We start from the raw sequence: 55,934 nt of genomic DNA, 5'->3' as shown, positions 1-55,934 counted from the left end.
CCAGCGGGCGGCAGAGCTGCTGACGGAACTGGACCTCGACCTGGACGTCACCGGTCTGCTCGGTTCGCACTCCCTGGCGGTGCAGCAGCTCGTCGCCATCGTCCGGGCGGTGGACGTCTCGGCGAAGGTGCTCGTGCTGGACGAACCCACCTCCAGCCTGGATCGCGAGGAGGTAGCCCAGCTCTTCACGCTGGTGCGGCGCCTGCGGGACCGCGGTGTGGCCATCCTGTTCGTCACGCACTTCCTCGACCAGGTATTCGATCTCTGCGACCGCGTGACCATCCTGCGCAACGGCCGCCTGGAAGGCGAGTACCCCATCGGCGAACTCACACCGGTGACGTTGGTGCAGCGCATGATCGGCGGGGAACTGGCCACCCTCGACCAGCTGTCCGACCGCGCCCACGAGCAAGCGGCCGAACGGGCGACCAGCGAGCCCTTCCTCCGGGCACGACAACTGACCCGCACCGGCTCGATCGAACCGTACGACCTCGACATCCATGCCGGCGAGGTCATCGGACTGGCCGGCCTCCTGGGATCGGGCCGCACCGAGGTGGCACGCCTCCTGTTCGGCGCGGACAGCGCGGACGCCGGAGAAGTGAGCATCGAGGGCGAGAGGGTACTCCTGCGCACCCCCCGCCACGCCATCGCCCGAGGCATCGCGTTCTGCTCCGAGAACCGCAAGTCCGAGGGACTGGTGGGCGAGCTCACGGTCCGCGAGAACGTCATCCTCGCTCTGCAGGCCGCCCGCGGCTGGACCAGGCCGCTGGCCCGTGCGAAACAGGACGAACTGGCACGGCACTGGATCGAAGCCCTGGACATCCGCCCCGCCGACCCCGAAGCGCAGGTACGCCACCTCAGCGGGGGCAACCAGCAGAAAGTCCTCCTCGCGCGTTGGCTGCTGACCGCACCCCGGCTCCTGATCCTCGACGAACCCACCCGGGGCATCGACATCGGGGCCAAGGCGGAGATCCAGAAACTCGTGGCCTGCCTGGCGAGCGAAGGCACCGCCGTGCTGTTCATCTCGGCGGAACTCGAAGAGGTCCTGCGCCTGAGCCACCACATCGCCGTGCTCCGCGACCACCGCATGGTGGCCACCCTCACGAACGACGACAGCGTCACGCCCGAACGCATCCTCACGACGATCGCCACGGGAGCGGACTCATGACCCCCCAGCCCGCCAGGTCCAAGTCCAAGTCCACGGCGGTCGGCGGAATCGGGAGACGACTGGCCGGCCACCGCCTGCTGTGGCCGACGCTCATCCTGCTCGCTCTGCTCCTCGGCAACCTCGCGTTCCACCACGACTTCTTCTCCGTCCGCATACGCGACGGCCACCTCTACGGCAGCCTCATCGACATCCTCCAATTCGGCGCGCCCCTCACCCTGGTGGCGCTCGGCATGACCCTCGTCATCGCCACCCGCGGCATCGACCTCTCGGTGGGTTCCACCGTCGCCATCGCCGGTGCCCTCGCCTGTGGGCACATCTCCACCGCCGCACATCCCGGCAGCGTCGCCACCATGCTCACGGCCGTCGCCCTCGCGCTCGGCGTCGCCCTCGTACTGGGCCTCGCCAACGGCTTCCTCGTGTCCGGGCTGGGCGTGCAGCCCATCGTGGCCACTTTGATCCTCATGGTCGCGGGCCGCGGCGTCGCCCAGCTGATCACCGACGGCCAGATCATCACGGTGACCAGCGGCCCCTACAAGATGATCGGAGGCGGCTACTGGCTGACCTTCCCGTTCGCCGTCCTCTTGGCAACCGCCCTCGTCGCGCTCACCGCCTTCATCACCCGTCGCAGCGCACTCGGCATGCTGATCGAGTCCGTAGGCGGCAACCCCGCCGCCAGCCGCCTGGTCGGCATCCGCGCCGGCGGTCTGCTCGCCCTGGTCTACGTCTTCAGCGCGCTGTGCGCCGCCGTCGCCGGGCTGATGATCAGTTCCAACGTCTCCAGCGCCGACGGCAACAACGCCGGTCTGTGGATCGAACTCGACGCGATCCTCGCCGTCGTCGTCGGCGGCACCGCCCTGACCGGCGGACGCTTCACCCTCGGCGGCACCGTCCTGGGTGCCCTGATCATCCAGACCCTGTCCACCACCGTCTACACGCTCGGCGTCCCACCCGAGACCACCCTCGTCTTCAAGGCATTCGTCGTCATCGTCGTCTGCCTCGTGCAGTCCCCGGTCTTCCGGGCCAAGGTCCTGCGCCGCCGCAGGACAACCACTCCCCGATCCCACACCACGGCGGGCGCCGCCCCGCAGCAGCAGGAGGTACGCGCATGAGTACCGGCATCGCGAGCGCCGCCGCGCAACTCACCCGCCCCTTCGCGACCGTGTCCCCGCGCACCCGCACCCGTATCCCACTGATCGTCACGGCCGTCCTGCTGGTCGTCATGTTCAGCGTCGGATCGGTGCGCTACGAGGGCTTCCTCTCCGCGCAAGTCGTACTGAACCTGCTGATCGACAACGGATTCCTGCTGGTCGTCGCGGTCGGGGCGACCTTCGTCATCCTCACCGGCGGCATCGATCTGTCCGTCGGCTCCATGGTGGCCCTGTCGACCATGCTCACCGCCTGGATGGTCGAGTCGCACGGCTGGCCCCTGGCCACCGTCGTTCCCCTGGTCCTGCTGGTCGGCGCCGCGAGCGGGGCGCTCATGGGCTGGATCATCCACACCTTCGAGATCCAGCCGTTCATCGTCACCCTGGCCGGCATGTTCCTCGCCCGCGGGCTCTGCTACACGATCAGCACCGAATCCATCACGATCAGCGATCCCACCACGGCGGGAATCGCGCAGACCCGGCTGTACGGGCCGGGGGGACTGTTCGTCTCGATCCCCGTGGTCATCGCCCTGGCCGTGCTGGTGATCGCCTTCGTCGTACTGCACCACACGCGCTTCGGCCGCAACGTGTACGCGCTGGGCGGCAATGAGTCCTCCGCGCGCCTGATGGGTCTTCCGGTGGGCTCCACCAAGATCGCCGTATACGCGGTCAGCGGCCTGTGCTCCGCGCTCGGCGGCCTGCTGCTGACCTTCTACATGCTCTCCGGCTACGCCCTCCACGCCATGGGCATGGAACTCGACGCGATCGCCGCCACCGTGATCGGCGGCACGCTGCTGACCGGAGGTTCCGGCTTCGTCCTGGGCACCGCCCTCGGCGTGCTCGTTCTGGGCATGATCCAGACGGTCGTCAACTTCCAGGGCACGCTCAGCTCCTGGTGGACCCGGATCGTCATCGGCGCCCTGCTGCTCGTGTTCATCGTGCTGCAACGTCTGATGAGTGGACGCCGCCCCGCCGCCGACTGACTCCCGGTTCCCGTGCGGCTTCCCCCGGCCGGGCCCGCGCGAAGATCCACACGCGCGGCGCCCGCCTCCATTCCCTGACCCTGCCGTACCGCTGTCGTCGGCGTCACCCACCGGCTTGCCACCCAGGACAACGGGCATACCACCCTGCACGGGGGCCCCGACGCGTCCCGGGGCCCGGCTCCCCACGGGGCCCGGCTCCCCACGGGGCGGGGGCAAACCCTGGGCGGTGGGGGTCACTCCCCGCGGGGAGGGCTCCTGCGGGCCGTACTGGCGCGCACGATGAGCTCGGGCGCCACCACCAGGTGCGTCGACTCGTCAGTCCGGCCTTCGATGTGGTCGAGGAGCAGCCCGATGCTGTCGCGGCCGATCGAGGCGAAGTCCTGACGGATCGTCGTCAGCGGGGGTGGGAAGAACTCCGCCTCGGGGATGTCGTCGAAGCCGGCGACCGCCACGTCCTCCGGCGTGCGCAACCCCGCTTCCCGCAAGGCCCGTAGAACGCCGAGGGCCATCTGGTCGTTGGCGACGAACACCGCGGTGAGGCCCGTTCCCCGCCCTCGTGACGCCCTGACCCGACCCGCGAGCTGCTGACCGGCCTGGTATCCCGACAGCGGACTCCAGTCGCCGCGCAGCAGGGGTGGTACCTCGGCGCCGGCCTCTCGTAGCGCGTCCTCCCACCCCTGCGTGCGGGCCTCGCTCTCCAGCCAGTCGGGAGGGCCCGCGACATGCCACACGGTGGCGTGGCCCGACGCGAGAAGATGTTCCGTGATCATGCGAGCGCCGAGGTTCTGGTCCAGCGACACCCCTGGCAGGTCCAGGGTGTGACCGCCCTCCACGGTGACCACCGGGCACGGTGCTTCCAAGGCCGCCAGGGCCCTCACCGCGTCGCGTTGGGGAGTGACGGCGACGATCCCCTCCACGCCCCATCCGGCGAGGTGCTGCATGGCTTCGGCGAGGGCTGTCTGCGTGGCTGTCCGCAGCGTGACGGCGGACGTCAGATAGCCGCGGTCCCGAGCCGCTTCTTGAACTCCCGCCACGGTGCTGGCGGGCCCGTGCAGCGTGGTGTTCACCGCGATGACGCCCAGCGTGTGGGTCCGGCGAGTGGCCAGAGCCCGGGCTGCCGAGTTACGGCGGTACCCCAGTTGCTCGATGACCTGTGTCACCGCGGCCCGGGTCTTGGCGCTGACGTTCGGGTGGTCGCTGAGCACCCGTGAAACGGTCTGATGGGACACGCCGGCGACGCGCGCGACGTCCGTCATCGTGGGCGCTCGCGAGACGTCTGGGAGCTGGGTCAACTCTCTTCCTTTCCTCGTCGAGCGGCCTTCCCTCAAGGTACCGAACCAGCCGCGCCCCGCACACATCTCGGACCGAGCGGGAGATGGTCGACGGGGTATCGATGTTGGCGCTCACATTATGCAGCGATCGCCGCGCGCTGTGGGGAGGAATCTGCGCTCACCTCTTGAGGTTTCTGCTTGTTAACGCTCACAATCTGTCCTCGGGGCTACTGCACTCGGGGCTGCTGCGGTCGTGCAGCCGCGCCGCCTGGCGCGGCCCCATCAGTCCAGCCCACTCATGCGCGACTGCGGGGCCTGCCGGACGCCGGTCCCAGGAAGCCGCCGCGCGCATGTCGGAAAGACGGTGAGAGCGTAGTGAGCGAGACCATCCTCAAGGACCTCCGTCGCGAGGTCCTCGCGGCCAACCTGCGCATCCCGGAGGCCGGTCTGGCCACCCTCACCTGGGGAAACGTCAGCGGAGTGGACCGAGACGCCGGCGTCTTCGTCATCAAGCCGTCCGGGGTCTCCTACGCCGACCTCACCGAGGAGGACCTGGTGGCGGTGGCACTGGAGGACGGGCGAGTCGTCGACGGCCGCCTCAGGCCGTCCACCGACACCGAAACCCATCGGTGCCTCTACCTGGCCTTTCCCTCCATCGGCGGCGTCACCCACACGCACTCGGCGCATGCCGTCGCCTTCGCCCAGGCACGCCGCCCGATCCCCGTGCTCGGCACGACACACGCCGACACCTTCAACGGCCCCGTCCCCGTGACGGCGGACCTCACCGCGGAGCAGTGCGCGCAGGACTACGAGTACAACACCGGGCAGGTGATCGTTGCCCGGCTCGACGGGGACCCCCGTCGGGCCGACGGGGTCCCCGGAGCGCTCGTCTCACGACACGGCCCCTTCACCTGGGGCGCCACCGCGAAGGCTGCGCTGGAGAACGCCATCGTCTGCGAGGCCGTGGCGGAGATGGCGCTGCACACGCTGGCGCTGGGGTCCCGCCTCGGGCACGCCTCCGAACCACCGAGGCATCTGCTGGAGCGGCACTTCACCCGTAAGCACGGACCGGACGCCTATTACGGCAACACCAGTTGAAAATGTAGGGGTGCGAGGTTTTCCTCCATGGGTCCGTGGCTACATTGCTCGGGTGACCACACGACGCCCCCGGGGCCCGTACGCCAAGACCGCCGCGAAGCGGCAGGAGATCCTCGACGCCGCTCTCGCGGCCTATGCCGAGGCGGGCAGCCGGGGCGTGTCCGTGCGGGACATCGCCCAGCGGGTGGGGATGACCGACGCGGGCGTACTGCACCACTTCGGGAGCCGTGAGGCGCTGCTGACGGCTGTGATCGAGGCCCGCGACACCGCCGCGGCCGAGGTGTACACGCCGGAGACCGTCCTCTGGCGGACGGAGTTGCTGGCCCGGAACGCGGCCACACCCGGGCTGGTCAAGCTGTTCCTGGACATCGCCGCGGCCTCCGCCGATCCGGATCACCCCGGGCACACGTTCTTCACGGAGCGCTATCGCGGCCTGCGGCTTCAGATCGCGGCTCTGCTGCCCGGGGGGCCGCCGCCGGGGCTCGCATCCAAGGGGCCGGTGTCGGACGCCGATGCCGACTGGGCCGCCCGGATCCTGCTGGCCGCGACGGACGGCCTGCAGCTCCAGTGGCTGCTGGAGCCGTCGATCGACATGGCCGGGGACATCGGCCGGCTGCGGGACGTGCTCCTGGAGGTGCTGGACCGGCAGCGGGAGCGGGAACCGGAGTCGGGGTCGGGGTCGGGGGGCGGGGGCGCCCCGGCGTCCTAGGTTCCGTCGTCAAATGTCACGCCCACATCAGGAGTGATGCGAAGGTGACGGCTGCTTCGTAGGACTGGGCGGTCTTGTCGTAAGGGGTGGCGATGCCGCGCCACTGCAGGTGTGGTCCGTACGCCGGGCCGCAGTGATCCGCGCCCGCACCGCGGGCATCGCCTCCCCGCCGGCCGCGTCCTCGCGCGGCGCGGCCGTTCTTCCGCTCCAACGGAGCTATCAGTCCCCGCATATAAGGCCAGCGCCGACTCCCGTGGCTCCGACCGGGGCGCGTCGCCCGAGATGCGCGGGGACGGCGCGGTCGTGGCGGGTTTCAGCCGGGGGCGCAGGGAGAAGTAAGCAGGTGTGCTCCTGCCGTGGGGCAGGAGCGTGGGGCGGGACGGGGGATGGCGATGGGCAATGCTCGTGGTGGGGAGCAGGAGTGGATGGATCTGGCGGACGCGATCACGCTGTTGCGGGATCAGGTCGCTGAGGCGCAGCAGCGGATCGCCAGTCCTGGTGGTACGGGGGGCGGTGACAAGGGGCTGTTGTTCACGCTGGGGGAGATCACGCTCGAGTTGGGCATGGAGCTGTCGCGTACCCAGGGGGCGGATGGGGGGCTGCGGTTCAGCGTCGTCAGTCTGGGCGCCAAGAAGGAGTCGGGGGACCGGGCGACCCACACGGTGACGGTGCAGCTGAAGGCGCATGCGCCGGACGGCGGCGACATCGAGATCAGCGACGTGGAGTAGCCCCCCCGGCCAGGGGACGGGGTCGGGGTCGGGATCGGTGCACCGTGCAGTGATGAGCGTGGGGGGCGTGTGGAGTTCGACCGCCGGGTGCAGATCCGGGTTCGTAAGGCCGGCACGAATCAGAGGGCGCTGGGTTCAGGCTATCTGCTGGCGCCGCGCCTGGCGCTGACAGCCGCTCATGTGCTTGACGGCATGGCCGACGCAGGCCAGGGGGCGGTGACGGTGTCCCGTCCGGACACGGGACGGGGGGAGTCTCCCGCGACCGTGCGCTGGCGGCGCAAGGACGAGGCGGTGGATGCCGCGCTGATCGAAGTCGACGACGGTCACGGGTGGCCTTCACCGGACTCGCTTGCCGATCTGCTCACTCGGCCGCCCCAGCGGTTCGGCCGCCTGATCGGCACGCGCCCGTACCCGGTCACGCTGGTGGGCTTTCCCCGTATGCAGAAGGACCCCCGGGACGGGCGCCGCTTGGACGAGCAGCTGACCGGACACATCGTGCCTGGTACCGGACTCCTCGCCGGCCACTACGAGATCGTCAGCATCGCCCCTACCATGCCGTCGGCCGGCGGGGCGGGCAGCCGTTGGTCGGGGATGTCGGGGGCCGCCGTTCTCAGCGACGACCCCTTGACCGGGGACTTGCTGTGCGGAGTCGTACGCCGGGACCGGCGGGCCGACGGCGGCACGCGCTTGACCGCCACCCCGGCCGCCGAGCTCTTGGCCGACGACGACTTCCGCGCACTGATCACCGAGCACACCGACTGGGAACCGGACCTGGAACTGGTCGAAGCGGCCGCCTTGCTCGCCCCGGCCGCATCCGACCGGGACCTGAACTCGCCGGCCGCGCTGCTGCGCGCGGACGCCGAAGCCGTCGCGTTCCACGGCCGCGACGACGAACTCGCCGCCCTGCGCACGTGGTGTGAGAGCGGGCCGGCCGCCCTTTCGGTGTGGGTGACGACCGGGCCCGGCGGTCAGGGCAAGACCCGCCTGGCCCGCCGTCTCACCGCCATCCTCAGCCGCCGGGGGTGGGCTGCCGGGCACCTGCGCTCGGAGCTCACCGACCACGACGCCTCACCGGACTTCTCCGCGCTCGCCACGGCGCTGCCTCTGCTCGTCGTCGTCGACTACGCCGAGACCCGCCCCCGTCTGGTCCGGCGCCTGATCGCCCAGCTGCACCGCTCCCGCCACCGTGTGCGCGTCCTGTTGCTGGCCCGCTCCGATGGGGAGTGGCGTACCGACGCGCTCAACGCCGCCCCTGCCGTACGCACCCGGCTGACCGCGGCTCTCGTCGCTCCGCTCGCCCCGCTGACCCCCCGCAACGAGCCCGACCAGGGGCGTCTGAGCGCGTTCACGCAGGCCGCGAAGGACTTCGCGCGCCTGCTGCCCCGCGTGCCCACCGTTCCCGCACACGACTGGGCGGCCCTGGCCGAAGCCCTTCAGCCGCCCGACGACCTGAAGCATCCCCGCTACGACAACGCACTCACGCTGCACATGACCGCCCTGGTCACTCTGTTGCAGCAGGGTCCGGCCCCCACCGTCAGCGCACCTGGAACCCCGGCGGAAGAAATCCTGCTATCCCACGAGGAACGCTTCTGGGAGACCAGCGCCGACGCCCCCGCCTACAAGCTGAACCTGCCGACCCGGGCCCTCGCCGCGGCGGTCGCCGCCGCCGCGCTGTGCGGAGCCGCCAGCGAGGAAGAGGCTGCCTCCGTCATCGAGACGGTCCCTGGCCTGCCCGCCGACAGAGCCGCAGGCATCGTCCATTGGCTGTCCAAGCTGTACCCGGCCGATCTCGACCGCTTCTGGGGTTCCCTCCAGCCCGACCGTATCGCCGAGTACCACGCCTCACGCGTCCTCGCCGACGATCAGCTCAGCCTGCCCGCTCTTCTGAGCGCGGCCGCACCCGGACAACAGGCGCAGATCATCATCGTCCTGGCGCGCGCCGCCACCGGCCACTACAACGCCGGCCGTGTCACTGGCAGCGAACTCCTTCTGGACGCCTTCTCCGCCGCCCTGGACCGAGTCCCTCTCGCCTACCAGGCAGTCCAGACGGCGACCGCTGCCCTGCCGTACCCTTCTCGCATCACCGACGGCCTCGCGGTACGGCTCAACGCCGCCCTCGTGCAAGCCGATCGGCAGATCGCGCGGCACGATCCTGTCGCGCACGCACCCGAGCTCGCCCGGTCGCTGACCAACTACAGCCTCCACCTGGCGCAGGTGGGTGAGCAGACGGACGCCCTCACCATGGCCGAGCAGGCGGTGGAGATCTACCGTCGGCTGGCGAAAGACGACCCCGCCGCGCACGAACCCGACCTCGCCCGCTCGCTGACCACCTTCGGCAACCACCTGGCGGTCATGGGCCGGCCAGGCGAAGCCTTGACCGTCACCGAGCAAGCGGTGGAGATCTACCGCCATCTGGCGAAGGACCACCCCGCCGCGCACGAACCCCCCCTCGCCGCCTCCCTCATCAATCTCGGCAACCGGCTGGCGGGCATGGGCCGGCTGACCGACGCTGTCACGATCACCGAGCACGGCGTGGCGGTTCTTCGTCGGCTGGCGAAGGACAACCCCACGCCATACGAGCCTGAACTCGCCCGGTCACTGCCCAACCTGGGCGTTCACCTGGCGCAGCTGGGCCGGACGACCGCCGCCTTCGTCGTCACCGGGCAGGCGGTGGAGATCTACCGACGCCTCGCGAGGGTCAACCCTGCCGCGTTCGAGCCCGACTTCGCCGGCTCGCTGACGAACTTCGGCAGCCGGGCGGGGGAACTCGGAGGCCTGACCGAAGCCTTGTCCGTCACCGCGCAGGCGGTGGAGATCTTTCATCGGCTGGCGAAGGACAATCCTGCTGCCTACGAACCCCGCCTCGCTCTCTCGCTGACGAATGCCGGCATCTGGCTGGCGCGGTCCGGGCAGCAGGAAGACGCGCTCACCATCACCGAGCGGGCCGTGGAGATCCTTCGCCGGCTGGCGCAGGACAACCCTGCCGCGCACGAGCCCCAGCTCGCTGTCTCGCTCATGAATCTCGGTATCTGGTTGCATGAGGGCGCTCAGCAGCCCCAAGCCCTCGCCGTCACCGCGCAGGCGGTAGAGATTCTTCGCCGGTTGGCGAAGAACAATTCCGCCGCGTACGAACCCGACCTCGCCCGGTCGCTGACGAACCTCGGGGCTTATCTGGCGGAGGCGGGGAGCGAGACCGAAGCCCTCACCATCGCCGAGCAGGCGGTGGAGATCTACCGCCGGCTGGCCAAGGACAATCCCGCCGCGCACGAACCAGAGCTCGCCCGGTCGCTGACCAGCCTCGACGAGCGCCTGGAGGAGTCCGGGCGGCAGGGGGAGGCCCTTGCCGTCAACGGGCAGGCGGTGGAGATCTACCATCGTCTGGCGAAGCGCGACCCTGCCGCGTACGAATCCCGCCTCGCGGCCTCGCTCATCGATCTCGGCGTCAAGGCGAGGGAGGCAGGCGGCCTGGGCCAAGCCCTTGCCGTCACCGCGCAGGCGGCGGAGATCCTTCGTCGGCTGGTGCAGGACGATCCCGCCACGCACGAACCCGAGTTCGCACGGTCGCTGACCAACCTTGGTTCCTACCTCGCGCAGTCAGGGGAGCAGACGCAAGCCCTCACCAGGACCGAGCAGGCGGTGGAGATCTACCGTCGGCTGGTGCGGGACGATCCTGCCGCGTACGAGCGCGACCTCGTTCGGCCCCTGTCCGTCCTGGCCGTGCTGCTGGGGAAGAAGAAGGATCCCCTCGGAGCGCTGCGTGCCACCGGGGAGGTCGTGGAGTTCTGGCGCGGCCAAGTCGCCGTGACCCATCGCGTGCCCCCGGAACTGCCTGCCATGCTGGACCTACAGGCGGAGTTCCTGGATGCTCTGGGGCGTTCGCATGAGGCGGAAGCGATCCGCGTGTGGCTCAGGGAGCACGGGATCGCTCCTGGTCCGCATAGTTGACCAGTTTCGAGCCTTCCGGGAAGCCCCAGACGCCTCACGCCGGACACCCGCTAGTCCGGCGCCGGTGGTGCCTGCTCGATCACCGTGTCGGGGTGCAGCGTCACCGCAACCCGCGTGCCGCGTGCCGTCCGGACGATGGCGCAGTCCAGGGCGTACGCACGGACCAGCCGCAGGCCCCGGCCGCAGCACGCGGCGGCGTCGTCGCCGGGGAGGCGCGGGCGTCGGGGGCGCCACCTGCCGGTGTCCTGGACCTGGAGGGTCACCGTGCGCCCGGTGGTGGTCAGCAGCACCGCCACGTCGAGGCTACCGCTGTGCCGGACGGCGTTGGCGACGAGCTCGGTCGCGATGACGCCGAGCGCCTCGTCGGCCTCGTCGCCAAGTTCCCAGCGGCGTGCCGTCTCCCGGGCGAAGCGGCGTAGCAGCGGCACCGCCTCGGTGGTCGCGGGCATCACGCACAGGGCTCGTCGTTCGTCCCGAAGGCGCAGGCCGGGCTGGAGGGGGACGAGGTCAGGGGAGTCGAGGGGGGTGCTCTGCGTGGCGGTGAACATGGGGGCTCCTTGCGCCGGGGAGGGGCGGGGCGCGGGGCGGCCGGGGAAGCCGCCGGTTATGCCACGGTAAGCGCGAAAACTTTGGATGTCTAGGTTTTCGTGCCATGGCTGCGCCCCCGGCCGATGTCCGGTCGGGGGCGCAGGTCAGGAGGTGGTTCTCGTCAGGCCGTGGGCGTCCAGCGCTGGGCCGCCGTGCCCGAGCAGGTGGCGAGCGTCAGCTTCGTGCCGTTCGCCGTGCCCGCCCCGACCGGGGCGAGGCAGCGCCCGCCGCTGGTGACGGTCGACTGGGCGCCGAGCTGCCACTTCTGGCCGGCCGAGCCGTTGCACGGCTGGACGGCGACCGTGGTGCCCGCGCCGTCGAGGCAGACGCCGTCCTTGCCGGTCAGGGCCCCGGCGGCGGTGAATGTCCAGCGCTGGTTGGCGCTGCCGTGGCAGGTGTACAGCGTGGGTTCGGTGCCCGGGGCGGAGGCGCTGTAGGGCAGGTCCACGCAGGTGCCCGACGCCCCGTTGACCAGCGTCGCGTTCGCCGGCGGCGGCGTCGCGCGGCCGGTGGCGGAGATCTCGGCGGCACTGGTCCACGGACCGCTGTCACCCGCCTCGGTGAGGGCCTTCAGCCGCAGGTAGCGGCCCGTCTTCGGGGCGAAGGACGCCTTCTTCTCCGTGGCGCTGTCGGCCCACACCCCGGTCGCGACCGGGCTGCCCCAGCTCGCCGTGGTGTCGGAGACGTACACCTCGTACGACCCGATGCGGCCGTTGCTTCCGCCGTCCTGACGTGGCAGGTACGACAGGCTGTCCACGTCGTAGCGAGCTCCGAGGTCGATCTGGACCTCGTGGGGGAGCTGCGCGGCGGCGCCGCCGGAGTAGGCGGTGTGCCACTTGGTGGCCGGGTCGCCGTCGATGGCGTTGGCGGCGGCCCCGTCCTCGGACGTGGTCTCCTGGCTGTCGGTGTACGCGATCTTCCAGGCGGCCTTGGAGAGCGGCTCGCCGGTGGCGGGGACCTCGGCGGCCGGGAGTAGTGTCACACCGGACGCGGTGACCGTGAACGCGCCGGACTTCGAGCCCGTCTTGACCCACAGGGCGCCGGAGCGGTCGGCCGGGTCGAAGTACCAGCCGGTCGTGGCGGCGTCGTACGCGGCCTTCGACGTCATTGCCGGCAGGGCCGTACCGTCGACGGTGACGCCGCCGGGGGCGGCGGCCGCGTGGACGGTGAACTCGTAGCGGCGCGAGGCGGGCTTGCCCGTGTAGGTGCCGGTGCTCGCGCCGACGCTGATCTTCACGTCGCCGGCGCCGGAGGTCGGGGCGGTGACGTCGACCTTCTGCTTGGCGTACGCGCCGGTCTGGTACTGGCGGGTGATGCCGTCGTCCTCGTACAGCGTGAACGTCGACGAGCCGCGCGGGTACACGTCGTAGGTGAGGGTGTCGACGGGCTTCTCGCCGGTGTGGTTCATCTGCGGCCACATCGGCACGATTCCGCCGCCCTTGACGAACATCGGCAGCCGGTCGAGCGGGGCGTCGTAGCCGTTCAGCCAGCCCGGCCCGCTGTACGTCTTGCCGCTCCAGTAGTCGGTCCACGTGCCGGCGGGCAGGTAGATGCCGTCACGCTTCGTGGTGTCCGTCACGACGGGAGCCACCAGCAGCGAGTCGCCGGACATGAACTGACCACTCGTCTGGTTGCCGCGCGCGACCGGGTCGTTCGGGTACTCCAGGACCATGGCCCGCAGCGTCGGCGTACCGGTCTCGGTCGCCACCCGGCTCATGGAGTAGAAGTACGGCATGAGCCGCATCTTCAGCTTGAGGTACTTGCGGTTGATGGACAGGTACGGGTCGGAGAACCGCCAGGGCTGCTTGTCCTGGTAGCCGGCCTCCGGGTTGGTGGCGCCCCAGCCGGACATCGTCATGAAGACGGGCGTCAGGGCCTTCCACTGGAGGTCGCGGACGTATGTCTTCGGACTGCCCTGGAAGATGCCGTCCACGTCGCCGGCGGCGTAGTTGAGGGCGGAGAGGCCCGCGCCGGTGACGGCGGGCACGTGCCAGCGCATGGCGTCCCAGTTGCCCGGGGTGTCGCCGGTCCAGACGATGGCGTTGCGCTGGGTGCCGGCCCAGCCGTCGACCGTCCAGACGTAGCGGCGGGCGTCGGAGTTCTTCTCGATGCCGTCCACGGCCTGCTGCACGCCGTCGAAGGCGTACTTGTAGCCGGGACCGATCCAGGCGACGTCCGTCTTGACGCCACGGCTGCCCGCGACACCGACCTCGTCGTCGATGTTCGCGAGACCGGTGGAGGTCCACAGGCCCGTCTGGAAGCCCTTCGCCTTCAGGCCGTCCACGGTCGCCTTCAGGTCCGAAGTGCCGCAGCCGTAGCCGTCGTTGGGCAGGAACCAGCCCGAGGGCATGTCGGCGGCGCGGGCGTCGGTCGCGTATCCGAGGACGTCCTTCGTGGTCTGGTGACGGAGCCGGTCGTGGTCACCGGTGTAGTCGGGGTTGGAGGCGTTCCAGCAGTCGGCGTTGCCCAGCTCGAAGCCCCAGAGGGGGGCGAGGAACGGCTTGCCGCTGACGTCGGTGTACGAGTCGAGGACGCCCTTGAGGGAGTCGCCGACGAAGTACCAGGCGTCGAAGCGGTTCTCGTTGTGCGTGAACGTGCCCGGCGCGCCGAAGGTGTACGTGCCCGGGGCCCAGGTGTTGCGCATCACGCCGTAGTTGTTGGTCGATATGTAGAAGGGCGCGGGGCTCGCGTTGTGGTTCTCCAGCCACTTGTTGCTGCCGGAGATGGGGACGGTCTTGCCGCGCAGGGCCCACTCGCCGAGCCGCAGACCGGTGCCGTAGAACTGCTCGTCCGTGCCCTGGGCGAGGTACTGGCTGGTCTGCGTACCCGTCCACGACATGGGCTGGGACTCCGCCCACACCAGCGTGGAGTTGTCGGCGCGGTAGACGGAGAACCGCAGCGGGGACTTGTTGACTCGTATGTTCAGGGCCGGGGTGCTGATCCGGTAGTAGGCGCCCGCGTCCGTGACGCTCGTGGTCACGGCACCGAAGTCGGTGTCGATCGCGAGGGCGTTGCCCGCCGGATCGTCGGTGAAGCCGCCGTTCGGCGACAGCCATATCCGGAAGATGTCCTGCCGGGCGAGCGTGATCCGGGCCTTCGCCGCCGTCGACGTACTGATCGTGACGGTGTTCCCGGACTGGCTGACCCCGGTGGCGTCGCCCGCGGTCGCCGCGGCCGCCGGCGACGCCGGGCCCACCACCGAGAAGAGCGCCGCGACCATGGCCGCCACCAGGCCGAGGACGGCTGGTCGCCCGCCTCTGCCTCTACCTCTGCCTCTGCCTCTGATTCGTACGGAAGAGCGTTCTCTCATCACCGCCGCCTTTCGCTCGCCGACACGGCCGACTGGTCCGCGACATGACAGCAGTCCCCTTTGGATGACGTCAAGTGCTCGGTTGCCGCATCTATCAATCAAAAACAATCAGAACGATGCATGACGCCTCGACCGCCGCGCGGTGGTCACAAGTGCATAACTCACCCGGGTTCGCAGGTGACAGAAGCAAGGGTGGGTGCTCTAAGTTGAGCGATACGCGCCCAACCTGCTCAGTTTCGCGCGTCAACCTTTCTCTTCGTGAATCAGGCGGTAGTTGCCATGAAGCGACGTCTCTTCGCCCTGTCCGCCGCCGGAATCGTCGGCGCGCTCGTGCTCTCGGCCTGCGGGGGCGGTTCCGGCACCTCGGCCGGCCCGGACGGGGTCACCACGATCAAGTTCGTCGCGGCGGACTACGGCTCCAACGGCGACAACCCCAGCCAGGCGTACTGGCAGGACGTGATCAAGGCGTTCGAGACGACGAACCCCAAGATCAAGGTCGACCTGCAGGTGATCAACTGGAACGACATCGACGCCCAGGTCAAGACCATGGTCCAGAACGGCGACCAGCCGGACATCCTCCAGACCGGCGGCTACGCCGACTTCGCCAAGAGCGGGCTGCTGTACCCCGTCCCGGAGGTGCTCTCCGTCAGCACCGAGGGGGACCTCATCGCCGCCATGGCCGACGCCGGCCGCCAGGACGGCACCGCGTACGGCATCCTGTTCGTCTCCAGCGCCCGGATGTTCCTCATCAACAACGACCTGTTCCGGAAGGCCGGCCTCGACCCCAAGAAGCCGCCGCAGACCTGGGCCGAGGTCACCGCCGCCGCGACCGCGCTCAAGCAGGCCGGCGTCGAGGTGCCCCTCGGCGTCCCGCTCGGCAAGGAGGAAGCCCAGGCCGAGGCGTTCATCTGGATGCTGGGCAACGGAGGCGGCTATCAGGACTCCGGCGGCAAGTACGCCATCAACTCCGCCGCCAACGTCGAGACGTTCACGCAGCTGGGGAAGTGGGCCGACGCGGGCCTCACCGAGAAGAGCCCGGCCGCCGTCAACCGCACCGACCTCACCAAGAACTTCGCCTCCGGCAAGGTCGGCATGCTCAACGGCTTCCCCGGCCAGCTCGCCGAGCTCAAGGGCATGGACGTCACCTGGACCGCCATGCCCGGCGCGACCGAGAAGAACCCCAGCACCCTCGGCGTGGCCGACTGGGTCATGGCCTTCAAGAAGGGCGGCCACAAGGAGGAGATCAAGGCCTTCCTCGACTTCGCGTACGGCAAGGAGCACACGGTCAGGTTCGCCAAGACCTACAACCTGCTGCCCGTGACCCAGTCGGCGCGCGCGGCACTCGCGCAGGACCCGGCCCTGAAGGACCTGGCGCCCTTCCTCGACATCCTGCCGGCCGCGACCTTCTACCCGCTCAGCGACCCGACCTGGCCCGGCGTCTCCGCCCAGATCAAGACCCAGATCGGCAGCGCTCTGGGCGATCCGCGGAAGACCCTCGACGCCCTCCAGAAGGCGGCCGAGCAGGCGGGGCGGTGACGGGCCGCGGCCGCACCTCCGAAACGAGAACGCACGTGTTCGCCAGCACCACACCCCCTGCCACCATCCGGCGGGCCGACCGGGCCCGCCGGCCCCACCAGCCCCGCCGGGCCGCGGCCCCGTGGCCGGGCCGGCGTCCCGGTCCCGGGCGGCCGGCCGGGCCCCGGCCCCGCCCCTGGTTCCGGCGCCTCGGCGCCCTCCCCTGGATCGGCCCCGCGGTCCTCCTCATCCTCGGCGTGGTCGTCTGGCCGGTCGTCGAGATGGTCCGCACCTCGCTGCGGAGGATCGACACCTCCGGCGTCGACCAGGGACCGGCCGGACTCGACAAGTACCGCAAGCTCTTCGCCGACCCGCGCCTGCCCGACGTCCTGACGTGGACGACCGTGTGGACGGTGGCCGTGGTCGCGTTGACGATGCTGGTCTCACTGGCCCTGGCCCAGTTGTTCAACCAGCGTTTCCCGGGGCGCCGGATCACCCGCTGGGCGCTCATCGCGCCCTGGGCGGCCTCCGTCCTGATGACCGCCATCGGCTTCCGCTGGATGCTCGACCAGGTCGCGGGCGTCCTCAACCGGCTCCTCCTCGACCTCGGTCTGATCGACTCGGCCGAGGCGTGGACCGGCGACGCCGCGCACGCCAAGCCGTGGCTGGTGGCCGTCGCCGTCTTCGTTTCCCTGCCCTTCACCACGTACACGCTCCTCGCCGGACTCCAGACCGTGCCCGCCGAGGTGTACGAGGCGGCCCGCGTCGACGGCGCGTCGCGCCTCCAGACGTACCTCCGGGTCACGCTGCCCCTGCTGCGGCCGGCGTTCCTCGTGGCGCTGGTGATCAACCTGATCAACGTCTTCAACTCCTTCCCGGTCATCTGGGGCATGACCCAGGGCGGCCCCAACGCCGACACCGCCACCACCACCGTCTTCATGTACATGCTGCGCAGCTACGACGTGGCCGAGTCGGCCGCCCTGTCGGTGGTCAACTTCGCCGCGGTCATCGCCATGGTCCTGGTCTTCCTCAAGGTCAGCGGCTGGAAGGAGACGGACCGATGAGCACCGCGACGACACGCCGGCGCCCGCACACGAAGACCGTGCTGCTCACCGTCACGGCCTGGGCGCTGGCCGCCCTCTTCCTCGCGCCGTACGCCCAAATGGTGATCACGGCCGGGCGGCCGGCCGACGAACTGCGCGACAACGGCTATCTGCCGTCCCGCTTCGACTGGTCGGCGTTCACCCGCGTGTGGAGCGAGACCACGCTCGGCCAGAATCTGACCAACACCCTGCTGATCGCGGCCGGTTCGACGCTCCTCGTGCTGCTCGTGGCGCTGCCCGCCGCGTACTACACGGCGCGCGTCCGCTTCCGGGGGCGCAGCGCCTTCCTGCTGCTCGTCCTCGTCACTCAGATGTTCCAGCCGACGGCGCTACAGGTGGGGCTGTACCGGGAGTTCCACGCGCTCGGCCTGCTGGACACGACGACCGTGCTGATGGTGGCCAACGCGGCGTTCAACCTCGCCTTCGCGGTGTGGATCATCAGCGCGTACATCGGCTCGATCCCCGTCGAGCTGGAGGAGGCCGCGATGATGGACGGCTGCGGTCGGGCGCGCGCACTGTTCCAGGTGACCCTGCCGCTGGCCATGCCCGGCATCGTCACCGCCGTGATCTTCACCTTCATCGCGGCGTGGAACGAGTTCATCATGGGCCTCACGCTCACCACCTCACCCGAGCGGCAGCCCCTCACGGTCGGCATCAACAACATGATCGGCGCCTACAGCGTGCAGTGGAACCAGGTGTTCGCCGCGTCGCTGGTGGCCATCGTGCCGGTGATCGTCCTGTTCGCGGTGATCGAGCGCCATGTGGTGTCCGGCCTCACGGCGGGGTCGGTCAAATGACCCCGGGCGCCCAGGGCTCGTCCTATACGCAGTGGACGTCGACGCCCTGGGCGGTGAGCTGCTCGACGAGTTCGTCGGGGGCGTCGTGGTCGGTGACGAGGGCGTCGATCTCGGCGATGGTGCAGACGCGGGCGAAGGCCCGCTGGCCGAGCTTGGTGGAGTCGGCGACCACGATCACCTTCTCCGCCCGCTCGGCCATGGCGCGGTTGGCGCTCGCCTCGCCCTCGTCGTGCGTGGAGGCGCCGAAGCGGGGATCGACGGCGTTGACGCCGAGGATGGCGTAGTCGAGCGCGAGCCCCTGGAGCGCGGCGGCCGCGAGCGGGCCGGTCAGCTCGTACGACTGGGGGCGCGCGACGCCGCCGGTGACGACGGTCTTCACGTACGGGCGCACCGCGAGCTCGTTGGCGATGTTCACGGCGTTGGTGACGATGGTCAGCGCCGTGGACCCCCCGTGCTCGGCCAGGTCGGCCCGGGTCGCCAGCTCCCTCGCCACCTCGGACGTCGTGGTGCCGCCGTTGAGTCCGACGACGGCGCCGGGCGGGATGAGCGCGGCGGCGGCGCGGGCGATGCGCTGCTTCTCGTCGGCCTTGCGCGCGGTCTTGTAGCGCAGCGGCAGGTCGTAGGAGACACCGCTGAGCACCGCGCCGCCACGGGTGCGGGTGAGCAGTTGCTGGCGGGCCAGTTCCTCCAGGTCGCGGCGGACGGTGGCGGGGGAGACGTCGAGCAGCGCGGCCGCCTCGCCGACCTCGATGCTGCCGCGCTCGCCCAGAGCGTCGAGCAGTCGCGTCCACCGCTCGTGCGTGCCCATCACAGTTCTCCTCGCCTCGCGACCACCAGGAGCAGAGCGTAACCCGGATCGGCCCTGATGTGATCAATGCTGCGCGCACTTGCTCAAAGTTGCTTGAAAGACCTATAAACAAGTCATCTTCAGTCATCTCTCGGGTGCTGGGCCCGACCGTAGAACCCTCTGGGAGGCATTCATGAGTCACGTCGAGGTGGAGATCGCCGCGCAGCCCTCGTGCTGGCGTCGAGCGCTGGAGGCCTGCCCGGCCGGATTGCCCGAGGCCGGCGAGCGGGTCGCGGTCGTCGGCTGCGGCACCTCGCTCTACATGGCGCAGGCGTACGCGGCGCTGCGCGAGGACGCCGGGCTCGGCGAGACCGACGCCTTCGCCGCCTCCGGCTTTCCGGCCGAGCGCCGCTACGACCGGGTGGTGGCCATCAGCCGCTCCGGCACCACGACCGAGGTGCTCGACGCCCTCGAACGGGCCGGCGACACCCCGACCGTGGCGCTCACCGGCGATCCCGACACCCCCATCAGGACCGCCGCCGACACCGTCGTCGACCTGTCCTTCGCCGACGAACGGTCCGTCGTTCAAACCCGCTTCGCGACCACCGCTCTCGTCTTGCTGCGCGCGAGCCTCGGCAGCCTGCCGCCGGACCTGCTCCGGCAGGCCGAGTACGCCCTCGCGGCCCGGCCCCCCGCGGAGTTGCTGAGCGCCGGGCAGTTCACGTTCCTCGGATCCGGCTGGACCACCGGGCTCGCGCACGAGGCGGCCCTGAAGCTGCGCGAGGCGTCCGGGGCGTGGACGGAGTCGTACCCGGCCATGGAGTACCGGCACGGCCCGATCAGCGTCAGCGGCCCCGGCCGTTGCGTGTGGTTCTTCGGCGAACCGCCCGCCGGGCTCGTCGACGAGGTCGGTGCGACCGGCGCGTACGTCAGTGTGTCCGCCGGCGACCCGCTCGCCGACCTGATCCGCGCCCAGCGCCTGGCCGTGGCGCTCGCCGAACGCCGCGGCCTCGACCCCGACCGGCCGCGCAACCTCACCCGCTCGATCGTCCTCACCGGCTCATGACCGCCGCGAGCGCCACGAGGACGGCGGTGGGGACGGCCATGGGGACGGCGGCGGGGTCGGCCGTGGGGTCGGCCGTGGGGACGGCGGTGGGGACGGCGGTGGGGACGGTCATCGCCCTGGACGTCGGCGGCACCTACATCAAGGGAGGCACTCTCGGCGACGGCGCCACCACCATGGAGCACGTCGAACGCTGGTACACGCGCGCCGACCGCGGCCCCGAGGCGGTCCTCGAAACCGTCCTCACCTGCGCCGCGGAACTCGTGGAGCGCTGCCCGGACGCGCGCGCGGCCGGGGTCGTCGTGCCCGGCATCGTCGACGAGGGCTCGGGCCTCGCCGTCCTCTCGGCGAACCTCGGCTGGCGCGGCGTGCCCGTCCAGGACTGGCTCGCCGAACACCTCGACCTGCCCGTCGGGTTCGGCCACGACGTACGGGCCGGGGGACTGGCGGAGGCGCGGGCCGGCGCGGGGCGCGGCTGCGCCGACTTCCTCTTCGTACCGGTCGGCACGGGCATCGCCGCCGCCGCGTTCAGCCGGGGCCGCGTACTCACCGGCGGCCACGGCCGGGCCGGGGAGCTCGGGCACGTGGTCGTCCGGCCCGGCGGTGCCCGCTGCCACTGCGGCGGACGCGGCTGCCTGGAGACCGTGGCCTCCGCCGCCGCCATCGCCCGCCGCTACACCCGAGCCACAGGCTGGCACGGCATCACCGCCCGGGACGTCCAGGCCCGCGCCGACGCGGGCGACACCGTGGCCGCCGGGATCTGGTCCGAGGCGATCGACGCGCTCGCCGACGCCCTGGCCACCGCGGTGACGCTGTACGACCCCGAACGCGTCGTCATCGGAGGCGGCCTGGCCCGCGCGGGCGAGGCGTATCTGGCGCCCCTGCGCGACGCCCTCGGCCGGCGCCTGACCTTCCAGGCCGTACCGCACCTGACCGGGGCCCGGCTCGGCGACCGCGCGGGGTGCCTGGGCGCGGCGCTCCTCGCCCAGGACCTTCTCGAGCAGGAGGGGACGCGCTCGTGATCCTCACCGTCACGCTCAACGCCGCCCTGGACATCACCCACCACGTCGACCGCCTCCACCCCCACACCGCACACCGCGTCCGTGATGCCGGCGCCCGGGCGGGCGGCAAGGGCGTCAACGTCTCGCGGATCCTGCACACCCTCGGCCTCCCCACGCTGGTCGCGGGCCTGGCCGGCGGACCGACGGGCGAGGCGGTACGCCGCGAACTGGGCCGGGCGGGGCTGCCGGAGAACCTCACGCCCATCAGGGGCGAGTCCCGGCGCACGGTGGCCGTGGTGGACGGGCACACCGGTGACACGACGACGCTGCTGGAACCGGGTCCTGTCGTACTGCCGGGGGAGTGGCGGACCTTCCTCGCCGACTTCGACTCCTGCGTCGAACGTGCGACGGTCGTCGTGCTGTCCGGCAGCGTGCCGCCCGGCGTACCCGAGGACGCGTACGCGACCCTCGTCCGCGCCGCTCGCGCCCGGGGCGTCCCGGCGGTCCTCGACACCAGCGGCCCGGCCCTGCGCCGCGCCCTCCCCGCCGGACCGGCCCTCGTCAAGCCGAACGCGGACGAACTGGCCGAAGCCACCGGCGAGTCGGACCCGTACCGGGCGGCGAAGGCGCTACGCGCCGCTGGAGCCGAAGCGGTGGTCGCTTCCCTCGGCCCGGACGGCATCCTCGCGGTGACCCCGTCGGGCGCCTGGCGCGCCGTCCCTCCCGAGCGGCTGCGCGGCAACCCGACCGGCGCCGGGGACGCGGCGGTCGCGGCCCTGGCCCGGGGCCTCGTGGCCGGCGTCTCCTGGCCGCGGCGGCTGGCCGAGGCCGTGGCGCTGTCCGCGGCCGCCGTCGCCGCCCCACTGGCCGGCTCGTTCGATCCCGCCGTCCACCGCCGCATCCGCGCAGCGGTGGACGTCCACCCCCTCTCGTAAGGAACGCTCATGCCTCTCGTAGGAACGGGGGACATCGTCGCCCCCGCCGCAGCTGCCGGACACGGCGTGGGCGCCTTCAACGTCATCCAGCTCGAACACGCCCAGGCGATCGTGGCAGGAGCGGAGGCCGCCGACGCGCCCGTGATCCTCCAGATCAGCCAGAACGCGGCCCGCTACCACGGCGGCCTCGCCCCCATCGGCCTGGCGACCCTGGCGGTGGCCCGCGCCTCCCGGGTGCCGGTCGCGGTCCACCTCGACCACGCGACCTGCGACGACCTGGTCAGCGAAGCCGTGGAGCTCGGCTTCACCTCGGTCATGTACGACGCCTCGGCCCTCCCGTACGGGGACAACCTCCGCGCCACCGCGGCGATCAGCGCGCACTGTCACGCGGCCGGGGTCTGGGTGGAGGCCGAACTGGGCGAGGTCGGTGGGAAGGACGGCGTCCACGCACCGGGGGCACGCACCGATCCGGCCGAGGCGGCGGCGTTCGTCACGGCCACGGGCGTGGACGCGCTCGCGGTGGCCGTGGGAACGTCCCACGCGATGCTCACGCGCGATGCCGCACTGGACTTCGCCCTGATCCGTGCGCTGTGTGCGGCGGTCCCCGTGCCGCTCGTCCTGCACGGCTCGTCGGGCGTCGCGGACGACGACCTGAGCGCAGCGGTCGGCCACGGCATGACCAAGGTCAACATCGCCACTCACCTGAACCAGGTCTTCACCACGTCCGCCCGCGAGGTGCTCGCCGGCGACCCGTCGCTGGTCGACACCCGCCGGTACCTCGGTGCCGGACGGGCAGCCATGGCCGATGAGGTGACACGGCTGCTCGGCGTCCTCAGAGCCCCGGCCGCACCCGCGTCGCCGGACCGCTGAGGAGGCGCGGCCTCGACCCGCGCCCCGCTATTGATCAGCTCGTCGGGGGCGGTGACGGTGCCGACGCGTTCGATGGATCTGCCTCGGGGGGTCTGGAAGGGCAGGTACGCGTCCTCCCAGTAGTCCAGCATCTGGGTGCCGTGACATGCGGGAAGTCGGCGAGCGCCTCCAGCCATACGGAGGATCGTTCCGCCAACTCGTGGTCGCTGGAGACGGCGAGCACGCGCGGGTCGCGGAACAGGATCGGACCCACGGTGAGGTCGGGTTCCTCCACGGGCAGCCAGGCGACCAGGACGTCCAACTCCCCGGCGCGGAGCCGGGCGAACGGATCGTTGTAATGGGTCTGGCGCACCTGGAGTCGCCATTGGGGGTGGCTGGCCCGGAAGGTCCGCCAATGGGGGTGCAGATCAGGCAGGTTGAAAGGCATCATGCAGACGCGCAGCGTGGCGGTGACGCCCTGAGCCGCGAGCCGGGCCCGTTCCAGGCTCGCCAGCAGGCCGCGTACACCGGCTTGAGATCGTCGCGCAGGAGGCGGCCCAGCGGTGTCAGCCGGACGTCGCGACGGCTGGAGCGGTCGAACAGCTCGCCACCGAGGCGGCGTTCCTGCTGCTTGATGGCCTGACTCACGCGTGCCTGGCTCACGTGCAGCCGCGCGGCGGTACGTCCGCCCGCGTCCCCACGTTCCCCGACATAACCCTGTGGTGATCGGGCCATTCCAGATCCGGCGTTGATCATGCCCACCGCCCCGGGGGAGGCTTGAAGCCACCGGAGAGCGTCGCGCTCGGGACCAGCCAGATCAACGGACGCAGCGCCTGCGTGCCCGCGCACGTGGACAACCTGCGGAAGCCCGGGGTGAGTCAGGGCCACCTGGGGGCCGAGCTGACCGGCGGGACACGGACACGGACACGGATCGCGGCCACGAGCCAGGAACGAGGACACGATGAACCACCGGCTCGACACGACCGTGATGTACGCGATGCACGACGCGCTGCGGCGCGACCTCCAGCACGTCGCCCGCATCACCTCGCGCGCCGATCGCGACCCGGGCGAGGCCCTGCGTGCCGCCGCTGAAGACCCAAAGAGGAAGTATTGAATCCGCTTCGTTGCCGGTGCCACGTGTCAGCTACGGGCGACAGACGCACCCACCCACCCATGCGGGCACTCGCGCTCCCGGCCGCAGTCGTGGGGTGGTCCAGCCAGGCCAAGGCGGCGAGGGCCCCGAGGGCGGCGATGAGGGCTGCAGAAGAGGGTGCTCGCATTCATGGCATGGGTGAAGGCCACGTTGGAGGCGTGGATGAGCTCACCTGCGTGATCGGACGCAAGGGTGCCGGATGTCGGGGCCGTCCTGCCACAGCTCGACGCAGGCCGTCGCGCCGGGGGGCGTGCTTGCGGACATTGGTCAACGCCTCCTGGACCCTGCGGTAGACGGCCCGCTGGGCGGGTGTGCCCACGGTGGACGGAAGCTCACCCGTCAGCTCCGCATGCATACCGCTCGATTCCAGCAGTCTGCGCAGGTCCGCCAGGGGGGGCTGAGGCGGAATCGCTCCCGTTACGGGACCGGGAAGATCTCGTTCACGGGGTTATGAGCCTTTCTGATTCCGCGGTGTCCACAGGCGTGTGTGACGACTCGAGCGAAGCCGTCGTGGTGGCGGTGCGGCAGCTGACCCGGAGCACGCCCTGGACGGTGGTGGGGCGGGTGCCGCTGGACTTCCCCGCCCACCACCCTCAGGGCGTCACGCGTGGCCATGACCACCGCCTGTACGTGTCAACGGCGGAGATCACCGAGGCGACCCGCTTCCACGCCGGCCCGGTGGACGGCTACGACCGGACCCCCGGCCAGGGCCAGGGCCATGTGTTCGTGACGGACACCGAGGGCGCGGCGCTGGGCCGGGTGAGTGTCGGCGAGGGCACGATCTACCACCCCGGAGGCATCGACTTCGACGGTGAATCGCTGTGGGTGCCGGCAGCGGAGTACCGGCCCGACTCCCGTTCCATCGTCTACCGGGTGGACCCCGACACCCTGGAAGTGCGGGAGGCCTTCCGCTTCGACGACCACATCGGCGGGATCGTGCGCGACCGCCACAGCGGCCTGCTGCACGCCGTCACCTGGGGTTCCCGGCGGCTGCTCACCTTCACGGTCGACGGGAAGCTCGTCCACCGGGTCGACAACAAGAGCCACTTCGTGGACTACCAGACCTGTGTGACCGCGGGCGGCGGCCACATGGTGTGCACGGGCATCGCGGAATACCCCATGGCCGGGGCCGGGGCCGGGGTCTTCAGCCTCGGCGGGATCGCCGTCGTCGACATCGAGTCCGGCCGCATCGAGCACGAAGCGCCGGTGACCGTCCTCTCACCCGCCGGCCGAGTGGTTACGTACAACGCGGTACACCTGGAGACGGACGGGCGCGTCCTTCGGATGTTCGCCGTCCCCGACGACGGGGAAAAGGCGGGCGAATCGCACCTGATCACCCTGGAGACACCGCTGGCCACGTGACCCGGACGGCGAGGAAGTAGAGCCCCTCGTACATCAGCTCGCCGCCCAGCTCCGAGCACAGGCTCTGCGGGGTGAACCGGCGGCGGTAGATGGGGTACGTGGTGTCGGCGACGGAGCGGAGCTCTATCTTCTCCTCGTGCAGGCCGCCGTCGCTGCGCAGGTCGATCACGATCAGCTCGCGCGCCGTTCGACGTGCCTCGGCGAGGAACGCGGCCCGCTCCGCGGGCCGCAGCAGCCCGTAGAAGTTCGCCGTGACCGTGCGGTCGAAGGCTCCGGTGGCGAACGGCAGGGGTGGGAACAGCGCCCGCACACGCGCTGCCCGGGGTGCCCGGGCGTGGGTCAGCTCCAGCATCTCCGCGCTCTGGTCCAGGGCAACGACCGGGCCGCGGAGAAACCGCGTCCACACGCCGGTCCCACACCCCACGTCGAGCGCCCGCCCTTCGGGCAGCGCGGTGAGCAGTTTCCCGATGTCGGCGGTTTCCCGGTCCAGGCCGGCGTTCACCACGGGGTCGCCGCGGTAGCTGGTCTCGTCGTAGACCGGGGCACGATGCCGGTAGTACTGCTCCCGCACTAAATCACGCATGCCCCGACAGCTACCCCCGCCCGAACAACAGGCAAACAACGGGCGTCCTCACCCGGGGGAAAGGCCGGAAAGGCGCGTTGGCTGAAGGGTGAGCACACCTTTGCCGGCTCAACCGGTCAAGTAGCAGGTGTCGCCCACCGCATGTCGGGAACTTCGAAGAAAGATCACTCGATGGTGCACAAGGGCTGCCTGGGGTCGGTTCGGTGGCCAGACTCGAACCGCGTTGTGCCGAACACCGCTGCGCGCCGCTCCCTGCCAACCGGCCGGAGCCGGGGCGGGCCTTGCCGTGCAGGAGGCATGCTGTGACACACCATGACGGCCGCAAGCCGGGACTGGCCGAGGACGCGGTGGCCCTGGCCGCCGGCCTTGCCGATCTGGCGGTCAGCGGGCTGAGCAGCGCGGTGGGCGGCGTCAGCGCCCTGCTGCGCCGCGCCGACCTCGGCGACCTGCTGGCCGACGGCCAGGAGGAGACCAAGGCGCGCGGCCGCCTGCTCCTCGACCGGCACCATGCGGCCACGCCACCGGCTCACATGGAGGTCCTCGCCCGCACCGTCACCGCCCGCGGCCAGGCGGGAAGCGGCAGTGAGTGAACGGGAAGAGCACGCCTTACTGAAGAAGCGCATCGACCAAGTCCTCAGCGAATTCGTCACCACGGAAGCGCAGGCGCTGGCCGACATCGATGCCTCGCTGGCGCCGGTCGCAGAGCAACTTCATGCCGCGACCAGGCACGGCAAGCGCCTCAGGGCGGCGTTTTGCTACTGGGGCTGGCGCGGAGTCGGCCAGCCCGACAGCGAGGCCCTGGTACGCGCCGCCAGCGCGATCGAGCTGATCCACGCGGCCGCCGTGGTACACGACGACCTGATCGACCACAGCCGCACCCGGCACGGCCGACCCACCGGGCACATCGCCCTGCGCGAGGTCCTCACCCATCATGCGCGGCCGAAGGCCGGCGCCCGGGCCCTGGCCATGCTGTCGGGTGATCTGCTGATGTCCATGGCCGGGCAGCTGTTCACCACCTCTGGCCTGCCCGGCGCCTTCCTGAGCAGGGCCAGGCCCCTGTGGGCGGTCCTGGCCCGCGAACTGGTGGCCGGTGAGTGCCTGGAGGTGTTGCGCACCGGCTCCGAGCCGGACCCGGACGTATCGATGAAGGTGATCCGCTACAAGACCGCCAAGTACACCGTCGAACACCCCTTGCGGATCGGCGGTCTCCTCGCCGGAGCCCCACCGCGGCTACTGCAGGCGTACAGCGACTACGGCCTGCCGCTCGGCGAGGCGTTCCAGCTGCGCGATGACCTGCTGGGCCTGTTCGGTGATCCCGAGCAGACCGGCAAGGACCCGGCCGATGACCTGGCCGGGAACCGGCCCACCGCACTGATGGCCCACGCACTCACGTCCGCCACCCAGGCGGAACGCCTCGCACTGCACCACTTGCTCGGGCAGGCGAACCTCAGCGAGCAGCAGGTGGAACGGGTCCGGGAGATCGCTCACCGAACCGGGGCCGTCGCCCGCGTCGAAGACATGATCACCGCGCGGCTGCGTGAAGCCCAGGACGCCTTGGCCGACGCCGACCTGACGACCGGAGCACGCGGCGCACTCTCGGCCTTGGCGACGGTCTCGGCCGCCCGTACTCACTGACCGCCACCCACCGGAGTACCACGATGACTTATACCCAAGCGTCCATGGACGCCCTGCGCACCTCAGGGGACGAACTCGCCGACGCGACCGTGGCGACACTGTTCGAGCGCGGAGAGGTCGGCACGTTCAACACCCTCATGCGCTACGTCTCCACCGTCGGGCAGGACCTTCCCGAGGGGCTGCCGGAGGTGGCCCGCGAGTACCTGAACGAGACCACCGCGCCGCCGGCCTGGGTGGACTGGGGTGAGATCGAGAAGGCCCGGCTGTTCTTCATCGACAACAACGTGCACATCTCCACCGCGCTGTCCTTCGCCTCGATGCCCGCCTGCTACGTCCTGCCCCACGTGGCCAGGCTGCTGTCGGCCACGCACTCGCTGAAGTACCCCTCCAAGCGGATGGCCGAGACGGGCCAGTTCACCGTCTACCTCATGCAGCCCGACGCCTTCGAAGCCGGCAGCCGCTTCATCCCCGCCGCCCAGAAAGTGCGGCTGCTGCACGCTTCCATCCGCCACCACCTCAAGCGCGAGGACCGCTGGGACACCGCCGCCCTGGGCACGCCGATCTGTCAGGAGGACATGATCGGCGGGCAGATGATGTTCTCCATCCAGGTCCTCGACGCCCTGCACCGCCTCGGCATTCACATGAGCACCGAAGGCGCCGAGTCCTACTACTACGCCTGGCGGGTGGTCGGCGCCATCCTCGGCATCGACCAGGACCACGCCCCCGAGGACCTGCACGCGGCGCGCGAGTTCTCCGACCTGTACATGACCCGCCACATGGGCCCCAGCGAGGAAGGCGCCCAGCTCACCCGCCAGCTCATCGACCTCTACGAAGACGTCGTGCCCGGCACCTTCTTCGACCCGGTCGTCTCCGCCCTGATCCGCTACCTGATCGGCGACACCTGCGCCGACTGGCTGCACGTCCCGCGCACCGCCTGGGACACCGTCGTCAAGGCCGCCCCCACCCTGCTGGGACTGCTGGAAACCATCGAGGACAGCTCACCCCTGGCGACCTGGGCCCTGGACCGACTCGGACACCTGACCAGCGTCCTCGAACTGTCCTCCCTCACCCGCGGCCGCGTCATGCACTACGCCATCCCCGAACAGCTCAAGAACGACTTCGGAGTCAGCAGCACCATCCCGCCCAAGAGCCGCTGGACACCGCCACCGGCAACCATCAGCCAGAACCACGGCCCTGGTGCCCGCGGCTAGGCGTCGGTCAGGAGCGGTCCGAAGGTGTGCCGGCCGATCTCCTCACGCGCGACCTGGCCCGTCGGGCGGCCGCGACTGACCCGTCCTCGTGTACGGAGAGCGACATCTGTCGCCTCATCCGACCCGCCTGCGCCACCTCATGGACATGGCCGGAGTTCGGACCCGGATGCAGTTGGGCGGTTACGCGATCCGGCACGGCTGGTATAGCCACGGGCGACAACCCGTACGCGGACGGTCACCAGCGTTCGCGCGCTGGTGGCCGTACGCATGACGTGCGCAAGATGGGATGGACCCCCTCGGTACGTCTTGCGGCCATCACACTGATCGATCCGGCACACGCACGAGGAGGCGGGGTCATGACCACCGCCGAAGGAATTTTCGAGCCGAAGGTAGCGCCGTACAAGGTTGCGTCCGAAACCTATGTCATCCCTCAGCTGCTGGAGGCGCCGCCGGTCGGTATGTTCTACGTCAACTCCATGGTCATCACCGGCAGCGAGCCCGTGCTCGTCGACACCGGAGCGCCGTCGAACCGGCAGCAGTGGCTGGCTCACGCCTGGAGCATCGTCGATCCGGCGGACGTGCGGTGGGTCTTCCTGACCCACGACGACCACGACCACGCGGGCAACGTCCGCGAGGTCCTGGCCGCCTGCCCGAACGCCACCCTGGTCACGACCTGGTTCTCGATGGCCCGCTACGCCATCGACACCGAGGAGTTCTGGATGCCGTTCAACCGCTCCCGCTGGGTGCGCGACGGCGAGAGCTTCACGGCCGGGGACCGCACGCTCCTCGCGATCAGGCCGCCGTTCTTCGACAATCCGACGACGCGTGGACTGTTCGACCCGACTACGCGGGTCTACTGGGCGGCCGACACCTTCGCCACGGCCATCCCGCACCCCGCCGAAGACGCCGCCGACCTGGACCGGGAAGCCTGGCGTGAAGGGATGCTCCTGGGCAACCGGCTGAACCACCCATGGCATCAATGGCTGGACACCGGGAAGTTTAACGAGCACGTGGACCGCGTCCAGAACCTCGACATCGACACCGCAGCGTCCTGCCACGGCCCTGCGATCCACCGTGAGCTGATGGACGAGGCGTTCGAACTCATCCGCAAGGTTCCGGAGCTGCCCTACTGGGAGGAGCCGGGGCAGGACTTCCTGGAAGGAATCATCGCGGCGACGGCGAAGCCGGTGGTGTCATGACGCGGCACCGGGCCGCCGGAGCGGCCGGCGGTCCCGAAGGCTATGCGGTGTGCAGTACCTGAGCGTGCCGCATCTCGTGCACGGTGCCGATCCGGCGGATTGGCCGCCCTGCCGCTGGAAGAGCTGGAGCGGCTGCGCGTGTTGGTCCGCGACGCGCTGGACGCGACAGCCGGACAGCGGCCGCTCACCGACAGCCTGCGGAGCCGCCTGAACGAACTGGCCTCGTCCGCCCCCGTCGTCTTCCAGGTGACCGGCGACGGCCTGCTCGCACAGCAGGAACAGGGGGGCGGAGCCGACGCCGTCGTCGCCCGCGAGACGCTCGTCCTGGCCGCGGGTCCGGACCGTGAGCGGGTGCGGCGCTGTCACGCCCCCAGTTGCGGCATGTTCTTCCTGGCCAGGCGCCGCGACCAGGCGTGGTGTTCCCTCGGCTGCGGCAACCGGGCGAGGTCCACCCGGCGCCAGCCACGGGGAACCCAGGCCGGTGGTTCCGCCGCGCCCGATCCCACCTGACGCCTTACGCCCGGTCCGGTTCCTGAACTCTGCCCGACCGGCGGCGGCTGACCAGCCAGCCCGTGAGGGCAAGGGCGGCGAAGACCAGTGCGATGACCGCCGGTCCGGTCGTGTCCAGGGTGTCGGCGAGAGTGCGCTGCACGGCTCCGGCGGCCTCGATGACGGGGTCCTGGGTGGCGGGGTCGCGCTGGACGCGGATCTCGTACCAGCCGTAGTACGCCACGTAGGCGCCGACGAGGAGGAGCAGTCCGCCGCCGACGCGGGGGGCGATGGCTCCGATGCGGCGCAGGCGCGTGACGGCGGTGGTGCGGGTGAGGGCCACGGTCAGGGAGGCCGCGCCGACGATCAGGCCCATGCCGGCGGCGTACGCGGTGAAGAGGATGACGCCCTCGGCGGTGGAGCCGCCTCGGAAGGCGGAGACGACGATGGCGAGGAAGGGGGCGATCGTGCAGCCGAGGGAGGCGGTCGCGTAGGCCGCGCCGAACAGTGCCATGGAGGGCAGGGAGCGGGTCACGGTGGGGGCTCGGCGGAGTTTCGGGGCGAGGGCCGGGAGCTGGCGGCCGGCCAGGAGCCAGGCTCCGGCGGCGGCCATGAGGATGCCGAAGGCGATGGTGAACCAGGGCAGGTGCTCCTGGACCTGGCCGGCGACGGGCTGGATCGCGAGGCCGAACAGGCCGAAGAGCGCGGCGAATCCGAGGGTCATCGCGGCGGTGGCGGTGAGGGCCCGGCCGACCGCGACGCTGCGGCTGGGGGAGTCGTCGCCGAGGACGAGCAGGGACAGGTAGGCGGGGAGCAGGGCGAAGCCGCACGGGTTGACGGCGGCGAGCACGCCGGCGGTGAGGGCGAGGGCGAGGGGCAGGTCGGACACGGGGATCAGCCGGTGAGTCCGGCGACCTTCTCGGCGAGTCCCTTGCCCGCCGGCAGTACGCCCTCGTAGACGGACTTGCCGTCCTTGTCGAGGATGACGTAGCGGCTCTGTTCGGTCACCTTGAACCGCTTCCAGACCTCGCCGTTCTCGTCGGACAGGTGCGGGAAGCCGCTGGTGCCGGTGTCCGCGACGAAGTCCTTCATCGCGGCGTTCTTGTCGAGGCCCGCGACGCCGATGACGTTGGCCTTGCCCGCGTTGTCGGCGGCGACCTTCGCGGTCTCGGCGGCCTGGGCCTTGCACTTGGGGCACCAGGGGGCCCAGAACCACAGAACGGTGGGCTTGCCCGCGAGGGTCTTGGCGTCGAAGGGCTTGCCGTCCACCGTGGTGCCGGTGAAGTTCAGCGCCGCCGGCAGCTGGGCGCCTGTGGAGCCGGTCCCGCCCGTGCCCGCCGTCGGGGCGGCGGACGCCGACACCTCGGCGGGCGCTGACACCCCGGCGGGCGCCGCTCCCGTCTTCGTACCGGAGCTGCCGTTCGCTCCGCACCCGGTGAGGGGGAGCAGTGCGACGGCGGCCAGGACGGCCGGTGCGAGGGTACGGGCACGCATGAGGACTCCTATGGTGTTCGGGACCAGGTGTGACTGTAGATCCGGCGGGCGGTCGGGTGGCGCGAGCGCGTCTTACGGTTTCGTGACGTCGGTCCGCCCGACTCCCGCGGCGCGGCGGCCCGCCGGCGGGATGCCGACGGGCCGCCGCGCTGTCACCGTGTTCAGGCGCGCTTGACGGTGAAGTCGCACCAGGCGGTCCATTCGGACGCGGTGGAGCCGTCCTTGACCCGCATGCGCCAGCGGTAGTCGCCGTCGGTGAGCTTGCCCTGGGGCAGCTGGTAGACGGCGTCGTGGCTGGTGTCGCTGGTCAGCTGCTTGCGTACGACCTGCTTCCCGTCCGCGGCGTCGACCTCGAAGGCGACCTTGCGGCGGGGGCCCGTGGCCTTGCCGTCCTCCACGGTGCCGGGAGGGGCTATCGACTCCAGGGTCGCGGCGAGCGTCGCCGACCCGCCGGTCACCACCGGCTTGCCCGCCGTGCCGCCGCAGATCTGGAATCCGGCGTACGGGCCGTCGGAGATCCGCGGCAGTGCGGGGGTGCGCAGCAGCAGGTCGTCCGGTCCGCCGCCGGCCGCCGCGGCGGTGCTCCCGGCGGAGCCGGAGAGGGCGGACGACAGGGGTGCGGCCGCCGCGCCGATGGCCAGGGCCGCGACGACGGCGAGGGCGATCCGGCCCGGCCCGGCCCGGAAGGTCTTGTTCGGCACGCGCATGGCTGTGTCTCTCTTCCTCACGGGTCGGCTACTTGACGTAGAGCGTGTGGCCGGGCTCGGGCGGGGCGATCTGGGTGCACGTGTACGTGGTCCAGCGGTGCTCGGCGACCAGGCGCTTGCCCTGGGCCTCGCAGCCGCCGAGGTTGTTCAGGTCCTCGTACTTGACCCAGTCGGCGGCGGTGTTGGCCTTGAGCTTGTTGGCCGTGACGTGCCCGGCGGCCTTGCCGCCGGCCGCGACGCCGTCAGTGCCGTCCCACCGGTAGTGCACGCCCAGCCAGACGCGTCCGACCGCGTTCTCGGTGGCCGCGGCGGAGAAGGTGGTGAACGTCCGGGTCACCCCGACGGCGTGGGGGTCCTCGGTGGTCGCCGTCCACGTCATCTGGTCGGTGCGGAACCAGTCCTGCATGACCTTGGCCCAGGCGCCCCCGAAGGTGGCGTGACCGGAGATGTAGGCGGGGAACGGCGGGCTGAAGTGCTTGCCGTCCCGGTCCTGGGACAGCGGCTGCCAGCTCGGGTCGCCGACGGTGTTCGGGTTGCCGTCACCGTCCTGACGGACCGCGCTCTCGGGGCGCCACAGATCGATGTCGGTCTGGTACTTGGCGTCCCAGGCCGTCACCGCGGCGTCGGCCATCGCGAAGGCGGTGAGCGCGAACAGCTTGGCGTTGCCGGCGACCGTCAGACCCTGCTGGCGGGAGAGGATCTGGGTGTGCTCGAAGAGCTGGCCCGGCGGCTTGTACGTGCCGTCGAGGTCGTTGGCCCAGAACAGTGCGGCCTGCGTCTGGTCGGCGGTCCGGGTGGTGGAGTCGGCCCGGCCCAGGCTCTTCACGTCGTTGAACTGGTCCGTGTACGGCTGGCTCTTGAGCAGCGTGTCCATGACGGTGTGGCCGGCCGGTCCGGCCGGGCGGAACTGGGATCCCGAGGCCATGCCGAACGGCTTGACGGTGCCCCACTGCGGGGTGGCGCCGTTGACGGGCGCTCCCGACGGGTCGGTGCTCGTCGGCCGCCACTGGCCGGCCGCCGTGCTGCCCGTGTACGCCGCGACGGGGGCCGAGCCGTCGTTCTGCCGGGCGGCGATCATCGCGGCCGCGGACTTCTGGCCCACCTCGGTGCCCGCCGCCCGCTGCTCGGCGGTGACGGCCGCCGGGATCGTCGAGCGCGCGCTCTCCAGCGCGGCGTCGAAACCGAACTTCGGGTCCGGGTAGAGCGACTTGAGGACCTCGTAGGCGGCGTGGTCGATGGCGCTGTTCACGTCCGGCAGCGCGCCGTTCGTGGCGGTGGCCGTGACCAGGTACGGGGCGCCCAGGCACTTCGTCGCTCCCTCGGCGCAGCGGGCGGAGTTCGCCGCGTCGTAGATCGCGCCGTGCATCATGGCGCCGGCCCGGGCGAGCGGGCCGGGGGCTCCGCCGGCCGCCTTGTACGTGGCCTGGAGGACGTCGTTCCAGTAGACGACGTGGTCCTTGACCGGGTCGGCCGGCGCCTCGTAGGTCACCAGGATGGAGGGGGCGTTGGCGGGCGCGTCGGCCGAAGCGAAGATCTTGAACGCCTTGGCGTCGGCCTCGTCGGTGGCACGCAGGCCGACCGTGTCCACCGTGCGGCTGGTCTGGGACCACTGCTTGACGAGCGGGGTGATGTCCTGCGACAGCCAGCGCGGGCCGCAGTCACCGTGCCCGTAGGTCTGGGTCGACGTGGTCACCTTCGAGCGCCAGGCGGGCTGAGTGGTCCAGCGAGTGGCGGCGTCGGCCGTCCCGGTGTCCCAGATCTCCCAGGAGCGGGCCTCGCAGGAGTCCGACCACACCGAGTACAGGTTCAGCTCGGCGTTGAGGATGTCCTGGCCGGTGACGGACCCGTTCCGCGGGAAGTTGATGAACGAGCGCGCCTCTGTCTTCTGCCATTCGAGGCCGACCCGCAGGCCGACCTCTCCCGAGAGGTCGTCGGTGACGCCCTTGCGGATCGTGGTGTCGAAGTTGGTGCCGAAGTAGACCGCCGGGTCGATCGTGACGGGGTACTTGGTGTCCGCGTCGGCCAGGAAGCCCTGGTCGGCCGTCACCTTGAGGTCGAGCTCCGTGCCCCGCTGTACGACGTCCAGCCCGACGGAGGCGCGCTTGCCGCCCTCCCGTCCCGCCCGGTCGCGCGAGGCGTCCCACATGAAGGGCGTCGGCAGCTTGCCGACCTCCCGGCCCGTCTTCGTGTCCTTGAAGGTGACCGTCTCGTCGGCGCCCTGGGCGGCGCTCAGGCCCTCGGCGCGCAGCGGCAGAGTGAAGGACGCGGCGTGCTGGGCCGCCGAGCGGTCCTTGACCACGAGGTACTGCTCGAAGCCGGTCCTCGTGGCCTCGACGACCAGGTCGGTCTGGGGCAGGACGTTCTCGTACGTGGCCTTGGCGCCCTGGAGTAGCGGCTCGGGCAACGTGCCCTTCCAGCCCAGGGCCACGGCTTGCTCGCCGCTGCCCAGCGTGACCAGGTCACCGCCGCCGGCGCCGGTACGGCCGGCGAGCCTGAGCCCGCGGGGGTGGGCCTTGGACCGCACCGAACCGTCCGCATCCTTCACGAGCGTCACATCGACGGGGACCCACTGGCCGCCCTCACGGAAGCGCACCGGCCCCGCGAACGACTCCACGGCCATGGTGCCGTCGGGATTCGCCCACAGCGTGGTGCTCTCCGTACGGGCTCCGACCACCTCGATCCGCCGGCCCTGGGCCTGCGCGGTGAGCCGCGCTCCGGCCTCCTCCCGCTGCTGCGGGGTGGTCCGCGTGACGCTGCGGGGCGCGTCGGAGGCCGCCGCTGCCGGAGCCGCGACGGCAGCCACGAGGCCGGCTTCGGCGAGCAGGACCAGGGAGAGGGGGACGGCCAGGCTGGCGCCGAGGACGGGACGCCGGGCTGGTCCTCGCGACCGGCCGAGTGTCCTGATTGATCTGTGCACGCTGTCAACTCCTGCTGATCAGAAGAGATTTGGGCGTGCGGATGCTCGCAGTGATCCACCTGGGCAGTCCAGGCGGAATCTCATGGGGCACGGGTGATCATGCCAACGCCGGAATGGGGAACTCCAACGGCGCGGCGATCCGGCCGACGCCCCTGAAGTCCCGCCGGCACGGTGTCGGCCTCGACCCGGCCGCTCGCGCCGGGGCCCTGAGCAGGGCCGAAGCGGTCATCGGCGGCAGGACGCCGAGCCGTTCCGGTGCGGCGAGGAGGTGCTGCCCCGCCTCCTCCAGGGCGCCCGCACCACCCACCCGGCCAGGACCGCGGCGGCGGCGAGCCCGTAGGCGACGGTGCCCGCGGTGTCGCCGAGGGAACGGGCGTAGACGTAGGCGACCGCTCCCGCGACGGCGATTCCCAGCCATTCCCAGCGGCCGTCGAGGGCGACCAGGGCGATGAGGAGGAGTGCGTACCAGGAGTAGCCGGGGGTCATGAGCAGGAAGGCGGTACCGGTGACCAGCAGGGCTCCGCTCCACGGGCGTTGGGGGTCGCCCCCGCGCAGGACGTACGCCACCACCGCGAGCATGACGGCCACGACCAGCGGAAGCGCCCAGGAGTCCGGCAGCAGCAGGCGCAGCAGGGCGTACCGGCCATGGGCCGAGGCGTCCTCGTACCCTTCCTCCTCGGCGTAGCCGCCCAGGTAGCCGAAGACGGAGGCGCGGGAGCCGAGGACGTACGGCAGGTAGACCAGGGCCACGACCGCGCAGACGGGCAGCAGCACCGCGGCCGCGTCGCGCGGGCGCCGTACCCCGGACAGGGCGCCCGGCAGCAGGACGGCGGGCAGCATCTTGGCGGCGATCGCCAGGCCGAACAACGCGCCGCCCACCACCCGGCGGCGGGCGACGACCCCGAGCGCGGCCACGGACAGCAGGACGGCGAGGACGTCGACGTGGGCGTTGTTCACGGCCTCGATCGGTACGGCCGGGCACCAGGCCCAGTAGGCGGCGTCACGGGGATCCCCGCGGCGGCGCAGGACCAGGAGCAGGGCCCCGGTCGTCGCCACGGCCAGCAGGGCCGCGCCGGTCTGCAGGGCCTTGTGGCGGACGTCCGGCGGTGAGAGGGCATGGACGAGGAGGAAGTAGCCCTCGGCCACGGGCGGGTAGACGGTGTGGACCTGGGGGCGGTTGATCCTGGTGCACGTTCCGGCGGCCACCGGTTCCCGCTCCGGCCCGGCGCAGGTCCGGCCGTCCTGGGGGAAGAGCCAGTCGTCCCGCAGGTGGATGAGTGCGGGGTCCGCCGGCGTGTGGTCGTACGGGGAGATGCCGGCGGCCTGCACCCGGCCGTCCCAGGCGTAGCGGTAGGAGTCGGTGCTCGTGCGGGGAGCCGCGACGAGCCCGGTGGCGGCGACCACGACCGCGCCCGCCAGCACCAGCGGGGCGACGTGCCGGGCGGGCACCTTGCGCAGGGACCCGGCGGCCGCGGCGAACAGCGCCCATGAGGCCGCGTACCACCAGCACAGTCCCACAGGGTCGGCGAAGTAGCCGTCCTTGCGTACGGTCAGCACGAGCACGGTGGCCAGAGCCGTCAGGGCCAGGATGGTGACGGCGGTGCGGGGGCTGTTCATGGCGCCAGGGTGGCAGCGGCGCAGCCCGTTACCGGCCTCACCGGGCTGACGTCCGCGTTTCGTAAGGTGTCGGATCCGCCGCACGGCAGCAGACAGCGGTGTGATGGGTGACATGAGCCCGCGAACCCGGTGGCGCCCCGCACTGCCGCCCGTCAGACCGCCCTCGTTCTCCGGACGCCTGCACGACGCCCGCACGGCGACCGCCGTCGGGCGCTGGCTGGGCGTCGCCATCCTGGTGTGCTTCGTGACGGGGCTGATCAGCCACTATCTGCAACGCCCGCCCGGCTGGCTGGCCGACCAGCTGCCGAGCCGGCCCGTCTGGGGCTACCGGCTCACCCAGGGGCTGCACGTCGCCGCCGGACTCGCGGCGATCGTGCTGCTGCTCGCCAAACTGTGGGCGGTGTATCCGCGGTTGTTCGTGTGGCCGGCGGTTCGGTCGGTGCGGCACGCCCTGGAGCGGCTCTCGGTGGCGGTGCTGGTGGCGGCGGCGGTCTTCCAGCTGTTCACCGGGCTGCTGAACATCGTCGAGTGGTATCCGTGGCCGTTCTCCTTCGTGCCCGTGCACTTCGCGGTGGCGTGGGTGGTGGCGGGCTCGGTGCTGTTGCACCTCGCCGTGAAGGCTCCCGAGATCACGGCGCATTGGGGGCGGAGGTCGGCCGGGACCCTGGAGCTTCCGGCCGAGGACGCCCCGGACCGGCGCTCGCTCCTGATGGGTGTCGGTGCGGCGGTCGGGGCGGTGACGCTCACCACGGTCGGACAGTCGTTCACCCCGCTGAAGCGGCTCGACCTGCTGGCACCCCGGCATCCCGATCACGGACCGCAGGGACTGCCGGTGAACCGTACGGTGGCGGCGGCGGGTGTGACGGCGCAGGCCATGCGCGCCTGGCGGCTGGAGGTGATCGGCCCGGCGCCGTACACCATGACGCTCGATCAACTCCGGGCCGCTCCCCAGACCGGGGCCCGGCTGCCGATCGCGTGCGTGGAGGGCTGGAGCGTCGAGGCCCGGTGGGGCGGGGTGCGGATGAGCGATCTGCTGGCGAGGGCCGGTGGGCCGCCCGGGGCCGGCGTGCGGGTGGTCTCCCTCGAAGTACGCGGCGCCTACCGGGTGATGGAGATGGGCCGGGAGTACGCGCAGGATCCGCTGACCCTGCTCGCTCTCACCCTGAACGGCGAGGTCCTCTCGCCCGATCACGGCTACCCCGCGCGGATCATCGCGCCGAACCGGCCCGGCGTGCTGCAGACGAAGTGGGTCACCCGGCTGGAGGTGCTGTGAAGAGCGGGGCCGTCGATGCGCGGAGGGTGGGGGCGGCCCGCTGTGCCCTGGGGGTCCTGGGCCTGCTGTTGATGGGGATCGGTGCCTGGCAGCTGTCGGTGCTTCCGGCCCCTGAGGCGGTGGGCGTCTGGCTCGTCGGTGCGCTCCTCCTGCACGACGCCCTGATCGCGCCCCTGGTCCTGGCCGTAGGATTCCTGGTCGCCGCCGTCCCGGCAGCCCGCGGCGTGGTGCGCGGTGCCCTGATCACCGGTGGGTCGCTGGTGCTGATCACCCTCCCGTTGCTGCTCCGGCCGGGCTCCCCGCAGCATCCGTCCGCTCTGCCCCTGCCGTACGCGCGGAACCTGCTGCTGGTGCTCGGGGCGGTGGCGGTGTTGGCCATCGCGGCGGCGGTGCGCCGCCGCCCGCGGCGCCCAGGGGCCGGAGCCGGGCCGGGTGACGGGCCTGGTCCGGAGCCGCGGCCGGGAAGCGGGCGCGGCACGGACCCGGGGACCGGCCCGGTGTCCGGACCGCCACCGGGGCCGATGCCCAGCCCGCAGCCCGAGCGGCCGTCCGACCGGCAGCCCGGGCCGCCGTCCGAGCGGCAGCCCGGTCCACGACCGAAGCCAGGTCCCGGCCGGGGGCCTTCGCGCGACCCCGGGGCCGGGGTCGATACGGAGCGGGGGCCCCGTGCCGAGCCGGGGCGGTCACCCGGCCTCCCTTCGGGGCCTCGTCAGGGCCGGGGGGCCGGCGGCGAGCCCGAGTCCTCGTCCCGGCCCCAGCCGGGGCCGCCTCCGGAGCCCCAGCCGGGGCCGCATCCGGAGCCGGAGCCGGGGTCCGGCCGCGACGAGGGCTGAGACAGCCTCGCCGGTTCCACGAGGACGCGGCCGGTCGGCCGGCTTCGGGGAGGGGCCGGTTGGCGCCGTCCCCGTCATGGGTGGACCGGATCGCTGCCGGGGGCCGCCGTGGTCGCCGTGGTCGCCGTCAACCGGGCGTACAGCATCGAGAAGCGCCCGCCGGCGGCCTCGCCCGCCACCAGCCGTGCGTCCTCGGCGGTGTCCACGTCCCGCAGCACCGGCAGCCGTCCGACCCGCAGCCCGGCGGCCACGAGCCGCCCGTACTGCACGGCGCCCGTCTCGGGCACGGACATCGGCACGCCGCGCAGCAGCGCGGGATCCGGTTCCGCCAGCCCCAGCGCCCAGAAGCCGCCGTCGACGGCCGGCCCGAACCACGCGTCGTACGCCTCCCAGTCCGCCGGAGCCAGCAGCGCGGGCGTGACCTGCGGGGTGTCCATGCCGATCAGCAGCGCCGGTCCGGTGCACGGGGCGAAGGCGGCGGCGAGCCGCTCGTCCAGGCCCCCGGCGCACTGCGGGACCACGTCGAAGCCCGGCGGCAGCCAGGGTCCGGGGCGGCCGTCCAGGACCAGGATCCGCCGTTCGGCCGGGGTGGCGGCGACCGCCGCGAGAGTATCGGCGAGAGCGGCTTCGGCCAGTCCGGCCGCCTGCGCCGGAGTGAACGGCGGAGTGAGGCGGGTCTTCACGCGGCCCGGCACCGGCTCTTTCGCGATCACCAGCAGCGTGGTCACGCCCGCTCTCCCGGCACGGTCGTGGAAGCAGCCGCGGGCTCGGCGAGCACGCGGCTCATGTCGCGCACGGCCTGCCAGGTGCCCCGCCAGGTGCCGGTGACCTTGGACTTGCCCGCTCGGGGCAGGTAGGGCACGTCCACTTCCCGCACCCGCCACCCGGCGTCGGCCGCCCGTACGACCATCTGGAGCGGATAGCCACTGCGCCGGTCGGTCAGGTCCAGCCCGAGCAGCGCCTCGCGGCGGGCGGCCCGCAGCGGGCCGAGGTCATGCAGGCGAAGGCCTGTCCGCCGACGCAGCATCCGGGTCAGGGCGAGATTCCCGGCGCGCGCGTGGAGCGGCCAGGCCCCCCGCCCCTCGGGCATGCGGCGGCCCAGTACGAGATCGGCGCCGTCGGCCGCCACCGTCGTCACGAAACCCGTGAGCAGTCCCGGGTCGAGCGAGGCGTCGCAGTCGCAGAAGCAGACGATGTCCGCCTCTGCAGCGGTCAGCCCGGCGTGGCAGGCCGCGCCGAAACCTCGGCGCGACTCGTGCACCACCGTGGCACCGAGTTCGCCGGCGAGGACATCGGACCCGTCGGTGGAGCCGTTGTCGACCACGATGGCCCGCCAGCCGGCGGGGATGCGGGCGAGGACCCAGGGCAGGGCCTCGGCCTCGTTCAGACAGGGGAGTACGACGTCTACGGTCACGGGTTCACCGTATGAACCCCGGACGGACATACGGGACATCGACTCCTTACGAAACGCGGACGTCACCTTCGGCAGGCCCCTGCGCCCGCCCGCGTCCGCACCAGTGATGCGAGGGTGGGTCCCATGAGCATGCAAACCCCCTTGGGCCGCGTCCTGGTCGTCGAGGACGATCCGACGGTCGCCGAGGTCGTCACCGGCTACCTGGAGCGCGCCGGATTCTCCGTGGAGCACGCGGCGGACGGTGCGGAGGCCCTCGCGAGCGCCGGACGGCAGTGGCCGGACCTGGTGGTCCTCGATCTGATGCTGCCCGGTCCGGACGGGCTGGAGGTGTGCCGCAGGCTCCGTGCGACCGCTCCCGTGCCCGTGGTCATGCTCACCGCGCGGGGCGACGAGGAAGACCGGATCGCCGGACTGGAGCTCGGTGCCGACGACTACGTCACCAAGCCCTTCAGCCCCCGTGAGCTCGTCCTGCGGGTGGAGTCGGTCCTGCGCCGCAGTCGTGGCCCGGGCGGCCCGGGCGGCCCGGGTGCCCCGGGTGCCCCGGGTGCCCCGGGTGCCCGGGCGGTCACGGAAGCGGCACCGGAGCCCCCGCTGCGCGGTGCCGGGCTGGTCCTCGACCCGCCCACCCGCCGTGCCTCCAAGCACGGCATGGAGCTCGCGCTCACCGTGAGGGAGTTCGATCTCCTCGCGCACTTCCTGCGGCACCCCGGCCGGGCGCACAGCCGGGAGGACCTGATGCGGGACGTGTGGGGCTGGGACTTCGGTGACCTGTCCACCGTCACCGTCCACGTCCGGCGGCTGCGCGCCAAGATCGAGGACGATCCCGGCCGGCCGCAGCTCATCCAGACGGTGTGGGGCGTCGGCTACCGCTTCGCCTCCGACCCGGTGGCCGGGAAGGCGGACGCGTCGTGAAGGACCTGCTGCTGATCGCCGCCTTCGCCCTGGCCGGGGCGGTGTGCGCGGGGCTCCTGGGCGCGGTCGCCCTGCGTCTGGTGCGCCACCGTTCGGTCGCCGTCGCCCTCACCGTGGTGGCCGCCGTCGCCGTGACCGCCATGCTGGCGGGCACCCTCGCCGTCGCCCAGGCGATGTTCCTCTCGCCGCACGACCTCACCGTCGTCACACTCGTCGTGGCCATGGCCGCCGTCGTCTCCCTGGCCACCGCCCTGCTGCTGGGCCGATGGGTCGTGGCCCGCAGCCGCGACCTCACGCTCGCCGCACGCGACTTCGGTGACGGCGGGAGCTTCGCCGCCCCCGTCCTCCCGGCCACCGCCGAACTCGCCGGTCTCTCCCGGGAGCTGGCGGCGACCAGCGCCAAGCTGGCCGCCTCCCGAGAGCGGGAGCGGGCCCTGGAGACCTCGCGCCGTGAGCTGGTCGCCTGGATCTCCCACGATCTCCGTACCCCCCTGGCGGGGCTCCGCGCCATGGCCGAAGCACTGGAGGACGGTGTGGCCGCGGACCCGGCCCGCTACCACCGGCAGATCGGTACCGAGGTCGAACGGCTCAACTCCATGGTCGGCGACCTCTTCGAACTCTCCCGGATCCATGCCGGGGCGCTGACGCTCACCCCGAGCCGGATATCGGTCTACGACCTGGTCGGCGACGCGCTGTCCGGAGCCCACCCGCTCGCCCACGAACACGGAGTACGGCTGGTCGGAGAGGAGGTCGAGGCCGTGCCGGTGGAGGTGGACGGCAAGGAGATGACCAGGGTGCTGGCCAACCTCCTGGTCAACGCCATCCGCCACACCCCGGCCGACGGAACGGTCGCCGTCGCCGCCGAACGCCGCGACGACGCCCTCGTGCTCTCGGTGACCGACGGCTGCGGCGGCATCCCGGACGAGGATCTGGCGCGGGTCTTCGACACCGGCTGGCGGGGCAGCGCCGCCCGGACCCCGCCGGCCGGTGCCGGACTCGGCCTCGCGATCGTGCGCGGCATCGTCGAGGCACACGCAGGCCGTACGGACGTACGCAATGTGCCGGGCGGCTGCCGCTTCGAGGTGACCCTGCCGCTGCCGGCCCCGGCGCTGTGACGCGAGCCGCCGGACACCCCTTGGGCGGTGTCCGGCGGATCATGGCCGGGCCCGGGTCGCCTGGCACCCCGCCTCTCGTCGCGCGGGCCCTATGCCCGCGACGTGACGCCCCCCGGGGCGCGCTGCTCGGCCCGTGCGAATTCGGCCATCCCCTCCACGAAGCCGACCTCCGGCAGCCATCCCAGCTCGTGGCGCAGCCGCGCCGAATCCGCCGTGATGTGCCGTACGTCGCCGAGCCGGAATTCGCCCGTGACCACGGGATCGGGGCCGCCGTGCGCCGCCGAGAGCGCCCCGGCCATCTCCCCGATCGTGTGCGGCTCGCCGCTGCCCGTGTTGTACGCGACGAGGGATCCGGCCGGTCGGCCGCCGACCGCCTCCAGCGCGATGGCATTGGCCGCGGCCACGTCCTGTACGTGCACGAAGTCGCGCCGCTGCGCCCCGTCCTCGTAGACGCGCGGCGCCTCGCCCCGGGCCAGTGCCGACCGGAAGAACGAGGCCACCCCCGCGTACGGGGTGTCCCGGGGCATCCCCGGCCCGTACACGTTGTGATAGCGCAGCGCCACCGCCCGGCCGCCCACGCACCGCGCCCAGGCGGCCGCCAGATGCTCCTGGGCCAGCTTGGTCGTCGCGTACACGTTGCGCGGGTCCACCGGCGCGTCCTCGTCGACCAGGCCCGGGACCAGCTCCGACCCGCATCCCGGACAGCGGGGCTCGAACCGCCCCGCCTCCAGGTCCGCCACCTCGCGCGGCCCCGGCCGTACGACCCCGTGCCGCGGGCACGCGTAGCGCCCCTCGCCGTACACCACCATCGACCCTGCCAGCACCAGTTCGCGCACCCCGGCCTCGGCCATCCCCGCCAGCAGCACCGCCGTACCCAGGTCATTGCAGCCGACGTACGCGGGCGCGTCCGCGAAGTCCTTCCCCAGACCGACCATCGCCGCCTGGTGGCATACCGCGTCGACGCCGCGCAGTACCGCCCTGACCACTTCGGCGTCCCGGACGTCTCCCCGGACCAGTTCGGCGTCGGGCAGGGCCGACGGGCCCGGGTGCGCCGCGGCCAGCAGCGCGTCCAGGACCAGGGGCTCGTGGCCGCGCTCGGTCAAGGCCGTGACGATGTGCGAACCGATGAAGCCCGCGCCTCCTGTGACAAGTACTCGCATGCCGCGGACGGTACGGAACTTCCCCGCGACTCGGCCGGTTCCACGCCAGTACGTAAGGGTTCCGTCATCGGATGGGGCAGCGCCGCCTCGCGCAGCCCATCCGGGCATGCCGTCCCCCGGGCATCGCTCGATGATGGGGAAATGGATGTCACCGAGGTTCTCCTGCCCGGTGTGGGCCTGCGCTACGAGTTCACCAATCACCGTGGTGACCGGGTCGGCGTGGTGGCCCGGCGCACGGGTGAATTCGACCTGGTCCTCTACGGGGAGGAGGACCCGGACGCGGGCCGGCCGGTGCTGCAGCTCAACGGTGAGGAGGCCGACACGGTCGCGGAGATCCTGGGGGCGCCGCGGATCGCGGAGCGGTTCGCCGACCTGACCAAGGAAGTCCCGGGACTGATGTCCGGGCAGGTCGAGGTGCGTGCGGGCAGTGAGTACGACGGCCGGCCGCTGGGAGACACGCGGGCGCGGACGCGGACCGGCGCGTCGATCGTCGCGATCGTCCGCGGTGAGGATGTGATCGCCTCGCCCACGCCGCAGGAGCCCCTCTGCGGCGGGGACGTGCTGGTGGTGATCGGGACCCACGAGGGCATCGCGGGTGTGGAACAGATCATCCGGGGCTGAGCCCGGTGCGGACACCGGTCGCGCTGCTGCTCGAGCTGGGCATCATCCTGGCCGCTTTGAGCGTGCTCGGGACGCTGGCCCGGCGCTTCACGCTCTCGCCCATTCCGCTCTACCTGCTGGCCGGCCTCGCGGTCGGCAAGGGCGGCATCGCGCCCGTGCCCGCTGCCGGCGAGTTCGTCGAGACGGGCGCGGCCATCGGGGTGGTCCTCCTTCTGCTGGCCCTGGGGCTGGAGTTCTCGCTGCCCGAGTTCGCGGTCAGTGTGCGGCGGCACGTGCCGTCCGCCCTGGTGGACCTGGGGCTGAACGCCGCCCCGGGGGCGGTGGCCGGTTGGCTGCTGGGGCTGGACGGCATCGGGATCTTCGCCCTGGCCGGCGCCACCTACATCTCTTCGTCGGGGATCGTCGCCCGGCTGCTGGAGGACCTGCGGCGGCTGGGCAACCGGGAAACCCCCGCCGTGCTGTCGGTGCTGGTCATGGAGGACTGCGCCATGGCCCTCTACCTGCCGGTCCTCGCCGTGTTCGCGTCGGGCGGCCAGTGGTGGCAGGCGGTCCTCGGTGTGCTCGCGGCCGTGGGCGCGGTCATCGCCGCGTTCACCGTCTCCTACCGGTGGGGCCACCACGTGGGCCGCCTGGTCTCCCACCCGGACGCCGAGCAGCTCCTGCTGCGCGTCCTGGGCCTCACCCTGATCGTCGCGGCCCTGGCCGAGGCCGTCCACGCGTCGGCCGCCGTGGGCGCTTTCCTCGTAGGCCTCACCCTCACCGGCGAAACCGCGATCCGTACCCGCGCCGTGCTCAGCCCTCTACGGGACCTGTTCGCCGCCGTGTTCTTCCTGGCCATCGGGCTGTCCGTCGACCCCGGCGACCTCCTGCCCGTCCTGCCCGCGGCGCTCGCACTCGCCGCCGTCACCGCGGCCACGAAGGTGCTCACGGGTCGGTTCGCCGCCGGCCGCGACCACGTCGGGCGACGCGGCCGGCTGCGTGCCGGAACCGTCTTGATCGCCCGGGGGGAGTTCTCCTTGGTCATCGTGGGGCTCGTCGGGACGATGCACGGCTCACTCGGCCCGCTGGTGACCGCGTACGTCTTCGTCCTGGCTCTCGCCGGCCCGCTTCTGACCCGCCTGGCCGGGGTCGTCCCCCTGGGGACGACCCGTCCGCCCGGTGCGAAGGACGGCCCCTCGTAAGAGCGGTACCGAGTGGACGGTCAGGGCGGCGAGCGGAAGGACCATGCCCCGTCCGTGATCGCCGCCCGGACCTCGTCGCTCACGGGCGGCCGACTGTGCCGGAATCGTCCATCGCGTCCATCGCGTCCATCGCCTGCGGCTGGGCCGGAACCAGGCCGGGCTTCAGTGCCTCGGGCTGCTGCTGCTGCTGCTGGCGGCGGCGTCCGGTGAGGTAGCTGGCGACCGGTTCGGTGTAGCGGGCGGTGAGCGGGCCGAGGATGACCAGGACCAGGACGTAGGCGGTGGCCAGCGGGCCGAGGGAGGGTTCGATGCCGGCGGTGACGGCGAGGCCGGCGATGACGATGGAGAACTCGCCGCGCGCCACGAGAGTGCCGCCGGCGCGCCACCGTCCCTTGACGGAGATCCCGGCCCTGCGGGCGGCCCAGTAGCCGGTGGCGATCTTCGTGCCGGCCGTGACGACGGCCAGCGCCAGCGCGGGGAGGATGACCGGGGGGATGCTGGCGGGGTCGGTGTGCAGGCCGAAGAAGACGAAGAACACCGCGGCGAACAGGTCCCGCAGCGGGCTCAGCAGGCTGTGGGCTCCCTCCGCGACCTCCCCGGAGAGGGCGATGCCGACGAGGAAGGCGCCGACGGCGGCGGAGACCTGGAGCTGCTGGGCGATGCCCGCGACCAGGAGGGTCAGGCCGAGGACGACCAGGAGGAGCTTCTCGGGGTCGTCGCTGGAGACGAAGCGGGAGATGACCCGGCCGTAGCGGACGGCTAGGAAGAGGACGAGTCCGGCGACGCCGAGGGCGATGGCGAGGGTGAGGCTGCCGGCGGCCAGGCTCACGCCGGCGAGCAGGGCGGTGATGATCGGCAGGTAGACGGCCATGGCGAGGTCTTCGAGGACCAGGATGCTCAGGATGACCGGGGTCTCACGGTTGCCGAGCCGTCCGAGATCGCCCATCACCTTGGCGATGACGCCGGAGGACGAGATCCAGGTGACGCCGGCCAGGACGACCGCGGCGACCGGGCCCCAGCCGAGCAGCAGAGCCATGCCGGCGCCGGGCAGGGCGTTGAGGGCGAAGTCGACGAGACCGGCCGGGTACTGGGTCTTGAGGTTGGAGACCAGGTCGCTGGCGGTGTATTCCAGGCCGAGCATGAGCAGGAGCAGGATGACGCCGATCTCGGCGCCGATCGCGACGAACTCCTCGCTCGTGCCCAGCGGCAGGAGTCCGCCCTTGCCGAAGGCGAGGCCGGCCAGCAGGTATAGGGGTATGGGGGAGAACTGGAAGCGTCCGGCGAAGCGCCCCAGCAGGCCGAGGCCGAGGATGATCGCGCCGAACTCGATCAGGAAGACAGCGGAGGAGTGCATTCAGCTCACTCCCGGCCGAGGATCGCGGCGGCGGCCTCGACGCCCTCGCGGGTGCCGATCACGATCAGGGTGTCCCCGCCCGCCAGGCGGAAGTCCGGAGCCGGTGAGGGTATCGCGCTGGAGCGGCGCAGGATGGCGACGATGGACGCGCCGGTCTCGGTCCGCATCCGCGTCTCGCCCAGCACCCGCCCGTTCCAGTGCGACGTGGACGCCAGTTCTATCCGTTCCGCGACCAGACCGAGGTCGGTGGTGGACAGCAGGTTGGGGCTGTGGTGCGAGGGCATCAGCGCGTCGATCAGCGCTTCCGTCTCACGACCGGTCAGTTTCACCGACAGCGCGCACTCGTCCGGGTCGTCCCGCCGGTAGGCGTTCAGCGTCCGGGCACCGTCGCGGTGGGCGATCACCGACAGACGGCGATGCTCACGAGTGGTGAGGTCGTAACGAACCCCTATGCCCGGCAGCGGAGTACGGCTCACGCGGGGAACAGGCACGGCAAACCCCCAGCTTTCTGGTGTCGTAGGCGGCAGATGGAGGCGGACCGGCGGACCGGCGGACCGGCGGACCGGAACACCTCGCGCCGTCACCCTATCGATTCGCTAACCACCCGAATGGATGAAAAGGGTGCGTGGCGGTGGAAGATGTCGCTGCTCCTGCTGAGCAGGCGGTGCAACGCCATGGTTCGACGGCGGATCTGCCGTGCCGACGTCGGCTGAATCCTCGTCCGTGCCCGTTCTCCCCGGCTCGGGCATCATGGCGGAGGTCTCCAAGGGCGGGGGCCGCGTGCGAGGGAGGAATCGCGTGATGCAGTGGAGGCGTCTGAGTTCCGGCATCCGGCCTGTGCCCCGCCTCGTCGCCACCCCTTCGGTCTGGGCAGCCGCAGGTGTCGTGGCCCTCGTCGTGGTCACGGCCCTCAACTACCTCAACGGCCAGGGCGACCCCACGATCGACCTCCTCGTGCTGTCCGCGCTGTGTGCCGTTCTCAGTACGGGGGCCCGGCTCATCGCCGCACCGGGCACGGCCCTGGTCTGCTGGCTCGCCCTCAACGGCTTCGCCACGCCACCCATGGGCGAACTGACCTGGTCCGCCGGCTACGACCTGGGCCGCCTCGGATGCCTCCTGGCGGCGGCGGCCACCGGAACCGCCATCGCCCGCATCGCCCACGCCCGCGCCGCCTACCAGCGACTGACTCCTCACAAGCCGGCGGGTTCCTGACAGCTGCTCGTGGGCACCTGGGGCGCGCGTGAACTGCGGTACGCAGGTCCTGATCTGACAGAACCTCGTCATTGCGGACATGGAAGCGTCGGGAAATGATCAGGGCATGCTTCCGCCGCACAGAGTCGTCATCACTGCTTTCCCCGGGGTCGAGCTGCTGGACGTCACGGGTCCGGCCGAGGTGTTCTCGGTCGCCACGCGCGTCGGGGGCAGCGGCCGTCCCGGTTACAGCGTCCGGATCGCGACGGCCGACGGCGGCCCGGTGACCACGTCCAGTGGTGTCCGGCTGATCGCCGACCTCACGCTGGACGAGGCCCGCGACCACATGGACACCCTCCTGGTGTCGGGTGCGGTCGAAGTGAGCGACGACGGTGTGGAGCCGCTCCTCGACGACGAGGTCATCGGCTGGCTGCGTGACGCGGCGCCCCCGACCGCCCGGGTCGGCTCGATCTGCGCGGGCGCACACCTGCTGGCCGCCGCGGGCCTGCTGGACGGACTGTCCGCCACGACCCACTGGCTCACGGCCCCCCAGCTGGCCGCGGCCCACCCGCGGGTCACCGTCGACCCGGACCCGATCTTCATCCGCACCGGCCGTGTGTGGACCTGCGCCGGCATCACGTCGGGGATGGACATGGCGCTGGCGATGGTCGCCCAGGACCACGGCCCGGATCTCGCCCTGACCACGGCCCGGATGATGGTCATGTACGTCAAACGACCAGGTGGCCAGAGCCAGTTCAGTGTCCCGCTCGCAGTGCCCCCCGCCGCCGGCGAACGCATCGACGACCTGCGCGTGTGGATCGGCGAGCACCTCACCGGCGACCTCTCCGCCGAAGCCCTGGCCGCACGCCTGCACCTGAGCGTGCGCCACTTCAACCGGCTGTTCCGCCGGCGTACGCAGACCACCCCCGCCGCCTACGTCGAGGCCGCCCGACTGGAGGCCGCCCGCCGACTGCTCCAGGAGAGCGACGGCAGCCTGGCTGAGGTCGCCGCCGCCAGCGGCCTCGGCTCGGTGGAAAGCCTGCACCGCTCCTTCCGGCGCCGCCTGGGCACCACCCCGGCCGAATACCGCCGCCGCTTCCGCTGAACCCGACGCCGGTCCCGACCGGCCACCGCCCTGCACAGCGCCGCGGGGCGGACCGCCGGCGTGCCCGTACGACAGGCGCCACCAACCGAGGAGAACACCGTGTCCCGAACCAAAGTCATCCCCATCCCGGTCATGGGCCGCCACAGCATCAACGCCTACCTCCTGCTGGGCCGCCGTCCCGTCATCGTCGACGCGGGAACACCCGGCAGCGGGCGAAAGATCCACGAGCAGGTCGCCGCGCACGGTGTGGACCCCGCCGACATCTCGCTGATCGTCATCACCCACGGCCACATCGACCACTTCGGCTCCGCCGCCGAACTGCACCGCCTGACCGGGGCACCGGTGGCCGGCCACATCGCGGACCTCGGCCCTTTCCGCACCGGCCGGGTCCGCGAACCGTACCTGCCCACCGGGCCCATGGGCCGCCTCATGGCCAGGAACAAGAACCTGCACGTCCGGGTCGAACCGCTGGAACCCGACGTACTCGTACGCGGTGAGACAGGACTGGAGGACTTCGGGATCGACGCGCGCATCATGCCCACGCCCGGACACACCGCGGGATCCGTCTCCGTCCTCACCGACCACGGGGATCTCGTCGCCGGTGACCTGGTGGCCAACTCCTTCATGGGCCTCCTCCCGGGCAGACCGGCCAACCCTCCCTTCCACGACGACCCACTGGCCAACCTCGCCAGCCTGCACAGGATGCTCGCTCTCGACCCCACCCGACTGCACGTCGGTCACGGCTCACCGCTGGAGCCCGGCAGGGTCCGCAGGTGGGCCGCACGAGAACACCGCCGACTGTCCCGCCGCGAAGCGGCCGGCCGCCTCGCCGCCCGCACGGACGACGTCGGGGTCTAGAAGGACTACCGCGGAAGCGACCGTGAGCCGGTGGAACTCCGTTCAGTGGCTCACGAGCAGGGCCCCGCGTGGTTTCACCCGTAGTGAATGAGATAGGCCCTATGGTTACGGTGAGTGATGTCTACTGCGGTCTTCGCGCCCGCGCCAAGGGAGTCACGTCGCCATGCCGATGCTGCTGATCAAGGGCTCTTTCCACATCATCGGAACCCGGCCGGACGGGGGTACCGTCCACTTCACCCCTGACGACATGACCGAGCGGGCTCTCGTCGGCGGGCCCCACAAGGTCAAACGCAACGCGTCCGGCAAGGCCAGGCCGCGGCTCGTCTTCGAAGAGAACTGAGCAGGAGGCTTCCCGCCATGACCCATGCCGCAGACTTCCGCGCCCTCTCCGAGCTGCTCACCGGCGAGTACCCGCTGGACCCGGCGACGGCCGACGCGCACCGCGAACGCCTCGCCCGTCACTTCCCCGCCGACCTGGACCGCCTCATCGACGCCTACCGTACGGCCGCCGGCCAGGCCGATCCCGGTGAGGCTCTCTTCGCCGCCGTCAACGCCGACCCGAAGCTCGCCAGGGTCGCCCGGGAAACGCTCGCCATCTGGTACACCGCGCAGTTCACCCGCCCCGACAACACGCAGGACGCGCCGGACACTCCCGCGCGCTACCGGGCCGGGCTGGTCTGGAAGGTCATCGACGCCCACCCCATCTCCGCAGCCCCGGTTCCGGGCGGCTACGGCTACTGGACCCAGCACCCCTGAGCCAAGGAGACCTGATGGACACCACCTATGACGTCGTCATCATCGGCGCCGGAGTCGCCGGGGCACTGTGTGCCTGCCGGATCAAGACGGCCAAGCCGCAGGCGCGGATCCTGCTCCTGGACGCCGGCGACAACGACATCGACGACGACCAGCGTGAGGCGTTCGTCGACGCCTACCAGGTTTCCCCGAGCAAGAACGTGCCCTCCCCGTACGCGGCGCTGCCCAACAACAAGCTCGGCTACGCGCCCTCCTCGGACGGCACCGGTGATCCGGTCGCCATGAACCGTTACTACGTGGAGAGCGGACCGGACCTGTTCAAGAGCGGCATCCAGCGCATGGTCGGCGGCAGCACCTGGGCGTGGCGCGGCAACACCCCCCGGTTCCTGCCCACCGACTTCGAGCTCAGGAGCCGGTACGACATCGCCGTGGACTGGCCGTTCACCTACGATGACCTCGAGCCGTACTACGCCCAGGCCGAGGTCGAACTCGGTGTCGCGGGCAACCGGTACGAGTGGGAGGCGCTCACCCCGCGCAGTACGGACTATCCGATGCCGGGCATCGCCGCCAGCTACGGCGACGAACTCGTGCGCACAGCCCTGGCCGACATCGCGCCGATCGACGGCGTCCCGGTGACCGTGCTCACCACCCCCCAGGCCCGCAACTCGCAGGAGTACCAGGGGCGCAGTGCGTGTCAGGGCAACTCCAGCTGCATCCCGATCTGCCCGTCCGGCGCGAAGTACGACGCGTCCGTCCACGTCCGCCGCGCCCGCGACGAACTCGACGTCCAGCTGCGCACCGGATGCACCGTCACCCGCCTGGTGCCGCGGCCCGGCAACGCCTCGCCCACCGTCGTCTTCAGGGACTGGACGACCACCGAGCGAGCCGAGGAGCAGGTCAACGGCACGCACGTCGTGCTGGCGACGAACGCGATCGAGACCCCGAAGCTGTGGCTGATCTCGAAGCTGGACAACCGCAGCGACCAGGTCGGCCGCAACCTCATGGACCATCTCGCCGAGGAGGTCGTCGGCCTGTTCGGCCAGTCCGTCTTCCCCTTCCGCGGCCCCCAGTCCACCCTCAGCATCGAAACGTTCCGCGACGGACCATGGCGGCGCACCACCGGCGCGTTCCGCATGACCATCGGCAACGACGGATGGGGCCGCTTCGAATCCCCGGGCTCGGCGGTCGACAAGCTGATGTGGGACCCGGACGCCAAGAAGCTCAAGCACTACGGCACAGAGCTACGGGAGAAGCTCGCCGAGCGGGTCACCCGCATGCTGCGCATCGGCTACTCCACCGAACAGCTTCCCGATCCGGCCAACCGGGTCACCCTCTCGGACGAGAGGGACGGCCTCGACATCCCCCGGCCCAAGATCGCTTACAGGATCGACGACTACTCCAAGCGGGCCCTGGCCTACGGCCACTCCGTCGCCCGCCGCATCTGGCAGCACATGGAGGACACCGCCGGCGCCGAGGAGATCGAACCCTTGCAGCCGACGCTGAAGTACAACGGAGCCGGCCACCCCATGGGCACCACCCGCATGGGAACCGACCGGGCGACCTCCGTGGTCAACGCGGACGGACTCTCCCACGCCCACACCAACCTGTGGGTGGTCGGCCCCTCCGTATTCCCCACAGGCAGCACCGCCAACCCCACCCTCACCCTGGCCGCACTGACCCTGCGTACCGCCGACAAGCTCGCCGCCGCTCTGCCGTGACGCGATCACCATGACCATCACCACGCGGCTGACGATCGCCCGCCACGGGCAAGCCCGGTGCAACGTCGACGGCCGCGTCGGCGGCCCCGAAACCTGCACCGGGCTCACCGACCGCGGACGCCAGCAGGTCGAGCTGCTGGCCGCCCGACTCGCGGACCAGCAGCGCGCCGGTCCCGCGTTCGACGCCCTGTACGCTGGCCCCCGCCTTCGCCTGCAGGAGAGCGGCCAGATCCTCGCCGACGCCCTCGGCCTGCCCCTGGCCACCGACCCCGGGCTCGACGGCCCTCGGCACGGCCGAGCCGACGGCATGCTCTGGCGCGATGTCGAGGACGCCTTCCAAGGAGCCCCGCGCACACATCCCGACCGCCCCTACGCGCCCGGATCAGACACCTGGAACGACTACCTCACCAGAGCGACCGGCCACCTGGCCACCCTCCTGCAACGCCACGCAGGCCGGCACGTCCTGCTCGCCGCTCACGGCGAAACCGTCCACGCCGCCTACCACCTCCTCCTCCAAGTCCCCACCGAGACGAGTGCGCACAGCGACCTCGGAACCCACCACGCCGGCCTGACCCGCTTCGAGCACCACCACGACCGGTACGGAAACCAGTACTGGGTCCTCGCCGCCCTCAACGACACCGCGCACCTCAACGGCCGGGTCGGCCGGGTCGGTCGGGGCGCTCGCCCGTGGCCTCCGCCGTGATCCGCGCTGCGAGCCCGTCCAGCAAGGTCTCCAAGGCGGCCAGGAACACCGTCGTCCCGTCCAGCCGGCCCATGTGGGCCACACTGCGTGCGATGGCCGGGAAGGCGGCGGGGTCGGCCGCGGGGTACTCGCGGGTCCAGGCCTGCTCGTCGCCCGTCCGGGCAGCCCCGTCCAGCGTCTCGAACGCCGCGTCCATCCCCGCCCAGGCCAAGGAGAAGTCTCCGTAGACCCGGTGCAGGACGGCGGCCACGGCCGGGGAGCATCCGGCTCGGCCGAAGGCCGCCAGGATGTGTTCGACGATCCGCATCTCGGCCGGGCGGCGGGTGGTGCGGTAGGTGGCCAGAACCGCCGCGCCGGGATGGCGCAGGGCGGTCTCCCGCGTGCGCAGCGCAAGGTCGCGCAGCGTGTCGCGCCAGTTCTGCGCGGGTTCGAACCCTGTCAGGGTCTCCTCGAAGAGGCGGTCGGCGAGGGCCAGGTGGAGCTCGTCCTTGTCCCTGACGTAGCGGTACAGGGCGGAGGGGTCGACGCCCAGTCTGGCGGCGAGCCGCCGCACGCTGAGCGCTGCCGCGCCCTCGTCGTCGGTCAGCGCGAGCGCGGCGTCCACGATGATCCGCAGGTCCAGCTCGACCTTGGGGGGACGGCCTCTTCCTCGTACTGCCATGGGGTGATCAGAACAGGCCGGACAGCGCTTCCGCAAGCCCTGCCGCCCGGCCGGAGATCTTTTACCCACACCGTTGACAAAATAGTGCGGCGAGCGGTTGTCTGCGGGGCACCCAGAACCGAGGAGTGCTGCTCATGGACCAGGGAAGACCCGCCACCGGTGAAGCGCCCACCGCCTTCCGCAAGACCCTCAGCACCCGGCACGGCGTGGTCATCGCGCTGGCCAACATCAGCCCCACGGTGAGCGTCGGCATAGGCCTCGCCTTCCTCGCCGCGCTCGCCGGCACCGCCATGCCCGCCGCCTTCCTGCTCGCGGCCCTGCCGATCCTGGCCGTGTCCGGGGCCTACGCCCGGCTCGCCGCCCGCGACCCCAACTGCGGCACGGCGTACGTCTGGGTGCGCCGGGCGCTCGGTCCATGGACCGGCTACCTCACCGGGTGGACATCAGTCGCCACCAACATCCTGTTCCTGTCGTACGCGGGCCAGCTCACCGGGCAGTTCACCCTCGGCCTGCTCGCCGAGGCCGGAGTCGGGGCCGGAGTCGGGGCCGTCTCCCCGCACGACCCGCTCGCGGTCACCGTCACCGGCCTGGTGTGGAGCGTCCTGATCGTGCTGAGCGCGCTGCGGGGGGTCAAGGGCGCCACCGCCGTTCAGAGTCTGCTGCTCGGCATCTCCGCGGTCGTGGTCACCGGCATCGTGATCACCGCCTTCGCCCGGGGCGGCGCGGCCCCCGTCTCCGCCGCGTGGTTCTCGCCGTTCGCCTTCCCCGACACCCTCACTCTGCTCGGAGCGACCGTGATGGCGGCGTACATGTTCTGGGGCTGGGAGAGTGCCTTCTCGGTGGTCGAGGAGTCGACCTCGGCCCGCTCCCCGGGCCGTGCCGGAGTCATCGCCATCCTGGTCACCACCGGGTTCTTCCTCTTCTCGGCCACCGGCTTCCTGCACGCGCTGAAGCCCGAACAGCTCGCGGATCCGCTGTCCGGTGTCACCGAACTGGCCCGCACCTTCTACGGGACCACCGGCGCGGCCGCCGCCCTCGCCGCGATGCTCTTCGCCACCGTGGCCTGCATGCAGTCGAGCGTCATCGCCGGGGCCCGGCTCACGCTCGCCATGGGCCGCGACGGTGTCCTGGGCACGAGCTGGACCCGGCTGCATCCCGCCTGGGGCACGCCGGTCACCTCCACCGTGCGCATCGCGGCCCTCGCCGTCGGCGTGTCGCTCGCCGGCCTCGCGGTCGGCCCGCTGTCCGAAGTGGTGGTGGCCGTCGTCAACTCGGTCGGCATCCTCGTCTCGCTGATGTACGGGGTCGGCGGCATCGCCTGCGTCGTCACCTTCCGCCACGAACTGCGCGGCCGCATCCGCGACGCGCTCGTCGTGGGCCTGCTGCCGCTGCTCGGCGGCATTGCCCTGCTCCTGCTCGGCGGCCTCGTCGCCTACCAACAGTGGACATCCGTGGACCACTTGGCCTTCGACGCGGAGAACGGGCGCTTCCTCACCGTACTGCCCATGACCGTCATCGCCCTCGGCGTTCCCGCAGCCGCGTGGACCCGCTACCGGCGCAGGGCCGCCTACTTCACGCAGCCGCCGGCTCCGCTCGCGCCCGCGTCCGCACCGGTCCCCGCCGGGGGCTGACCAGCACGCCACCGCGGGGGCGGACGCGCATACGCCCGCCCCCCAGACCCCACGCGTCGCCATCTCCCCACCTGTCACCAGTACCTCACCAA

Annotated in this window: 54 protein-coding genes and 1 pseudogene (1 of these 55 only partly in view); 35 read left to right on the top strand and 20 right to left on the bottom strand. The window is 71.5% G+C overall.

Going from position 1 to position 55,934, the window contains the following annotated elements; all coding sequences use genetic code 11:
- The 3 genes in view from ACZ4TV_RS16325 to yjfF are tightly spaced (each overlapping or abutting the next) and all read left to right on the top strand, a layout consistent with a single transcriptional unit that may run on beyond the window.
- Positions 1–1,165, top strand: partial view of a sugar ABC transporter ATP-binding protein gene (locus tag ACZ4TV_RS16325; protein ID WP_468135064.1) — the 3' portion only. Its footprint begins 395 nt before the window's first position; only the last 1,165 of its 1,560 coding nucleotides appear in the window; its start codon lies beyond the left edge, outside the window; the stop codon is at positions 1,163–1,165.
- The gene (locus ACZ4TV_RS16320; protein WP_468135062.1) at positions 1,162–2,274 is read left to right on the top strand and encodes an ABC transporter permease; all 1,113 of its coding nucleotides are present in this window, start codon (positions 1,162–1,164) and stop codon (positions 2,272–2,274) included. The genes ACZ4TV_RS16325 and ACZ4TV_RS16320 overlap by 4 nt, the downstream gene beginning before the upstream one ends.
- A complete protein-coding gene (gene yjfF, locus ACZ4TV_RS16315; protein WP_468135060.1) occupies positions 2,271–3,293 on the top strand; it encodes a galactofuranose ABC transporter, permease protein YjfF in 1,023 nt (340 codons plus the stop codon). The genes ACZ4TV_RS16320 and yjfF overlap by 4 nt, the downstream gene beginning before the upstream one ends.
- A gap of 233 nt (positions 3,294–3,526) precedes the next feature.
- Here the strand turns inward: yjfF and ACZ4TV_RS16310 are convergent, their stop codons facing one another.
- Positions 3,527–4,549: a LacI family DNA-binding transcriptional regulator gene (locus tag ACZ4TV_RS16310; protein ID WP_468135204.1), complete on the bottom strand. Its 1,023-nt coding sequence runs from the start codon at positions 4,547–4,549 to the stop codon at positions 3,527–3,529.
- 390 nt (positions 4,550–4,939) lie between these two features.
- Here ACZ4TV_RS16310 and araD point away from each other — a divergent pair, with 390 nt between their 5' ends.
- The 4 genes from araD (at position 4,940) to ACZ4TV_RS16290 (ending at position 11,044) form a co-directional block, all read left to right on the top strand.
- Positions 4,940–5,662, top strand: a complete 723-nt coding sequence (araD, locus tag ACZ4TV_RS16305; protein WP_468135058.1) for an L-ribulose-5-phosphate 4-epimerase AraD — start codon at positions 4,940–4,942, stop codon at positions 5,660–5,662.
- A 52-nt stretch (positions 5,663–5,714) separates the two neighbouring features.
- Positions 5,715–6,371, top strand: coding sequence for a TetR/AcrR family transcriptional regulator (locus ACZ4TV_RS16300; protein ID WP_468135056.1), 657 nt, complete (start codon positions 5,715–5,717; stop codon positions 6,369–6,371).
- 425 nt (positions 6,372–6,796) lie between these two features.
- Positions 6,797–7,099, top strand: coding sequence for a trypco2 family protein (locus tag ACZ4TV_RS16295; protein ID WP_451491165.1), 303 nt, complete (start codon positions 6,797–6,799; stop codon positions 7,097–7,099).
- Between the two features lie 192 nt (positions 7,100–7,291).
- Complete coding sequence (locus ACZ4TV_RS16290; protein ID WP_468135054.1) at positions 7,292–11,044, top strand: tetratricopeptide repeat protein; 3,753 nt, start codon at positions 7,292–7,294, stop codon at positions 11,042–11,044.
- A gap of 50 nt (positions 11,045–11,094) precedes the next feature.
- Here the strand turns inward: ACZ4TV_RS16290 and ACZ4TV_RS16285 are convergent, their stop codons facing one another.
- Both ACZ4TV_RS16285 and ACZ4TV_RS16280 read right to left on the bottom strand, forming a co-directional pair.
- Entirely contained in the window at positions 11,095–11,592 is a 498-nt protein-coding gene (locus ACZ4TV_RS16285) for an ATP-binding protein (RefSeq protein ID WP_468135052.1), read from the bottom strand.
- Positions 11,593–11,753: 161 nt separating this feature from the next.
- Positions 11,754–14,852, bottom strand: coding sequence for a TIM-barrel domain-containing protein (locus tag ACZ4TV_RS16280; RefSeq protein ID WP_468135202.1), 3,099 nt, complete (start codon positions 14,850–14,852; stop codon positions 11,754–11,756).
- 369 nt (positions 14,853–15,221) lie between these two features.
- On the opposite strand from ACZ4TV_RS16280, the gene ACZ4TV_RS16275 reads away from it, so the two are divergent.
- The 3 genes from ACZ4TV_RS16275 to ACZ4TV_RS16265 are packed head-to-tail and all read left to right on the top strand — an operon-like array spanning position 15,222 to position 18,357.
- Positions 15,222–16,478 carry an extracellular solute-binding protein gene (locus ACZ4TV_RS16275; protein WP_468135050.1) on the top strand — a complete coding sequence of 419 codons (1,257 nt, stop codon included), beginning with the start codon at positions 15,222–15,224 and terminating at the stop codon, positions 16,476–16,478.
- Between the two features lie 35 nt (positions 16,479–16,513).
- A complete protein-coding gene (locus ACZ4TV_RS16270) occupies positions 16,514–17,521 on the top strand; it encodes a carbohydrate ABC transporter permease (RefSeq protein WP_468135048.1) in 1,008 nt (335 codons plus the stop codon).
- Positions 17,518–18,357 (top strand): carbohydrate ABC transporter permease, encoded by an 840-nt coding sequence (locus ACZ4TV_RS16265; RefSeq protein ID WP_468135046.1) that lies wholly within the window; start codon positions 17,518–17,520, stop codon positions 18,355–18,357. Before ACZ4TV_RS16270 ends, ACZ4TV_RS16265 begins: the two co-directional genes overlap by 4 nt.
- 22 nt (positions 18,358–18,379) lie before the next feature.
- Here the strand turns inward: ACZ4TV_RS16265 and ACZ4TV_RS16260 are convergent, their stop codons facing one another.
- A complete protein-coding gene (locus ACZ4TV_RS16260; RefSeq protein ID WP_468135044.1) occupies positions 18,380–19,165 on the bottom strand; it encodes a DeoR/GlpR family DNA-binding transcription regulator in 786 nt (261 codons plus the stop codon).
- Between the two features lie 172 nt (positions 19,166–19,337).
- Between ACZ4TV_RS16260 and ACZ4TV_RS16255 the strand changes: the two genes are divergently transcribed.
- Positions 19,338–20,210 carry an SIS domain-containing protein gene (locus ACZ4TV_RS16255; RefSeq protein WP_468135042.1) on the top strand — a complete coding sequence of 291 codons (873 nt, stop codon included), beginning with the start codon at positions 19,338–19,340 and terminating at the stop codon, positions 20,208–20,210.
- Here the strand turns inward: ACZ4TV_RS16255 and ACZ4TV_RS16250 are convergent.
- Positions 20,197–20,322, bottom strand: a complete 126-nt coding sequence (locus ACZ4TV_RS16250) for a hypothetical protein (RefSeq protein ID WP_468135040.1) — start codon at positions 20,320–20,322, stop codon at positions 20,197–20,199. The two genes, ACZ4TV_RS16255 and ACZ4TV_RS16250, sit on opposite strands and share 14 nt — an antisense overlap.
- On the opposite strand from ACZ4TV_RS16250, the gene ACZ4TV_RS16245 reads away from it, so the two are divergent.
- From ACZ4TV_RS16245 to ACZ4TV_RS16235, 3 genes are read left to right on the top strand one after another with little or no spacing between them, the layout of a single operon-like run.
- Positions 20,309–21,229: an ROK family protein gene (locus ACZ4TV_RS16245; RefSeq protein ID WP_468135038.1), complete on the top strand. Its 921-nt coding sequence runs from the start codon at positions 20,309–20,311 to the stop codon at positions 21,227–21,229. The genes ACZ4TV_RS16250 and ACZ4TV_RS16245 overlap by 14 nt on opposite strands.
- Complete coding sequence (locus tag ACZ4TV_RS16240; RefSeq protein ID WP_468135036.1) at positions 21,226–22,143, top strand: 1-phosphofructokinase family hexose kinase; 918 nt, start codon at positions 21,226–21,228, stop codon at positions 22,141–22,143. The genes ACZ4TV_RS16245 and ACZ4TV_RS16240 overlap by 4 nt, the downstream gene beginning before the upstream one ends.
- A gap of 9 nt (positions 22,144–22,152) precedes the next feature.
- Positions 22,153–23,013, top strand: a complete 861-nt coding sequence (locus ACZ4TV_RS16235) for a class II fructose-bisphosphate aldolase (RefSeq protein ID WP_468135034.1) — start codon at positions 22,153–22,155, stop codon at positions 23,011–23,013.
- Between the two features lie 34 nt (positions 23,014–23,047).
- Here ACZ4TV_RS16235 and ACZ4TV_RS16230 read toward each other — a convergent pair whose 3' ends face one another.
- Positions 23,048–23,440 carry a LysR substrate-binding domain-containing protein gene (locus tag ACZ4TV_RS16230; RefSeq protein WP_468135200.1) on the bottom strand — a complete coding sequence of 131 codons (393 nt, stop codon included), beginning with the start codon at positions 23,438–23,440 and terminating at the stop codon, positions 23,048–23,050.
- On the bottom strand, positions 23,440–23,640 hold the full coding sequence (locus ACZ4TV_RS16225) for a LysR family transcriptional regulator (protein ID WP_468135032.1): 201 nt from the start codon (positions 23,638–23,640) through the stop codon (positions 23,440–23,442). The genes ACZ4TV_RS16230 and ACZ4TV_RS16225 overlap by 1 nt, the downstream gene beginning before the upstream one ends.
- Before the next feature lie 313 nt (positions 23,641–23,953).
- On the opposite strand from ACZ4TV_RS16225, the gene ACZ4TV_RS16220 reads away from it, so the two are divergent.
- Positions 23,954–24,106: a hypothetical protein gene (locus ACZ4TV_RS16220; RefSeq protein ID WP_468135030.1), complete on the top strand. Its 153-nt coding sequence runs from the start codon at positions 23,954–23,956 to the stop codon at positions 24,104–24,106.
- A gap of 237 nt (positions 24,107–24,343) precedes the next feature.
- Here ACZ4TV_RS16220 and ACZ4TV_RS16215 read toward each other — a convergent pair.
- Positions 24,344–24,554 (bottom strand): annotated as a pseudogene (locus tag ACZ4TV_RS16215) (two-component sensor histidine kinase); the annotation flags it as partial.
- A 62-nt stretch (positions 24,555–24,616) separates the two neighbouring features.
- Between ACZ4TV_RS16215 and ACZ4TV_RS16210 the strand changes: the two are divergent.
- The gene (locus ACZ4TV_RS16210) at positions 24,617–25,507 is read left to right on the top strand and encodes a DUF6454 family protein (protein WP_468135028.1); all 891 of its coding nucleotides are present in this window, start codon (positions 24,617–24,619) and stop codon (positions 25,505–25,507) included.
- Here the strand turns inward: ACZ4TV_RS16210 and ACZ4TV_RS16205 are convergent.
- Complete coding sequence (locus ACZ4TV_RS16205; protein WP_468135026.1) at positions 25,479–26,090, bottom strand: class I SAM-dependent methyltransferase; 612 nt, start codon at positions 26,088–26,090, stop codon at positions 25,479–25,481. The two genes, ACZ4TV_RS16210 and ACZ4TV_RS16205, sit on opposite strands and share 29 nt — an antisense overlap.
- Positions 26,091–26,392: 302 nt before the next feature.
- Between ACZ4TV_RS16205 and ACZ4TV_RS16200 the strand changes: the two genes are divergently transcribed.
- From ACZ4TV_RS16200 to ACZ4TV_RS16180, 5 genes are all read left to right on the top strand, one after another.
- Entirely contained in the window at positions 26,393–26,680 is a 288-nt protein-coding gene (locus tag ACZ4TV_RS16200; protein WP_468135024.1) for a polyprenyl synthetase, read from the top strand.
- Positions 26,673–27,725 (top strand): polyprenyl synthetase family protein, encoded by a 1,053-nt coding sequence (locus ACZ4TV_RS16195; RefSeq protein WP_468135022.1) that lies wholly within the window; start codon positions 26,673–26,675, stop codon positions 27,723–27,725. The genes ACZ4TV_RS16200 and ACZ4TV_RS16195 overlap by 8 nt, the downstream gene beginning before the upstream one ends.
- 23 nt (positions 27,726–27,748) lie before the next feature.
- Complete coding sequence (locus ACZ4TV_RS16190) at positions 27,749–28,936, top strand: oxygenase MpaB family protein (protein ID WP_468135020.1); 1,188 nt, start codon at positions 27,749–27,751, stop codon at positions 28,934–28,936.
- A gap of 356 nt (positions 28,937–29,292) precedes the next feature.
- Positions 29,293–30,135, top strand: coding sequence for an oxygen-binding di-iron domain-containing protein (locus ACZ4TV_RS16185; RefSeq protein WP_468135018.1), 843 nt, complete (start codon positions 29,293–29,295; stop codon positions 30,133–30,135).
- Positions 30,136–30,234: 99 nt separating this feature from the next.
- A complete protein-coding gene (locus tag ACZ4TV_RS16180; RefSeq protein WP_468135016.1) occupies positions 30,235–30,645 on the top strand; it encodes a CGNR zinc finger domain-containing protein in 411 nt (136 codons plus the stop codon).
- 4 nt (positions 30,646–30,649) lie between these two features.
- Here ACZ4TV_RS16180 and ACZ4TV_RS16175 read toward each other — a convergent pair whose 3' ends face one another.
- The 5 genes from ACZ4TV_RS16175 to ACZ4TV_RS16155 form a co-directional block, all read right to left on the bottom strand.
- Positions 30,650–31,513 (bottom strand): cytochrome c biogenesis CcdA family protein, encoded by an 864-nt coding sequence (locus ACZ4TV_RS16175; RefSeq protein ID WP_468135014.1) that lies wholly within the window; start codon positions 31,511–31,513, stop codon positions 30,650–30,652.
- Positions 31,514–31,518: 5 nt separating this feature from the next.
- Positions 31,519–32,118, bottom strand: a complete 600-nt coding sequence (locus ACZ4TV_RS16170) for a redoxin domain-containing protein (RefSeq protein ID WP_468135012.1) — start codon at positions 32,116–32,118, stop codon at positions 31,519–31,521.
- A 161-nt stretch (positions 32,119–32,279) separates the two neighbouring features.
- Entirely contained in the window at positions 32,280–32,825 is a 546-nt protein-coding gene (locus ACZ4TV_RS16165) for a hypothetical protein (protein ID WP_468135010.1), read from the bottom strand.
- Positions 32,826–32,853: 28 nt separating this feature from the next.
- Positions 32,854–35,742, bottom strand: a complete 2,889-nt coding sequence (locus ACZ4TV_RS16160) for a DNRLRE domain-containing protein (protein ID WP_468135008.1) — start codon at positions 35,740–35,742, stop codon at positions 32,854–32,856.
- Between the two features lie 225 nt (positions 35,743–35,967).
- Positions 35,968–37,359 carry a glycosyltransferase 87 family protein gene (locus ACZ4TV_RS16155; protein ID WP_468135006.1) on the bottom strand — a complete coding sequence of 464 codons (1,392 nt, stop codon included), beginning with the start codon at positions 37,357–37,359 and terminating at the stop codon, positions 35,968–35,970.
- A 112-nt stretch (positions 37,360–37,471) separates the two neighbouring features.
- On the opposite strand from ACZ4TV_RS16155, the gene ACZ4TV_RS16150 reads away from it, so the two are divergent.
- Complete coding sequence (locus tag ACZ4TV_RS16150) at positions 37,472–38,632, top strand: molybdopterin-dependent oxidoreductase (RefSeq protein WP_468135004.1); 1,161 nt, start codon at positions 37,472–37,474, stop codon at positions 38,630–38,632.
- Positions 38,629–39,465: a hypothetical protein gene (locus tag ACZ4TV_RS16145; protein WP_468135002.1), complete on the top strand. Its 837-nt coding sequence runs from the start codon at positions 38,629–38,631 to the stop codon at positions 39,463–39,465. Before ACZ4TV_RS16150 ends, ACZ4TV_RS16145 begins: the two co-directional genes overlap by 4 nt.
- A gap of 74 nt (positions 39,466–39,539) precedes the next feature.
- On the opposite strand, the gene ACZ4TV_RS16140 is transcribed toward ACZ4TV_RS16145, so the two are convergent.
- Positions 39,540–40,193 carry a TIGR04282 family arsenosugar biosynthesis glycosyltransferase gene (locus ACZ4TV_RS16140; RefSeq protein WP_468135000.1) on the bottom strand — a complete coding sequence of 218 codons (654 nt, stop codon included), beginning with the start codon at positions 40,191–40,193 and terminating at the stop codon, positions 39,540–39,542.
- Positions 40,190–40,909: a glycosyltransferase family 2 protein gene (locus ACZ4TV_RS16135; protein ID WP_468134998.1), complete on the bottom strand. Its 720-nt coding sequence runs from the start codon at positions 40,907–40,909 to the stop codon at positions 40,190–40,192. The genes ACZ4TV_RS16140 and ACZ4TV_RS16135 overlap by 4 nt, the downstream gene beginning before the upstream one ends.
- A gap of 93 nt (positions 40,910–41,002) precedes the next feature.
- Between ACZ4TV_RS16135 and ACZ4TV_RS16130 the strand changes: the two genes are divergently transcribed.
- Positions 41,003–41,791 (top strand): response regulator transcription factor, encoded by a 789-nt coding sequence (locus ACZ4TV_RS16130; protein ID WP_468134996.1) that lies wholly within the window; start codon positions 41,003–41,005, stop codon positions 41,789–41,791.
- Positions 41,788–42,906 (top strand): sensor histidine kinase, encoded by a 1,119-nt coding sequence (locus tag ACZ4TV_RS16125; RefSeq protein WP_468134994.1) that lies wholly within the window; start codon positions 41,788–41,790, stop codon positions 42,904–42,906. Before ACZ4TV_RS16130 ends, ACZ4TV_RS16125 begins: the two co-directional genes overlap by 4 nt.
- Before the next feature lie 89 nt (positions 42,907–42,995).
- On the opposite strand, the gene ACZ4TV_RS16120 is transcribed toward ACZ4TV_RS16125, so the two are convergent.
- Entirely contained in the window at positions 42,996–44,066 is a 1,071-nt protein-coding gene (locus tag ACZ4TV_RS16120; RefSeq protein WP_468134991.1) for an NAD-dependent epimerase/dehydratase family protein, read from the bottom strand.
- A 141-nt stretch (positions 44,067–44,207) separates the two neighbouring features.
- On the opposite strand from ACZ4TV_RS16120, the gene ACZ4TV_RS16115 reads away from it, so the two are divergent.
- Complete coding sequence (locus tag ACZ4TV_RS16115; RefSeq protein ID WP_468134989.1) at positions 44,208–44,687, top strand: cation:proton antiporter regulatory subunit; 480 nt, start codon at positions 44,208–44,210, stop codon at positions 44,685–44,687.
- A 5-nt stretch (positions 44,688–44,692) separates the two neighbouring features.
- Entirely contained in the window at positions 44,693–45,868 is a 1,176-nt protein-coding gene (locus ACZ4TV_RS16110; RefSeq protein WP_468134987.1) for a cation:proton antiporter, read from the top strand.
- A gap of 79 nt (positions 45,869–45,947) precedes the next feature.
- On the opposite strand, the gene ACZ4TV_RS16105 is transcribed toward ACZ4TV_RS16110, so the two are convergent.
- Positions 45,948–47,222, bottom strand: coding sequence for a cation:proton antiporter (locus ACZ4TV_RS16105; protein WP_468134985.1), 1,275 nt, complete (start codon positions 47,220–47,222; stop codon positions 45,948–45,950).
- 5 nt (positions 47,223–47,227) lie between these two features.
- Positions 47,228–47,713, bottom strand: coding sequence for a cation:proton antiporter regulatory subunit (locus ACZ4TV_RS16100; RefSeq protein WP_468134983.1), 486 nt, complete (start codon positions 47,711–47,713; stop codon positions 47,228–47,230).
- 310 nt (positions 47,714–48,023) lie between these two features.
- On the opposite strand from ACZ4TV_RS16100, the gene ACZ4TV_RS16095 reads away from it, so the two are divergent.
- From ACZ4TV_RS16095 to ACZ4TV_RS16065, 7 genes are all read left to right on the top strand, one after another.
- Positions 48,024–48,434: a hypothetical protein gene (locus tag ACZ4TV_RS16095; RefSeq protein ID WP_468134981.1), complete on the top strand. Its 411-nt coding sequence runs from the start codon at positions 48,024–48,026 to the stop codon at positions 48,432–48,434.
- Positions 48,435–48,540: 106 nt separating this feature from the next.
- Entirely contained in the window at positions 48,541–49,518 is a 978-nt protein-coding gene (locus tag ACZ4TV_RS16090) for a GlxA family transcriptional regulator (protein ID WP_468134979.1), read from the top strand.
- A 99-nt stretch (positions 49,519–49,617) separates the two neighbouring features.
- A complete protein-coding gene (locus ACZ4TV_RS16085; protein ID WP_468134977.1) occupies positions 49,618–50,376 on the top strand; it encodes an MBL fold metallo-hydrolase in 759 nt (252 codons plus the stop codon).
- A 163-nt stretch (positions 50,377–50,539) separates the two neighbouring features.
- A complete protein-coding gene (locus tag ACZ4TV_RS16080) occupies positions 50,540–50,716 on the top strand; it encodes a hypothetical protein (RefSeq protein WP_468134975.1) in 177 nt (58 codons plus the stop codon).
- Positions 50,713–51,132 (top strand): sugar dehydrogenase complex small subunit, encoded by a 420-nt coding sequence (locus ACZ4TV_RS16075; protein WP_468135198.1) that lies wholly within the window; start codon positions 50,713–50,715, stop codon positions 51,130–51,132. Before ACZ4TV_RS16080 ends, ACZ4TV_RS16075 begins: the two co-directional genes overlap by 4 nt.
- 14 nt (positions 51,133–51,146) lie before the next feature.
- Positions 51,147–52,847, top strand: a complete 1,701-nt coding sequence (locus tag ACZ4TV_RS16070; RefSeq protein ID WP_468134973.1) for a GMC family oxidoreductase — start codon at positions 51,147–51,149, stop codon at positions 52,845–52,847.
- Positions 52,848–52,857: 10 nt separating this feature from the next.
- Positions 52,858–53,550, top strand: a complete 693-nt coding sequence (locus tag ACZ4TV_RS16065; protein WP_468134971.1) for a histidine phosphatase family protein — start codon at positions 52,858–52,860, stop codon at positions 53,548–53,550.
- Here the strand turns inward: ACZ4TV_RS16065 and ACZ4TV_RS16060 are convergent.
- Positions 53,495–54,211 carry a TetR/AcrR family transcriptional regulator C-terminal domain-containing protein gene (locus ACZ4TV_RS16060; protein ID WP_468134969.1) on the bottom strand — a complete coding sequence of 239 codons (717 nt, stop codon included), beginning with the start codon at positions 54,209–54,211 and terminating at the stop codon, positions 53,495–53,497. The genes ACZ4TV_RS16065 and ACZ4TV_RS16060 overlap by 56 nt on opposite strands.
- 134 nt (positions 54,212–54,345) lie before the next feature.
- Here ACZ4TV_RS16060 and ACZ4TV_RS16055 point away from each other — a divergent pair, with 134 nt between their 5' ends.
- Positions 54,346–55,842 carry an APC family permease gene (locus ACZ4TV_RS16055; RefSeq protein WP_468134967.1) on the top strand — a complete coding sequence of 499 codons (1,497 nt, stop codon included), beginning with the start codon at positions 54,346–54,348 and terminating at the stop codon, positions 55,840–55,842.
- The last annotated feature ends 92 nt before the right edge of the window (positions 55,843–55,934 follow it).

It is taken from the genome of Streptomyces sp. NPDC028910 (genome assembly GCF_055564955.1).
The sequence above is the reverse complement of the archived record's forward strand: the minus strand, read 5'-3'. Positions and strand labels throughout refer to the sequence as shown.

Bases quoted from the DNA above. Each gene is read 5' to 3' on its own strand.
- ACZ4TV_RS16205 (WP_468135026.1), bottom strand. From the start codon at position 26,090: ATGCGTGATTTAGTGCGGGAGCAGTACTACCGGCATCGTGCCCCGGTC.
- ACZ4TV_RS16155 (WP_468135006.1), bottom strand. From the start codon at position 37,359: ATGAACAGCCCCCGCACCGCCGTCACCATCCTGGCCCTGACGGCTCTG.
- ACZ4TV_RS16065 (WP_468134971.1), top strand. From the start codon at position 52,858: ATGACCATCACCACGCGGCTGACGATCGCCCGCCACGGGCAAGCCCGG.
- ACZ4TV_RS16105 (WP_468134985.1), bottom strand. From the start codon at position 47,222: ATGCACTCCTCCGCTGTCTTCCTGATCGAGTTCGGCGCGATCATCCTC.
- ACZ4TV_RS16295 (WP_451491165.1), top strand. From the start codon at position 6,797: ATGGATCTGGCGGACGCGATCACGCTGTTGCGGGATCAGGTCGCTGAG.
- ACZ4TV_RS16280 (WP_468135202.1), bottom strand. From the start codon at position 14,852: ATGGTCGCGGCGCTCTTCTCGGTGGTGGGCCCGGCGTCGCCGGCGGCC.
- ACZ4TV_RS16060 (WP_468134969.1), bottom strand. From the start codon at position 54,211: ATGGCAGTACGAGGAAGAGGCCGTCCCCCCAAGGTCGAGCTGGACCTG.
- ACZ4TV_RS16055 (WP_468134967.1), top strand. From the start codon at position 54,346: ATGGACCAGGGAAGACCCGCCACCGGTGAAGCGCCCACCGCCTTCCGC.
- ACZ4TV_RS16285 (WP_468135052.1), bottom strand. From the start codon at position 11,592: ATGTTCACCGCCACGCAGAGCACCCCCCTCGACTCCCCTGACCTCGTC.
- ACZ4TV_RS16290 (WP_468135054.1), top strand. From the start codon at position 7,292: ATGGCCGACGCAGGCCAGGGGGCGGTGACGGTGTCCCGTCCGGACACG.
- ACZ4TV_RS16265 (WP_468135046.1), top strand. From the start codon at position 17,518: ATGAGCACCGCGACGACACGCCGGCGCCCGCACACGAAGACCGTGCTG.
- ACZ4TV_RS16135 (WP_468134998.1), bottom strand. From the start codon at position 40,909: ATGTCCGTCCGGGGTTCATACGGTGAACCCGTGACCGTAGACGTCGTA.
- ACZ4TV_RS16130 (WP_468134996.1), top strand. From the start codon at position 41,003: ATGAGCATGCAAACCCCCTTGGGCCGCGTCCTGGTCGTCGAGGACGAT.
- ACZ4TV_RS16275 (WP_468135050.1), top strand. From the start codon at position 15,222: ATGAAGCGACGTCTCTTCGCCCTGTCCGCCGCCGGAATCGTCGGCGCG.
- ACZ4TV_RS16170 (WP_468135012.1), bottom strand. From the start codon at position 32,118: ATGCGTGCCCGTACCCTCGCACCGGCCGTCCTGGCCGCCGTCGCACTG.
- ACZ4TV_RS16235 (WP_468135034.1), top strand. From the start codon at position 22,153: ATGCCTCTCGTAGGAACGGGGGACATCGTCGCCCCCGCCGCAGCTGCC.
- ACZ4TV_RS16230 (WP_468135200.1), bottom strand. From the start codon at position 23,440: ATGCCTTTCAACCTGCCTGATCTGCACCCCCATTGGCGGACCTTCCGG.
- ACZ4TV_RS16220 (WP_468135030.1), top strand. From the start codon at position 23,954: ATGAACCACCGGCTCGACACGACCGTGATGTACGCGATGCACGACGCG.
- ACZ4TV_RS16250 (WP_468135040.1), bottom strand. From the start codon at position 20,322: ATGACCGTCCCCACCGCCGTCCCCACCGCCGTCCCCACGGCCGACCCC.
- ACZ4TV_RS16095 (WP_468134981.1), top strand. From the start codon at position 48,024: ATGCAGTGGAGGCGTCTGAGTTCCGGCATCCGGCCTGTGCCCCGCCTC.
- ACZ4TV_RS16150 (WP_468135004.1), top strand. From the start codon at position 37,472: ATGAGCCCGCGAACCCGGTGGCGCCCCGCACTGCCGCCCGTCAGACCG.
- ACZ4TV_RS16070 (WP_468134973.1), top strand. From the start codon at position 51,147: ATGGACACCACCTATGACGTCGTCATCATCGGCGCCGGAGTCGCCGGG.
- yjfF (WP_468135060.1), top strand. From the start codon at position 2,271: ATGAGTACCGGCATCGCGAGCGCCGCCGCGCAACTCACCCGCCCCTTC.
- ACZ4TV_RS16090 (WP_468134979.1), top strand. From the start codon at position 48,541: ATGCTTCCGCCGCACAGAGTCGTCATCACTGCTTTCCCCGGGGTCGAG.
- ACZ4TV_RS16120 (WP_468134991.1), bottom strand. From the start codon at position 44,066: ATGCGAGTACTTGTCACAGGAGGCGCGGGCTTCATCGGTTCGCACATC.
- ACZ4TV_RS16310 (WP_468135204.1), bottom strand. From the start codon at position 4,549: ATGACGGACGTCGCGCGCGTCGCCGGCGTGTCCCATCAGACCGTTTCA.
- ACZ4TV_RS16115 (WP_468134989.1), top strand. From the start codon at position 44,208: ATGGATGTCACCGAGGTTCTCCTGCCCGGTGTGGGCCTGCGCTACGAG.
- ACZ4TV_RS16190 (WP_468135020.1), top strand. From the start codon at position 27,749: ATGACTTATACCCAAGCGTCCATGGACGCCCTGCGCACCTCAGGGGAC.
- ACZ4TV_RS16080 (WP_468134975.1), top strand. From the start codon at position 50,540: ATGCCGATGCTGCTGATCAAGGGCTCTTTCCACATCATCGGAACCCGG.
- ACZ4TV_RS16255 (WP_468135042.1), top strand. From the start codon at position 19,338: ATGAGTCACGTCGAGGTGGAGATCGCCGCGCAGCCCTCGTGCTGGCGT.
- ACZ4TV_RS16260 (WP_468135044.1), bottom strand. From the start codon at position 19,165: ATGGGCACGCACGAGCGGTGGACGCGACTGCTCGACGCTCTGGGCGAG.
- ACZ4TV_RS16165 (WP_468135010.1), bottom strand. From the start codon at position 32,825: ATGCGCGTGCCGAACAAGACCTTCCGGGCCGGGCCGGGCCGGATCGCC.
- ACZ4TV_RS16320 (WP_468135062.1), top strand. From the start codon at position 1,162: ATGACCCCCCAGCCCGCCAGGTCCAAGTCCAAGTCCACGGCGGTCGGC.
- ACZ4TV_RS16185 (WP_468135018.1), top strand. From the start codon at position 29,293: ATGACCACCGCCGAAGGAATTTTCGAGCCGAAGGTAGCGCCGTACAAG.